At 63.4% G+C, this 57,180-nt stretch carries 49 protein-coding genes, 1 tRNA gene and 1 pseudogene (1 of these 51 only partly in view); 18 read left to right on the top strand and 33 right to left on the bottom strand.

Annotated features, from left to right (window positions below; genetic code table 11):
- Nucleotides 1-118: 118 nt before the first annotated feature.
- The gene (rpoZ, locus tag QCM77_RS06805) at nucleotides 119-511 is read right to left on the bottom strand and encodes a DNA-directed RNA polymerase subunit omega (RefSeq protein ID WP_008133017.1); all 393 of its coding nucleotides are present in this window, start codon (nucleotides 509-511) and stop codon (nucleotides 119-121) included.
- A 328-nt stretch (nucleotides 512-839) separates the two neighbouring features.
- Here rpoZ and QCM77_RS06800 point away from each other — a divergent pair, with 328 nt between their 5' ends.
- Together QCM77_RS06800 and QCM77_RS06795 are read left to right on the top strand one after the other, a co-directional pair.
- Nucleotides 840-1,484, top strand: a complete 645-nt coding sequence (locus QCM77_RS06800; RefSeq protein ID WP_045008001.1) for a LabA-like NYN domain-containing protein — start codon at nucleotides 840-842, stop codon at nucleotides 1,482-1,484.
- On the top strand, nucleotides 1,465-2,139 hold the full coding sequence (locus QCM77_RS06795; RefSeq protein ID WP_279682513.1) for a uracil-DNA glycosylase: 675 nt from the start codon (nucleotides 1,465-1,467) through the stop codon (nucleotides 2,137-2,139). The genes QCM77_RS06800 and QCM77_RS06795 overlap by 20 nt, the downstream gene beginning before the upstream one ends.
- Before the next feature lie 51 nt (nucleotides 2,140-2,190).
- Here QCM77_RS06795 and QCM77_RS06790 read toward each other — a convergent pair whose 3' ends face one another.
- The 4 genes from QCM77_RS06790 to dapA form a co-directional block, all read right to left on the bottom strand.
- Nucleotides 2,191-2,772: a peroxiredoxin gene (locus QCM77_RS06790; RefSeq protein WP_279667514.1), complete on the bottom strand. Its 582-nt coding sequence runs from the start codon at nucleotides 2,770-2,772 to the stop codon at nucleotides 2,191-2,193.
- 4 nt (nucleotides 2,773-2,776) lie between these two features.
- Entirely contained in the window at nucleotides 2,777-3,250 is a 474-nt protein-coding gene (gene smpB, locus QCM77_RS06785; protein ID WP_247321757.1) for an SsrA-binding protein SmpB, read from the bottom strand.
- Between the two features lie 75 nt (nucleotides 3,251-3,325).
- A complete protein-coding gene (gene mscL, locus QCM77_RS06780) occupies nucleotides 3,326-3,742 on the bottom strand; it encodes a large conductance mechanosensitive channel protein MscL (protein ID WP_279667513.1) in 417 nt (138 codons plus the stop codon).
- Between the two features lie 54 nt (nucleotides 3,743-3,796).
- On the bottom strand, nucleotides 3,797-4,687 hold the full coding sequence (gene dapA, locus QCM77_RS06775; protein ID WP_279667512.1) for a 4-hydroxy-tetrahydrodipicolinate synthase: 891 nt from the start codon (nucleotides 4,685-4,687) through the stop codon (nucleotides 3,797-3,799).
- 295 nt (nucleotides 4,688-4,982) lie between these two features.
- On the opposite strand from dapA, the gene QCM77_RS06770 reads away from it, so the two are divergent.
- A complete protein-coding gene (locus tag QCM77_RS06770; protein ID WP_279682583.1) occupies nucleotides 4,983-7,382 on the top strand; it encodes a lytic transglycosylase domain-containing protein in 2,400 nt (799 codons plus the stop codon).
- Nucleotides 7,383-7,427: 45 nt separating this feature from the next.
- Here the strand turns inward: QCM77_RS06770 and QCM77_RS06765 are convergent, their stop codons facing one another.
- The 17 genes and pseudogenes from QCM77_RS06765 to QCM77_RS06685 form a co-directional block, all read right to left on the bottom strand.
- A complete protein-coding gene (locus tag QCM77_RS06765) occupies nucleotides 7,428-10,697 on the bottom strand; it encodes an ABC transporter substrate-binding protein (RefSeq protein ID WP_279682512.1) in 3,270 nt (1,089 codons plus the stop codon).
- Between the two features lie 156 nt (nucleotides 10,698-10,853).
- Nucleotides 10,854-12,566 (bottom strand): arylsulfatase, encoded by a 1,713-nt coding sequence (locus tag QCM77_RS06760; protein ID WP_279682511.1) that lies wholly within the window; start codon nucleotides 12,564-12,566, stop codon nucleotides 10,854-10,856.
- Nucleotides 12,563-13,549, bottom strand: coding sequence for a formylglycine-generating enzyme family protein (locus QCM77_RS06755; RefSeq protein ID WP_279667509.1), 987 nt, complete (start codon nucleotides 13,547-13,549; stop codon nucleotides 12,563-12,565). The genes QCM77_RS06760 and QCM77_RS06755 overlap by 4 nt, the downstream gene beginning before the upstream one ends.
- A 60-nt stretch (nucleotides 13,550-13,609) precedes the next feature.
- A complete protein-coding gene (locus tag QCM77_RS06750; RefSeq protein ID WP_279682581.1) occupies nucleotides 13,610-14,584 on the bottom strand; it encodes an HAD family hydrolase in 975 nt (324 codons plus the stop codon).
- Nucleotides 14,585-14,989: 405 nt separating this feature from the next.
- Nucleotides 14,990-15,389: pseudogene (locus tag QCM77_RS06745) on the bottom strand (transporter); the annotation flags it as partial.
- Nucleotides 15,390-15,972: 583 nt separating this feature from the next.
- Complete coding sequence (locus tag QCM77_RS06740) at nucleotides 15,973-17,589, bottom strand: porin (protein WP_279682510.1); 1,617 nt, start codon at nucleotides 17,587-17,589, stop codon at nucleotides 15,973-15,975.
- A gap of 725 nt (nucleotides 17,590-18,314) precedes the next feature.
- Nucleotides 18,315-20,930: an O-linked N-acetylglucosamine transferase family protein gene (locus tag QCM77_RS06735; RefSeq protein ID WP_279682509.1), complete on the bottom strand. Its 2,616-nt coding sequence runs from the start codon at nucleotides 20,928-20,930 to the stop codon at nucleotides 18,315-18,317.
- Between the two features lie 298 nt (nucleotides 20,931-21,228).
- Nucleotides 21,229-21,322, bottom strand: a tRNA-Ser gene (locus tag QCM77_RS06730).
- A 391-nt stretch (nucleotides 21,323-21,713) separates the two neighbouring features.
- A complete protein-coding gene (locus QCM77_RS06725; protein WP_279667504.1) occupies nucleotides 21,714-21,980 on the bottom strand; it encodes a hypothetical protein in 267 nt (88 codons plus the stop codon).
- Nucleotides 21,981-23,598: 1,618 nt separating this feature from the next.
- Nucleotides 23,599-25,083 carry an Asp-tRNA(Asn)/Glu-tRNA(Gln) amidotransferase subunit GatB gene (gene gatB / locus QCM77_RS06720; protein WP_279667502.1) on the bottom strand — a complete coding sequence of 495 codons (1,485 nt, stop codon included), beginning with the start codon at nucleotides 25,081-25,083 and terminating at the stop codon, nucleotides 23,599-23,601.
- The gene (locus QCM77_RS06715) at nucleotides 25,080-25,964 is read right to left on the bottom strand and encodes a class I SAM-dependent methyltransferase (RefSeq protein ID WP_279682508.1); all 885 of its coding nucleotides are present in this window, start codon (nucleotides 25,962-25,964) and stop codon (nucleotides 25,080-25,082) included. The genes gatB and QCM77_RS06715 overlap by 4 nt, the downstream gene beginning before the upstream one ends.
- The gene (locus tag QCM77_RS06710) at nucleotides 25,961-26,266 is read right to left on the bottom strand and encodes a hypothetical protein (protein ID WP_279682507.1); all 306 of its coding nucleotides are present in this window, start codon (nucleotides 26,264-26,266) and stop codon (nucleotides 25,961-25,963) included. Before QCM77_RS06710 ends, QCM77_RS06715 begins: the two co-directional genes overlap by 4 nt.
- Entirely contained in the window at nucleotides 26,257-27,732 is a 1,476-nt protein-coding gene (gatA, locus tag QCM77_RS06705) for an Asp-tRNA(Asn)/Glu-tRNA(Gln) amidotransferase subunit GatA (RefSeq protein WP_279667499.1), read from the bottom strand. Before gatA ends, QCM77_RS06710 begins: the two co-directional genes overlap by 10 nt.
- On the bottom strand, nucleotides 27,729-27,941 hold the full coding sequence (locus QCM77_RS06700; RefSeq protein WP_279682506.1) for a hypothetical protein: 213 nt from the start codon (nucleotides 27,939-27,941) through the stop codon (nucleotides 27,729-27,731). Before QCM77_RS06700 ends, gatA begins: the two co-directional genes overlap by 4 nt.
- 18 nt (nucleotides 27,942-27,959) lie before the next feature.
- Nucleotides 27,960-28,247 (bottom strand): Asp-tRNA(Asn)/Glu-tRNA(Gln) amidotransferase subunit GatC, encoded by a 288-nt coding sequence (gene gatC, locus QCM77_RS06695; RefSeq protein WP_007611211.1) that lies wholly within the window; start codon nucleotides 28,245-28,247, stop codon nucleotides 27,960-27,962.
- A 77-nt stretch (nucleotides 28,248-28,324) separates the two neighbouring features.
- Entirely contained in the window at nucleotides 28,325-29,401 is a 1,077-nt protein-coding gene (locus QCM77_RS06690) for an NAD(P)H-dependent flavin oxidoreductase (protein WP_279682505.1), read from the bottom strand.
- A gap of 105 nt (nucleotides 29,402-29,506) precedes the next feature.
- Nucleotides 29,507-30,532, bottom strand: a complete 1,026-nt coding sequence (locus QCM77_RS06685; RefSeq protein WP_279667497.1) for an NAD(P)H-dependent flavin oxidoreductase — start codon at nucleotides 30,530-30,532, stop codon at nucleotides 29,507-29,509.
- A 97-nt stretch (nucleotides 30,533-30,629) separates the two neighbouring features.
- Here QCM77_RS06685 and QCM77_RS06680 point away from each other — a divergent pair, with 97 nt between their 5' ends.
- Nucleotides 30,630-31,520, top strand: coding sequence for a LysR family transcriptional regulator (locus QCM77_RS06680; RefSeq protein WP_279682504.1), 891 nt, complete (start codon nucleotides 30,630-30,632; stop codon nucleotides 31,518-31,520).
- A 216-nt stretch (nucleotides 31,521-31,736) separates the two neighbouring features.
- Nucleotides 31,737-32,672, top strand: coding sequence for a cyclase family protein (locus tag QCM77_RS06675; RefSeq protein WP_279667495.1), 936 nt, complete (start codon nucleotides 31,737-31,739; stop codon nucleotides 32,670-32,672).
- Between the two features lie 52 nt (nucleotides 32,673-32,724).
- Here the strand turns inward: QCM77_RS06675 and QCM77_RS06670 are convergent, their stop codons facing one another.
- Nucleotides 32,725-32,943: a hypothetical protein gene (locus QCM77_RS06670; RefSeq protein ID WP_279682503.1), complete on the bottom strand. Its 219-nt coding sequence runs from the start codon at nucleotides 32,941-32,943 to the stop codon at nucleotides 32,725-32,727.
- Nucleotides 32,944-32,990: 47 nt separating this feature from the next.
- Here QCM77_RS06670 and ruvX point away from each other — a divergent pair, with 47 nt between their 5' ends.
- Together ruvX and QCM77_RS06660 are read left to right on the top strand one after the other, a co-directional pair.
- Entirely contained in the window at nucleotides 32,991-33,482 is a 492-nt protein-coding gene (ruvX, locus tag QCM77_RS06665; RefSeq protein WP_279667493.1) for a Holliday junction resolvase RuvX, read from the top strand.
- A gap of 3 nt (nucleotides 33,483-33,485) precedes the next feature.
- Complete coding sequence (locus QCM77_RS06660; RefSeq protein WP_279682502.1) at nucleotides 33,486-34,409, top strand: AEC family transporter; 924 nt, start codon at nucleotides 33,486-33,488, stop codon at nucleotides 34,407-34,409.
- Here QCM77_RS06660 and QCM77_RS06655 read toward each other — a convergent pair.
- From QCM77_RS06655 to QCM77_RS06645, 3 genes are read right to left on the bottom strand one after another with little or no spacing between them, the layout of a single operon-like run.
- Nucleotides 34,406-35,170 (bottom strand): CPBP family intramembrane glutamic endopeptidase, encoded by a 765-nt coding sequence (locus tag QCM77_RS06655; RefSeq protein ID WP_279682501.1) that lies wholly within the window; start codon nucleotides 35,168-35,170, stop codon nucleotides 34,406-34,408. The genes QCM77_RS06660 and QCM77_RS06655 overlap by 4 nt on opposite strands.
- Nucleotides 35,171-35,192: 22 nt before the next feature.
- Entirely contained in the window at nucleotides 35,193-36,836 is a 1,644-nt protein-coding gene (locus QCM77_RS06650; RefSeq protein ID WP_279682500.1) for an acyl-CoA dehydrogenase family protein, read from the bottom strand.
- A gap of 20 nt (nucleotides 36,837-36,856) precedes the next feature.
- Entirely contained in the window at nucleotides 36,857-37,615 is a 759-nt protein-coding gene (locus tag QCM77_RS06645) for a M15 family metallopeptidase (protein WP_279682580.1), read from the bottom strand.
- A 247-nt stretch (nucleotides 37,616-37,862) separates the two neighbouring features.
- On the opposite strand from QCM77_RS06645, the gene QCM77_RS06640 reads away from it, so the two are divergent.
- The 4 genes from QCM77_RS06640 (at nucleotide 37,863) to QCM77_RS06625 (ending at nucleotide 42,144) form a co-directional block, all read left to right on the top strand.
- Entirely contained in the window at nucleotides 37,863-38,810 is a 948-nt protein-coding gene (locus QCM77_RS06640; protein ID WP_279682499.1) for an aspartate carbamoyltransferase catalytic subunit, read from the top strand.
- A 5-nt stretch (nucleotides 38,811-38,815) separates the two neighbouring features.
- Nucleotides 38,816-40,117, top strand: a complete 1,302-nt coding sequence (locus QCM77_RS06635; RefSeq protein WP_279667516.1) for a dihydroorotase — start codon at nucleotides 38,816-38,818, stop codon at nucleotides 40,115-40,117.
- Nucleotides 40,118-40,179: 62 nt separating this feature from the next.
- The gene (plsY, locus tag QCM77_RS06630; RefSeq protein WP_279667489.1) at nucleotides 40,180-40,779 is read left to right on the top strand and encodes a glycerol-3-phosphate 1-O-acyltransferase PlsY; all 600 of its coding nucleotides are present in this window, start codon (nucleotides 40,180-40,182) and stop codon (nucleotides 40,777-40,779) included.
- A gap of 147 nt (nucleotides 40,780-40,926) precedes the next feature.
- Nucleotides 40,927-42,144, top strand: coding sequence for a patatin-like phospholipase family protein (locus tag QCM77_RS06625; RefSeq protein WP_279682498.1), 1,218 nt, complete (start codon nucleotides 40,927-40,929; stop codon nucleotides 42,142-42,144).
- Here the strand turns inward: QCM77_RS06625 and QCM77_RS06620 are convergent.
- Nucleotides 42,136-43,380, bottom strand: a complete 1,245-nt coding sequence (locus QCM77_RS06620; RefSeq protein ID WP_279682496.1) for an amidase — start codon at nucleotides 43,378-43,380, stop codon at nucleotides 42,136-42,138. The two genes, QCM77_RS06625 and QCM77_RS06620, sit on opposite strands and share 9 nt — an antisense overlap.
- Nucleotides 43,381-44,236: 856 nt before the next feature.
- Here QCM77_RS06620 and dprA point away from each other — a divergent pair.
- Nucleotides 44,237-45,355 carry a DNA-processing protein DprA gene (dprA, locus tag QCM77_RS06615; RefSeq protein WP_462804299.1) on the top strand — a complete coding sequence of 373 codons (1,119 nt, stop codon included), beginning with the start codon at nucleotides 44,237-44,239 and terminating at the stop codon, nucleotides 45,353-45,355.
- Between the two features lie 56 nt (nucleotides 45,356-45,411).
- Here the strand turns inward: dprA and QCM77_RS06610 are convergent, their stop codons facing one another.
- A complete protein-coding gene (locus QCM77_RS06610) occupies nucleotides 45,412-45,819 on the bottom strand; it encodes a winged helix-turn-helix transcriptional regulator (RefSeq protein WP_279667486.1) in 408 nt (135 codons plus the stop codon).
- Nucleotides 45,820-45,902: 83 nt separating this feature from the next.
- Here QCM77_RS06610 and QCM77_RS06605 point away from each other — a divergent pair, with 83 nt between their 5' ends.
- Nucleotides 45,903-46,511: an FMN-dependent NADH-azoreductase gene (locus tag QCM77_RS06605; RefSeq protein ID WP_279667485.1), complete on the top strand. Its 609-nt coding sequence runs from the start codon at nucleotides 45,903-45,905 to the stop codon at nucleotides 46,509-46,511.
- 66 nt (nucleotides 46,512-46,577) lie between these two features.
- On the opposite strand, the gene QCM77_RS06600 is transcribed toward QCM77_RS06605, so the two are convergent.
- Together QCM77_RS06600 and QCM77_RS06595 are read right to left on the bottom strand one after the other, a co-directional pair.
- The gene (locus QCM77_RS06600; protein ID WP_279667484.1) at nucleotides 46,578-46,760 is read right to left on the bottom strand and encodes a hypothetical protein; all 183 of its coding nucleotides are present in this window, start codon (nucleotides 46,758-46,760) and stop codon (nucleotides 46,578-46,580) included.
- A gap of 178 nt (nucleotides 46,761-46,938) precedes the next feature.
- Complete coding sequence (locus tag QCM77_RS06595; RefSeq protein WP_279667483.1) at nucleotides 46,939-47,712, bottom strand: SDR family oxidoreductase; 774 nt, start codon at nucleotides 47,710-47,712, stop codon at nucleotides 46,939-46,941.
- A gap of 120 nt (nucleotides 47,713-47,832) precedes the next feature.
- On the opposite strand from QCM77_RS06595, the gene QCM77_RS06590 reads away from it, so the two are divergent.
- Nucleotides 47,833-48,303, top strand: coding sequence for a winged helix-turn-helix transcriptional regulator (locus tag QCM77_RS06590; RefSeq protein WP_279682493.1), 471 nt, complete (start codon nucleotides 47,833-47,835; stop codon nucleotides 48,301-48,303).
- 190 nt (nucleotides 48,304-48,493) lie between these two features.
- Here the strand turns inward: QCM77_RS06590 and QCM77_RS06585 are convergent, their stop codons facing one another.
- Nucleotides 48,494-48,733 carry a hypothetical protein gene (locus QCM77_RS06585; protein ID WP_347882356.1) on the bottom strand — a complete coding sequence of 80 codons (240 nt, stop codon included), beginning with the start codon at nucleotides 48,731-48,733 and terminating at the stop codon, nucleotides 48,494-48,496.
- A 228-nt stretch (nucleotides 48,734-48,961) separates the two neighbouring features.
- On the opposite strand from QCM77_RS06585, the gene topA reads away from it, so the two are divergent.
- The 4 genes from topA to QCM77_RS06565 are packed head-to-tail and all read left to right on the top strand — an operon-like array spanning nucleotide 48,962 to nucleotide 55,307.
- The gene (topA, locus tag QCM77_RS06580) at nucleotides 48,962-51,721 is read left to right on the top strand and encodes a type I DNA topoisomerase (protein WP_279682491.1); all 2,760 of its coding nucleotides are present in this window, start codon (nucleotides 48,962-48,964) and stop codon (nucleotides 51,719-51,721) included.
- Between the two features lie 7 nt (nucleotides 51,722-51,728).
- On the top strand, nucleotides 51,729-54,077 hold the full coding sequence (gene rnr, locus QCM77_RS06575; RefSeq protein ID WP_279682489.1) for a ribonuclease R: 2,349 nt from the start codon (nucleotides 51,729-51,731) through the stop codon (nucleotides 54,075-54,077).
- Complete coding sequence (locus QCM77_RS06570) at nucleotides 54,071-54,511, top strand: DUF983 domain-containing protein (RefSeq protein ID WP_279667479.1); 441 nt, start codon at nucleotides 54,071-54,073, stop codon at nucleotides 54,509-54,511. The genes rnr and QCM77_RS06570 overlap by 7 nt, the downstream gene beginning before the upstream one ends.
- 34 nt (nucleotides 54,512-54,545) lie before the next feature.
- Nucleotides 54,546-55,307 carry an NUDIX hydrolase gene (locus QCM77_RS06565; protein ID WP_279682487.1) on the top strand — a complete coding sequence of 254 codons (762 nt, stop codon included), beginning with the start codon at nucleotides 54,546-54,548 and terminating at the stop codon, nucleotides 55,305-55,307.
- On the opposite strand, the gene QCM77_RS06560 is transcribed toward QCM77_RS06565, so the two are convergent.
- Nucleotides 55,299-56,693 (bottom strand): metallophosphoesterase family protein, encoded by a 1,395-nt coding sequence (locus QCM77_RS06560; protein ID WP_279682485.1) that lies wholly within the window; start codon nucleotides 56,691-56,693, stop codon nucleotides 55,299-55,301. The genes QCM77_RS06565 and QCM77_RS06560 overlap by 9 nt on opposite strands.
- Nucleotides 56,694-56,769: 76 nt before the next feature.
- Nucleotides 56,770-57,180, bottom strand: the 3' portion of a protein-coding gene (locus QCM77_RS06555) for a hypothetical protein (protein WP_279682483.1). 132 nt of this gene lie beyond the right edge of the window; 411 of the gene's 543 nt are visible here — the last part of the coding sequence; its start codon lies off the right edge, out of view; it ends in the stop codon at nucleotides 56,770-56,772.

Below are 57,180 nucleotides of genomic sequence, written 5' to 3'. Positions count from 1 at the left end.
GCCAGGCGCCAACCGACGCGCTATGGTAACCACGAAAACGCCAACAAAAGCAAAGGCCCGAACGACGGTTCGGGCCTTTGATAAGATCACAAGAAGTCGACGATCGCGACGGGACGATTTACTCGTCCTCCTCGGGCTGTTCCTCGGGCGGCGCGAGGCCTTCGAGACCCTTCAGGAGCTCTTCTTCCGTCATGCGCTCAACGGCGACTTCGGTATCGTCCGCATCCACGCTCGCACCCGCGGAACCGATCAGCGGCACAGTGTCCGGCTCGGGCTCGTCGACCTCGACGAACTTCTGCAGCGAGTGCACCAGCTCCTCGCGGAGGTCTTCCGGCGAAATGGTCGTGTCGGCAATTTCACGCAAAGACACAACAGGGTTCTTGTCGTTATCGCGGTCAACCGTTAGTTGTGAACCGGACGAAATCATGCGGGCACGGTGGGCGGCCAGCAGGACCAGGTCAAACCGGTTGTCGACCTTGTCGATACAATCTTCTACGGTGACGCGAGCCATGGACTGTCGCTCCGTTGTGGGTGGGATGAAATATGTGGATGATTGGGGCTAGTTATAGGGGCGGGAGCGGTTTCGCAAGGCCAATTTGTGATTTGGCCTCGCCAAACGGCTCTGCTACCCCCACATTGGGGCTGAGGTGGGTGGTTTCCCGGGCCGCCATCGAGGGCGGCGCCGGGTGTACGCAAGTCCGCCATAACTATACCTTGATTGCCCCGACTTCTCCGGATTTGCGATTTCGACGGGTTTCGGCGGGACTTTAGAATTGCGCGGCTTGCTGTCGCCGCGCCAACAATAAACGATCAATCACAACACTACGCGAGCAAACTGAATGTCACCTTCCTCTACCGACAAGATCGCGCTCTTCATCGACGGAGCCAATCTCTACGCGACGGCGAAAACTCTGGGCTTCGACATCGATTACAAGCGCCTGCTGAAGGAGTTTCAGAGCCGCGGGACGCTGCTTCGGGCGTTCTACTACACCGCGATCATCGAGGATCAGGAGTACTCCTCGATCCGCCCCCTGATCGACTGGCTCGATTACAACGGCTACACCGTCGTCACCAAGGCGACCAAGGAGTTCATCGACGCCTCCGGCCGCCGCAAGGTCAAGGGCAACATGGACATCGAGCTCGCCGTGGACGCCATGGAGCTCGCCGAGCACATCGATCAGATGGTGCTGTTCTCGGGTGACGGCGACTTCCGCTCCCTGGTCGAGGCCGTTCAGCGCCGCGGCGTGCGGGTCACCGTGATTTCCACGATCGCCAGCCAGCCGCCGATGATCGCCGACGAGCTGCGCCGACAGGCCGACGTCTTCACGGATCTCGTCGAGCTGCAGTCCAAGCTCGGCCGCGACCCGTCCGAACGCCCCGCCCCGCGTGACCGCGGCGAGCGCGAGGCGCGCCACCACGCCCCGCAGTTCCTCCAGCGCGCAACCACCATGGCGCCGAGGGGCGATGACGACTTCGAGGAGTGAGGCGGCCCGGTCAAGCCGCCAGCCTCTCACCCTCGTCCCCGACCGTGATTGTCCGCTCTGTCCGCGCCTGGTTGCCTTTCGCGAGGCCAACCGCGCGCGCGAGCCATTGTGGCACAATGCGCCGGTTGCGCCTTTCGGCGACATCAAGGCGCGCCTGTTGATCGTCGGCCTCGCGCCGGGGATGCAGGGCGCCAACCGCACCGGCCGTCCCTTCACCGGCGATTATGCCGGCGACCTGCTCTACGCCACGCTGCTCGAATACGGTTTCGCCAAGGGCAAATATCAAGCGCGTCCCGACGACGGCCTGAAGCTGGTCGACTGCCGAATCGCCAATGCGGTGCATTGCGTGCCGCCGCAGAACAAGCCGCTGCCGGTCGAGATCAACACCTGCCGCCAGTTTCTCGCGGCAAATCTCGCAACAATGCCGAACCTGCGCGCGATCGTCGCGCTCGGTCGCATTGCGCACGACACCGTGCTCAAGCCGCTGAACCTGAAGGGATCGCAAGCCCCTTTCGGCCACGGCGCGGTGCACCAGGCCGGCGCATTCAGGCTGTACGACAGCTATCACTGCTCGCGCTACAACACGAACACCCGCGTGCTGACGCCGGACATGTTCCGCTCCGTGTTCGCGAAGGTGAAGACCGACCTCGACTAGGCCTCGACCAGACTCTGGCTAGGCCTCGACTAGGCCCTGGCTAGGTCTTGGCTAGGTCTTGGCGGGATTGGCCTTCAGCCAGTCCAGGACATCGCCCGCGTTCCGGTCGGGCGGGAACACCGGATAGAACACGTGCGTAATCCGCGCATCGTCGATGATCAGCGCCAGGCGCTTGATCAGCGTCAGCCCCGCGACCTCCATGGTCGGCAGATTGAGGGCGCGTGTCAGCGTCAGCTTCTCATCCGAGAGCACCGGGAACGGCAGATGCAGCCGCGAGGCCATCTCGGTCTGGTAGTCGTTGCTCTGGGTCGCGAGACCGAACACCTGGGCAGCGCCGGCGGCCTTCAGCTCGGCAAACAGATCGCGAAACGCGCAGGTCTGCGGGGTGCAACCACGCGCGCCCGGGATCATATCCCAATCGTCGACCAGCGCGATCTTGCCGGGCTCGCCGGTGCGCGGATAGGCGAACACCACGGTCCGGCCCTGCAGCGCCGACAGCGCGACTGACGTGTCGTCAGTGGCGAGCAGGCTGATCGGCGGCAGCGTCATGCCTTTCAGGTGCGCGGCGCCGCCGTCGTCCGCGGGTGCGGGAATCCGGCTCCAATCGACCTCGAGCAGGTTTCTCTGAGTCATTCCGCTATCCCCTCGCCCGCAGCAACCGGCCCTTCTCCCGGCTCCAGTCGCGCTTCTTCTCGGTCTCGCGCTTATCGTGCAGCTTCTTGCCCTTTGCAACTGCGAGCTGCAATTTGGCGCGACCGCGCTCGTTGAAGTAGAGCTTGAGCGGGATCAGGGTCATGCCTTCGCGGTCGACCGCGCCCATCAGCTTGTTGATCTGCTTGCGGTGCAGCAGCAGTTTTCGTGGCCGCTTGGGCTCGTGATTGAAGCGGTTGCCCTGGAGATATTCCGGAATGGTGGCGTTGATCAGCCAGATCTCGCCGTCCTTGGAATCGGCGTAGGATTCCGCGATCGTGCTCTTGCCGCTGCGGATCGATTTGACCTCGGTGCCGGTCAGCGCAATGCCGGCCTCGACCGTGTCCTCGATGGCGTAGTTGAAGCGGGCCTTGCGATTTTCCGCCATGACCTTGATCGGACGTTCGTTCTTATCGGCCATCACATTCAAAAACCATGGAAGACAAACCTGATCGAGATGCGCGAGGACGCTAACAGTTTGGATGAAGCGTGCGCGTCAAGACTTCTTGAGGAGATCGCGGATCTCGGTCAGCAGCTCGACCTCGGCCGACGGCTTTGGGGGAGCGGCAGGCGCAGCCTCGTCCTTGCGCTTCAACTTGTTCATGGCACGGATCACCAGGAACAGCACGAAGGCAATGATGATGAAGTTGATCGTCAGCGTGAGGAAGCTGCCCCAAGCCAAGACGGCACCCTGCTTTTTTGCGTCCGCGAGATTTGCGGCGGTGACCTTGCCCGAAAGCGGCGTGAAGTAGTTCGAGAAGTCGAGCCCGCCGGTGGCCGCGCCGATGATCGGCATGATCACGTCGCCGACCAGCGAATTGACGATGGCGCCGAAGGCCGCACCGATGATGACGCCGACCGCGAGATCGACGACGTTGCCCTTCATGGCGAACTCGCGGAACTCGGTGAGCATCCGCGTGCCCCTTTCCTCGACCCCCCATGACCAGCTCCCCGATTGGCTAGCGCGTCAGTTGACGAGGCCAGCATGAACCATCGCGCTGCGCACGGCAACGCGGGTCGGCTCGGAGACCGGCACCATCGGCAGCCGCAGCGTCTCGTCCAGCTTGCCGAGCAGCGACAACGCGTACTTGATCGGCGCCGGATTGCTCTCGATGAAGAGGTTGTTGTGCAGCGGCATCAGCTTGTCGTGCAGCTTCAGCGCGGTGGCATGATCGCCCTTCGCCCAGGCGGCCTGGAACTCCGAGCACAGCCGCGGCGCGACGTTCGAGGTCACCGAGATGCAGCCGTGGCCGCCATGGGCCATGTAACCGAGGATGGTCGCGTCCTCGCCCGAGAGCTGATTGAAGTCCTCGCCCATCGCCGCGCGTTGCTGCGAGACCCGGACCATGCTGGCGGTGGCGTCCTTGACGCCGGCGATGTTCTTCAGCTCCCACAGTCGCTTCATGGTGTCGACCGACATGTCGATCACCGAGCGCGGCGGGATGTTGTAGATGATGATCGGAATCCCGATCGCGTCGTTGATCGCCTTGAAGTGCTGGTACATGCCTTCCTGGGTCGGCTTGTTGTAGTAAGGCGTCACGACCAGCACCGCGTTCGCGCCCGCCTTCTCGGCGTGCTGGGCGAGCTCGATCGCCTCCTTGGTCGAATTGGAGCCGGCACCGGCGACGACGGGCACGCGGCCCTTCGCTTCCTCGATGCACCATTCGACCACCTTCTTGTGCTCGTCATGGCTCAGCGTCGGGCTCTCGCCGGTGGTGCCGACCGGGACCAAGCCGTTGGTGCCCTCTGAAATCTGCCAGCTGACCAGGGAGCGGAACGCCGCCTCGTCCAGCGAGCCGTTCTTGAACGGCGTGACCAAGGCGGTGAACGATCCCCGGAATTTCGTCTTGGCTGCCATGGACTTCCTCCGTACGCGGCGATCTCGAGAGCAAGCCGCATTCATATCGGGTCTATCCCGCCGGTAAAAGACCCGCTTCCGTGTGAGGCACCGTTTAGGCCGCGATTTTGCCGCGGTGCTGGTGCAAACCCGGCAAAGGTAAGCCGCTGTTGGTATTTTGTCCGCATATTCAATCAAATACAGCCAAATCTTGTACAACAAGGTCTTGAGCCAATTGACTGATTCGGGGCGACGAAACGCCGTGACCTCCTTTCCGCGCGCCGGATGGCGATTGACCGGTCTGGCCGTGTGCCTGATGGCAGGGCTGTCGGTCGGCTGCGCCGCCTGGGCCAAGTCCAATGAGACGACCGCGGAAGGGGCGAAGGACATCGCGAAGCCAGCCGCCAAGGGGCCAGCCAAAGGATCGGTCAAGGGAACAGGCAAGGAAACCACCAAGGAAACCACCAAGGAAACCACCAAGGACGCAGCCAAGGGAGCGAGCAAGGGAGCAGCCCCCGCCCCGGCCAAGGATGCCGCGAAGAAACCTGCCAAGGAGACGGGCAAGGACGCCGGCAAGGAACCAGCGAAGGATAAGCCCAAGCCCGCGGCAGCGGCCCCCGCGCCAAAATCACGGCCGACCGCCAACGCCTCGCCCCACCAGAGCGCACCCGCGCCGGCCGTGACCGCCACCGTCAGACCGACCGCCCCGGCTCCCGCCAAGCCCGTCGCGGCTCCCGTCCTGGCTCCGGCGACCCGCCAGCACGCGGCGCCGCGCAAGCCGGTCACGCCGGCCGCAGTTGCTGCGACCTCCTCGACGTCGCAAGCCGACAAGGACACGCTGGAGACCGTCATCGAGCTCGTGCGCAAGCGCAAATCGGGCGATGCCAGCAATGCCGCGGCCACGATCTCGGATCCCGTCGCGCGAAAGCTCGCGGAATGGATCGTCCTGCGCAGCGAGGACAATGGCGCGACCGTAGAGCGCTACCGCGCCTTCCTGTCCGCCAATCCGAGCTGGCCGTCGCAGACCTTCCTGCGCCGGCGCCTGGAAGCCGCGATGTGGGACGACAGGCGTGACGATTCGGTCGCGTGGTCGTGGTTCGAGAATGAATCCCCCGTCTCCGCCAAGGGCCGCTTCACGCTCGCCAAGGCGATGCTGGCGCGCGGCGACCGCGCCAACGCCGAACGGCTGGTGCGCGAGGCCTGGCGCAGCGATCCGATGTCGGAAGACACCGAGAACAACGCGCTCGACCAGTTCGGCGCGCTGCTGATGCCTGGCGATCAGAAGGCGCGGATGGACACGTTGCTCTACGGCAGCGAGAACGAGGCCGCACTGCGTGCTGCAAAGCGCCTCGGTGCCAGCTATGTCGCACTCGCCAAGGCCCGCATCGCCTCCCTCAAGAAAGCGCCGAACGCACGTGCGCTGCTCGAGGCCGTGCCGCACGAGCTGCACGGCGATCCCGGCTTCATCTTCAGCAAGATCCAGCTGCTACGCCGCGAGGAGAAATTCGCGGAAGCCGCCCAGCTCATGCTGTCGGCGCCAAAGGATCCGAACCGGCTCTACAATCTCGACGAATGGTGGATCGAGCGGCGCCTGCTGGCGCGCAAGATGATCGACACTGAGGAATTCCGCAGCGCCTATCTGATCGCGCGCGATGCGGCCCTGCCCTCGCGCGACATCTACAAGACCGAGCAGGAGTTCACCGCCGGCTGGATCGCACTGCGCTTCCTCAACGATCCCGCGGCCGCCACCCAGCATTTTGCCCGCATCGGCATCGGCAGCGTCAATCCGACCACGCTGGCGCGCGCCGGCTATTGGCAGGGCCGCTCCGCCGAAGCGGCAGGTCGCCAGCAGGAGGCGCGCAACGCCTACGCGCGGGCAGCCGAGCAATCCACCAGCTATTACGGCCAGCTCGCACGCGCCAAGCTCGGCCTGCCGCAGATCGAGCTCAACGGCCAGCCGCGCGGCCGCGGCGCCGAACGGCTGGAAATCGTGCGCGCCGCACAATTGCTCTACGAGCTCGACGAGCGTGAGATGGCGGTGCCTGTGCTCGCCGACATGGGCGAGAACGGCGATCCCGAAGCGCTTGCCGGCCTCGGCGAGCTCACCCAGCGCTACAGCGACGCGCGGGGCATGCTGCTGCTCGGCAAGGCCGCGCTTAATCGCGGACTGCCGTTCGATTTCTATGCCTACCCCGTAAACGGTATTCCGCAGTTCACGCCGATCGGCCCCGAGGTCGAGCGCAGCATCGTCTACGCCATCGCGCGGCAGGAGAGCGCCTTCAATCCCTCGGTGGTCTCGCCGGCGCAGGCCTATGGGCTGATGCAGGTGACGCCGGACGCCGCGCGCTATGTCTGCAAGCGGCACGGCGGGACCTACGATCTGGGGCGGCTGAAGAACGATTCGGTCTACAACGCCACACTTGGTTCAGCCGAGCTCGGCGGGCTGCTCGAGGATTATCGCGGCTCCTACATTATGACGTTTGCCGCCTACAACGCCGGCCGCGGCAGCGTGAAGAAGTGGATCGATCGCTATGGCGATCCGCGTGACGCGAAGGTCGATGCGGTCGACTGGGTCGAGCTGATCCCGTTCTCCGAGACACGCAACTACGTGCAACGGATCATGGAGAACCTTCAGGTCTACCGCGCCCGCTTCGGCGGCGGCACGCGGTTGCAGATCGAGGCCGATTTGCGCCGCGGTGCCGGCAGCGTGGAATAGAGGCGCGCAGTCATTGCAGAAATCTAGGCGCTACAGCGACGCCGCTCAGGAACCGCCGTTAAACGTCTTAAACATTGTCCTTGAGTCTTCCTCGGGAATATCAGTTCTCTGTCTTCCCATGCATTCCTTCAGCATCAACGTTGCGACGGTATCGCTGGGAAACGCATTTAGGACGACGCGGTAGGCGTGCTCCGCCGCCGCGAAATCCCCGGCCTCAAATTTCTGTGAGGCATGCCAGGTCATGGCAATCAGCTGCTCGTCGCCATCGCGGCCCCTTAACTCCGGATCGTCGCTGGCGCTCAGAGCAAGCAGCTCATAAATCATGAAATCGGTTTTGCGGCCCTTCACCTGAACCCGCTTTAGCGGTCGCGCCAAGATCTCTGACCGTACCTCCTCATACATGCTGTCGCTGATGCAGATGGTGGTGCCAAATAGCTTGTTGATGCCTTCGAGACGAGCTGCGACATTTACGCCGTCCCCGAGAGCGGTGTAGCTCAACCGGGCTGACGAGCCCACATTGCCAACAAGGACGGTTGCACAATTGAGTCCGATCCTGATCCGGATCCGCGGCCGTCCCTCCGCCGCCCAGACATCATTGACGCGCTCCATGCGACGTGCAGCCCGCAATGCGCCGGCACAAGCACGCAACACATGATCCGTGCGTTGAACCGGAGCATTCCAGAACGCCATGACGCCGTCACCGATGAACTTGTCGACGGTCCCACCTTCTTTCGAGATCGCGGCGGATACTTCCTCAAGATAGGTCGAGATCTGGACCAGCAAATCGTCAGGGGTCAACGTTTCGGAGTGAGTCGAAAAATTTTCCAGGTCGGAAAAGAATATGGTGAGATATCGCGACTCGACTCCCAAGCTGAGCGGAATGCCCGATTTGATGAGCTGGCGGACCACATCGAGCGGGACGAAAGAGGAGAACGATTGGAGCGAGGTGCGAAGCAGGGCTGCCGCGGATTCTAGTCTCGCGATTTCCCGGATGTTGGACTGCCGCGATATGGGGGCCCCGAATTGCAGACTTTCAATGGCTTGCAATTGCTTGGATACGTTTTCGACCGGCCGCGACAATCGGCTTGCCGCTATAAAAATAAAGAACAATTCGGTGGCGGTGAGGATGATGATGACCACCATGATCACACGATTGGTCGCTTTCAATGTGCCCACAAAATCGTCAACCGGCGTCAGTGTGATCACTTGCCACGGTTGGCCGAACCCATCGGGGAAATTGGCAAACGCCGCGATCACATCCTCCTCTCCGTTCCTCAGGGACGTGAAGATGAACGTGTCGTCATCGACCCCGGCGTGCCGACGATAGGCCTCCTGCAGGTCCGGATCGCCGACATCGGCCAGGTTCGCGAGTTTGAGCTTGTTGTTCTGGATCCGGACACTCTCCTGCATATTCGGAAAGGCGATGATATTGCCGTTGCGCCGATCGGCGATCACAGTAGTGCTGCGAACGCTAGTTCTATGCTTATCAAGAAAACGCGACAGCACATCCATGGTGATGTTGGCCGAGGCACATCCAACGAAATCGACGCCGCGATATATCGGAACACGAAGCGATAGAATAGGAAAGCCCGTATCGGGATTGATCGCAGGCTCAGTGACCGCGAGCGTTCGCGTCAGCTTGGCCGTCTGATAGCCCGGTAAAGTGCGAATATCCACGTCGGTGCCAACATTGTATTCGCCGACTTGATGGGGCCAGATGTCGAAGAATTTGCGATGGCGAACCCGCGAGAGCCCATAGGTGATCGCGTCGATATAGCTGGAGTGCCAGTTGGCCGCCGCCGGAATTTGCGGATCGCTTCGTCGGCGATCCTCGTCGATGCGGGTGACAACTCGATGATAACCGTCATCAAAGCTGACATAGACAGCGTCAATGTGCGCGGCGGAGGTCAAGGCGCGGTACAACACATCGCGGCTTTCCTCGGTGCGGAAATAGCCGGGATCAGCGGCCGAGACCTCGGCGAGAAAGCGCAACAGACTTTCGGTGCTCTCGATCAATTGCTCGGTGCGCTCGACCGCTGCCTGGCTGGTCTGAACTACGGCATCATTCAAGGTCGCAACGATCGCAGCCGAATTTTTCGTATAATTATAGATCAGGATGAAAAGGAGAATGGGAATGCTGAGGCCAACGAAAGCCAGGGACATGATCAAGCTTAGCCTTGGCCGCCCCAGTGCCGCGATCAGGGGAAACCCTTTCAACCGGGCCACTGCCGGCCGCAATGAGGCGCGGATTCGGTAAGCAAGCAGACCGATAACGGCCAATCCGACGCCAAGGAGCAGCATCGCGGTGAGCAAGCGCCCTCTGAATTTTTCGTCTCTGTCCCATATCAGTCCCGAGGGCACTGCATCATCGCTGAGCATGCCAAGCCTGCGATAAGTCGCGGCGACAGCCTGCCAGCGCTCAACATTCTGCTCGCCGATATGTGCGGCGCCCCGGCGCACCAACGTATCCGTGCGAGCCGCTTCGAAAAGCAGAGCCTCGCGGCCTTTTTTTGCCGAATAGGTCTTAAGAATCAGGTCGACCGTCGCCTCCTTGTGCGCCAGCGCATAGGCCCAGCCCTTTAGGCTCGCTGCCCGGAATGCAGCCACCCGCTCCGGGTGGGCCACCACCTGTCCTTCTGAAGTACATAGATTGTCACCATAAAAGTCGACTCCGTACTCCGTTGGGGAGAAGGAGCGATACGCCGCACCGAGCTGTTCAAGCACAAACGGTTCGTTGGTGCTGTACGCGACCATGGCATCAGCGCGACCGGCCAGGAGATCACGCGGGTCCCCCCTATGGTCCATTCGTGGTAGCGCCGTATAATCTATCCCTTCGTGCTTCAGCATCGCCGCGATTTCATCGCTACCTGGCGCGTCCATCAACGTGCGGCCGCGCAAATCCGAGATGCTGGTGATGTCGGCCCGGCGCGGCACCAGAATGATGGCCGGGGAATGTTGAAAGATAACGGCCAGCACGACCAGGCGGCGACCCTTTTCCCATTCACGGAGAACGTTGGAACTGCAGACGCCGAAATCGGCCTTTCCGCTGGCAACGTCCTCGGCCACCTCAATATCGGGACCTCCCTCGCGGACGAGGACGTCGAGCCCGGCTTCGCGATAGAAGCCCTGTTCAAGCGCGGCGTAGTAGCCCGCGAACTGGAATTGGTGCTTCCATTTCAGCTGAAGGGAAACCCGATCCAGCGCGGCAGCCGGATGCGCCGCCAACGACATCAAGCAAGCAGCCGCCATCGCTCCTATCAGGAAGGCTTTCTTCAGCGATGCTGCACGTCCAAGCGATTGCTGGTCGACTGTCATCGAAGCCTTTACTTCGGCAGCTGTCGGGACTCCCGGCATTGAGACGATTGCATTCGAAGTTGCGTCGCAGCAACTTCGTTCGTCCGCACGCGCATCTGTTGCTTTGAAGACGTCGCCCCGGGAGTTCGGGGCGACGTCTTGGTGCTGCATGCCGCCCTACTTGGCGATTGCAGCTTGCGCGGCCGCGATCTTCGCCTTCACGGCATCGAGATTGAAGCTCGCTCCCCTTTGCATGGGCGGAAATTCAATTGCCGTCATAGCCAGCTTCTCCACGTGCTGCTGGACAAACACGAAGCGCCAGAATTCGTATTTGAACCAGTCGAAGTATTGCTGCGCGCCCTCCTTGGTCCCGCTATTTGGCCAGCCGGTGCGCTCGAAAGGATCGAGGCGAAGGTTGATCAGGTACGGCACGTCAGGTTTGGTTTTTTCGCCGAGCCAGCCTCCGGGCTGGTCGATAAAGCGATACTTGAAGTCGTCGATGCGCACGGCACCAAGCTCGCTTTCGCCGAAGTAAAAGATCTCGTGCCGGTTCGACGGCCCCTTGCCCGTGATCATGTCCATCTGGTTATAGCCGTCGAGATAGCACTTGTACGTCTTGTCACCGATCTGTTTGCCCTTCCTCAGCTCTTCGGCGATATTCGGGTTGCCGGCTGCCGCAACAAGGGTCGGAAACCAATCCAGCCCCGAGATGATACCGTTCTCGACCTTGCCCGCCGGCACCTTGCCCGGCCAGCGGATCATGCAGGGCACGCGGAATCCGCCTTCCATGACGGTGCCCTTGCTCTGCGCGAAAGGCGTTTGTCCGCCGTCCGGCCAGGTGAAGACCTCGGTGCCGTTATCGGTGGTGAACACCACGATCGTGTTATCATCGACGCCCATATCCTTGAGTTTCTGCATGACGATCCCGACGTCGTCGTCGAGCTGCGCCATGCCGGCCTCATGGATGGTCCAGCCGTTCTTGGAGTTCCGCAGCGCTTCGTACTTCGGCGACAGATGCGTGACGATGTGCATGCGGGTCGGATTGAGCCACAGAAAGAACGGCTTATTGTCGGCCTTGGCCTTGTCGATGAACTTCAGCGCGAGGTCACGGATTTCGTCGTCAACGGTTTCCATCCGCTTGGGATACAGTGTCCCCGCGTCCTCAATCTTCTGCTTGCCGACTTTGCCCCAGCGCGGATCCTCGGTGGGATCGTCGACATTGGTCGCGTAAGAATGGATCATGTTGCGTGGACCGACTGAATTCAGCAGTTCCTGCGGATAACCGGGATGGGCCGGATCTTCCATCGCGTCGAGGTGGTACAAATAGCCGAAGAACTCGTCGAAGCCGTGCACTGTCGGCAAAAATTCGTTTTTGTCGCCGAGGTGGTTCTTGCCGAACTGGCCGGTGGCGTAGCCCATTCCTTTCAAGGCGGTAGCGATGGTCGCCGCCTGTGCGGGTATGCCTGTGGGAGCACCGGCCTGACCGACCGTGGTCATGCCGGTGCGGATTGGCAACTCACCGGTGATGAAGTTGGCGCGCCCCGCCGTACAGCTGGCCTCGGCGTAATAGTCGGTAAACAACATGCCCTCGGCGGCGAGCTTGTCGAGATTTGGCGTCCGGCCGGCCATCAAGCCGCGGTGATAGGCACCGATGTTCCACATGCCGACGTCGTCACCCATGATGACGACGATATTGGGCCTCTGCCCCGCCGGCCCGGGCGCCGCTGTCGGCTGCTGGGCTTGCGCGGAACCTGTGAGTCCGGCAACTGCAAAGGCCGAAGCTGCGACGAGGGAGCTACCGCTCAGCAGCAGATCGCGGCGTTTCAAACCTGTGCTGGGTGGTGGCGTAATACTGCTCTCGGGATTTCCCGGAATCTTGTCGCGGCTCATGACGTACTCCTTTTTCTGGCAATGCAACGGAAACCGACGTGGCTGGCAGACGTATCGATCGGCTCGGCATGACGCGCTGCCGGACGATAGCGGCGGCAATAGTTAGGCGCGCAAAGATGCGAGCCGCCCTTAAGCACCTTGCGCGGAATTCTTATCTTCGGATTTCGGGGGTCGTAGCTCGCAATTTCGGGCCCACCCCGCGGATTTTGCGGAATGCAACACGCCTTCGGCGCATCGGCCTCGTGCATCGGCGAATACCAATCGGCGGTCCATTCCCAGACATTGCCGATCATGTCATGCAGCCCGTAACCGTTGGCCGGAAACGTTGTGACCGGCGAGGTGCGCTCGAACCCATCGGTCGCGAGATTCTCGTGCGGGAAATTACCCTGCCAGGTGTTCGCCATATGGTTGCCGCCGGGGACTAGCTCGTTACCCCAAGCGAATTCGGCACCGTCCAGTCCGCCACGTGCGGCGAACTCCCATTCGGCCTCGGTCGGCAATTCCTTGCCGGCCCATTTGGCATAGGCTTCGACATCACGGTAAGCGACGTGCACAACGGGATGATTCTCGAGCCCGCGTAGGTTACTGTGCCGTCCGTATGGACGACGCCAATTGGCTCCGAACTTGAACGTCCACCATTCGCTCCAATGGCGCAGGTCCACCGCTTGCTGCGGCGGTGTAAAGACGAGAGAGCCGGCCTTCAGCATGTGCGGTAGTGCGCCAGGATAGTCCTTCGCATCGGGTGTCAGTTCAGCGAGGGTGACGTAGCCAGTCGCGTTGATAAAATCTCGAAATTGGCGATTGGTGACAGGCGTTCGGTCGATCCAAAATCCGTCCACGGTAACCCGGTGGACTGGCGCCTCCTCAGGATAGTGATGCTCGGAACCCATCCGAAAAGTTCCGCCGGAGATATAAACCATCTCCTGGTCCGCTGACCCCTCAACCGTTTGCCCGGAAAAACATTTCGCACCGGTGAAATTCATTTCATCTCGCCCCTCGACTAACCTTATGGCTGTGTCACGGACATCCGATGGTTCGCGTTCTTACTCGAAGGCGAATATCCGCTTCCAGTCATTCTTCATGTCGACCACCGTCCATCGATTCACCGCTGCGGCGTCGAGGGCCATGTCCAATTTCCCGAAGTGGGATTGGCGGTCGTAGGCATATTCGCGCCCGGCGTCAGTATGGTGGACGAGCAAACCGAACCGCGCGCCGGGGGCGAGCGTCGCCCATTGAAGCATTTCAAGGTCTCCATCCGAGTTGCCAAACGCGGCGATGGGGCGGCGGCCGATATGTTCATTGATTGCGATTGGCTTACCGGCCTTGTCATCGATGAAATTGATCTCGGGCAACCGGAATAGGACCGGGGCGCTGTCGCGCATCTCAAACCGGGTCTTGATCGAGGATCCGACCACCTGCTCTGGAGGGACGCCGTAGATGGCATCCGTCCACGGCCGCATGAACTCAACACCGCCGCCTGAAACGATGACAGTTTGGAAACCGTTCGCCCTAAGGTAAGCGAGCAATTCCAGCATCGGTTGGTACACCAACTCGGTGTAAGGTCGTTTGAAGCGTCTGTCGCGCGCCGTGACAAGCCAATCCGTGACGATCGTCTCAAACTCTGCCGTCGTCATACCGGCGTGGGTGACCGCGACCAGTTCGGCAACGCCCTTTTCGCCGGAAGCTGCGAGCGCGTTCAGGTCGCCGTCCAGCACCGCCGCGAACGGCTGCTTGTCTTTCCATTCCGGATGCATCGCGGCCATGCCTTTCACGCGGTCGAGCACAAAGGCAAGCTGCACATACATCGGTTGTTCGATCCACAGCGTGCCGTCATTGTCGAAGGTTGCGACCCGCTGTTGGGGCGGCACGAAATATGGGCCGCCCTGGTCCGTGACGCGCCTAACGAAGTCGACGATAGATGTCTTCGCCGAACCGTCATTCCAGGAAGGCAACGGATCGCGCTGGGATTGCGCCAGCGCCGACCTGGAGTGTAGCGAGGCTGAAAGCAGCGGAAGCATCGCCAGGGAAGAAAGAAGGGCGCGCCGATCCAGGTGAAAAGATCCAATGATTGGATTCACACGCGTCTCCATTTGCTCTGCAAACGGCATAAAAATGTACGACCATTCGCAGCGAGAAGAATCTCGTACTGTTGAAATTGGTTTGAAACCGCGACCAGCTTGATACGAACATGTTGCGACGTATCCAGTTTCGGTAGTTGGTTCTTTGAAGGACGGTAGGGCTTACAGAAAACGAAGCGGCACACTTCCGCGTTTTGATCTAAATCAAAGGATGGCCGCGTAGGTAAAAGATCCCGGATCACGATCCCAATCGCGCCCGGCGAGACATCGACGGCCAGCAGTCGTGCCGCTGATTTCAGACACGATTGCTGTTCGAGAGCCGACAAGCCGGCGGGTTTGTTGGTCTTAGTATTTTCTGACGATGGGCTTTGTTGTCGGAGGCGCTCCGGGCGCGGGCGGAGAGATCGAACCGACGCTCAGATCGAGCCCGGCCCCCAGAAGCGAGTGGATCATTGCTGCGGAGCAGATCGCAGCGAAGGTAACCCAGGTATTCCAGCCCGATGGCCGGTTTTCGGCAGCGAACTCGCCATAGGCCTTGAAATTCAGATAGCCCTGCATGTCGCCAACCGGAAACAAGAAACCGATTTGCGGGCCGATGCCAACTACCTGGGACTGGAAGCAGCCGACACGGTCACCTGAACCGCTGTCCACAGCCGAGCCCCTTGTATACATAGCCCACCAGACCAACCATGACCTGCTTCGACAGAAATTGGGATGCACCCCAGTCGAAGTGCATGTCGACGCCGTGCCGTTTTCGTCGGCGAAGGCAGACTGAGCAGAAAGCAATAGAGTGGACGTCAGGAGGGCTGCAGAAATAACTCTGCGTCTATGTGCTGGGATTGAGCGCTCGCTTTTCGCAGCAGCAAGCGCGGCTCTCGCCGTCACATTGTGCCCCCAAAACTGTTCGCCTGGAAGTAGAATTGTACGCCAATGTACGGCTTAGGCAAGTAGCAAGTAGCAAGTAGCAAGTAGCAAGTAGCAAGTAGCAAGTAGCAAGTAGCAAGTAGCAAGTAGCAAGTAGCGAGTTCAGCCATCACCGAATGGCCGAAAATAGATGAATGGAATGACGAAAGCCATAGCGCAAAAGGATATGGCGGAGCCGAGCGGACGATCCGCATGCGGCCTCTGGCAGACGGCTAAAGCGCGATGAGATGAGGATGAATCATCATCGCGCTTTAGGTTGTTGTTTGAGCATGATCTTTTCGGAAAACCGCTTCGCACTTTTCCGGATCATGCTTTAGCTCCCTCGCACCGCCCAGCCGAGGATCATCTAAAGCAAAAGCCCCGGCGGTTTCCCGCCGGGGCTCTCGTCAGGTCTTAGACCGAACTTACCAGTTGCGCTGAGCGCGGAGGAGCAGAACGACCGAGTTCTGATCCTTGAGCTCGTAGGTGGCGACCGGCTTGGCGGGAACCGGGATCAGAGCTGCCGGGGTGACGATACCGGCATACTTCTGGTCGAGGTGGGTCCAGGCAACGTCAGCCGAGAACGTCAGGTTCTTGACCGGGGTCCAGCGGGTGATGACACCCACCTGTCCGACCGCGAAGTCCGGGTTACACGAGGTCACGCCGGCAAACCCAGCACCGATCACGCCACCACCAGCACCACCGGCGCCGCAAAGCGTGGTCTTGGCCAAGGTGCCGAACTGCGCCTGAGCGTAAGCACCGTAGATCGCGGTGTTCCAGTACGGATCCCAGTTATGGGTGTAAGCACCGCGGAAGCCCCAGGTCTTGACGGTCTCCTGCGAAGAACCGCCGCCCGCCGACGTGAACACGGTATCCGGAGCCGAGGCGAAGCCAAGGCTGCCGTAGGCGACGCTCGAGCCGCCGAACATCGCGTAGCTGCTGCCCGCGAGGTTCTGGAAGTTGTAGCGGGTCGCGCCGTCGGTGTAGACGCCCGAAATGTTGATCACGTCACCCGCACCAGTCGGGATGTTCTTGATCGACAGAGCGAGCTGGACAGCCCAACCCCATTTGTCGTCGGGGTGGCCAGTCGGCTCGGTCGCACCGTAGTACGCGACGTGGTTGTCATGCGCAGCCACCGACGCCTGGAAGAGACCCCAGGCCTGGTCGACACGCACCATACCGACGAGGTTCGGCGAACGCGAACCGCCGATGGCGTTGGAGCCGTAGGCGGCACCGAGGACGCTGGACGCGGTCGCACCGGCCAAGTTGAGGTTGCCGGCCTGATAGTAAGAGGTCGCATCTTCGGCCGAGAACGACGCCGTCACGCCCTGACCGAAGTCAGCGGTGTAGCTGAACTGGTTGACACCAGTGACCGTGCCGGAACCGCCGACGAGACCGTCGAAGTTGTTGCCGGGATAGTTGGTCCAGGGCGCGTCGAACTGCGACACGGCCTTACCCATCGTGAAGCCGGCGAACTGGATGAAGGCGTAGTACACGCCGAGCGAACCGCCCGAGGTGTTGCCGTCGGTGCCGTTGACCGAGCCACCGCCCGAGCCAAAGAGCGACGTGGTGGTCGCACCAGGAGTCGTGGCCGTAGCCAGCGCGCCGCTATAGGCCGTCGTACCCGTTGCACTGCCGGTGCCGACGTAGTTGCCGGTCGTCCACGAGAAGACGCCATCGAAGAAGGTGCGGACCACGCCGTATTCGGTCGCGGTGCGCGTGTCGATGTTGAGGTCTTCACGAGCGCGCGCCGTGTAGTAGTTCGTCAGGCGGTTGCGCGCGCCGTTGGCACCCTGGGTCGAGACGTTCTGGTTCAGGGTGAAATCCGAGTTGGTGCCCAGCGCGACTTCAGCGCGCAGGTAACCACCCAGCTTGATGCAGGTGTCGGTGCCCGGGATGTAGTAGAAACCCGCACCGTACAGGGAGCAGATCTTCACGTATTCGACCGCTTTGGCCTTCACGGGGAGATCGGCTGCCTGCGCTCCGCCAACGGCGATCAGACCCGCCGCCGAACCGAGCAAAAGGCTCTTAACCAACTTCATGTTAAACCTCCAAGTTTGCCATAGGGAAGGTTCCGGATCCGCTGGGTGAAGACACCCTAAGGTTGGTTCCCTTGTCCCTTAAAATTCACCGCTTAGTCGCTTCGCGCCTTCGGACACACCCGCTGAACGCGAGGGACTTAAGCGAACCACCTAAAACGGGACGACCTCGGGATGCCCCCCTCCGTCGCTCAGTCACAATTACCGAACGCCTTTGCACACACAACAAGAGAACGCCTCAGAACGGGCCAATGGAGCTTGTTTTCCGACGGGTGTTGCACAAATAACACGCAGATGTGATCAGAGCGGCCTCGCAACATATTGATTCTATTATAATTTTTGAACAGGTTCGATTTGCCACCAAAAGTTCCGGCGGCGCTCCCACGTTCACGGAGAAGCCTTGCTGCGGGTCTGACGCGCCCGAATCGTGGAATCAACCAAGGACTCACCGCGGCCCACCACCCTTCGGGAATTGGCTGGCCTGACCATACGACTGCGGGCGGAGGCCGCTACGTATCAATATGAGTTGGAACGCTCCCGTATGGCCGGTCAAAGGTCCGCCACGGGCGAAAGCAGACAAAGCAGACGAAGTCCGACGTCCGGCTACCTGGCTCCAGATCGCTCTCGAGGGAAACACAGGCAGTGACTGCCAGCCTTGGCCACGGCCCAGTCGCGCGACGGAGCGTGAGGACCGGCTGCGGACAATCGACGTCGTGCGACGGTCGTCCTCATCCGCGCGCTTGAACTTCGAGATGATCTGGCGGCAAGCCGGCCTGATGTCGTTGATACATAGCCTCGTAAGCTGTCTCCAGCCGCCTTGCATAGAGCGCCGCATCAAACAGTGCTGCGGTCAGGCGGCTCCCCTGCAGCCTACCGCGAATATCCGCCAGCTTCTGTTTATCGAGCGCCAAGTCGATCGCCAGGGCTTCATAATCCGCACGCGTTCGTGTGATCAGCTCAGGCAGGCCGACGGCGCTAAGCAAGCTCGCCGCCACGCGACCTGCGAAACTATTCCCGATATGGGTCACGACCGGCAGACCAGCCCATAACGCATCGCTGGCCGTCGTATGTGCGTTGTAGGGCAGCGTGTCCAGGAAGAGGTCGGCGAGGCGATGGCGCGCCAAATGTTCGGATGATGAGTCAACGCGCCTTGCAAACACCAGGCGATCCGGGTCGACGCCCAGGCCCCTGGCTTCCTTCCGCAGATTCGATTTTGCGATCTCCCCCACGTCGGACAACCACAAGACCGACTGGTCCACGCTTTTCAAGATATTCATCCAGCAGCCAAAGACAGCCGGATTGATCTTGTAGGCATTGTTGAAGCAGCAAAACACAGTCCATTCCTGCCGCAAATCGTGATCAGCCCGATTGAGCGCAGCTTCGTCGATTTTCCCAACGTGATTGTCACGCGGCATAAAGCTGCCGGGCAAGCGAACGACCTTCTCGTCGAAGAACTGGCTGTTTTGATCTGGCAGCACGACGTGATCGGCAATGATGTAGTCGAATAGCTCCCTGCTCCCCAACGTTCCGGCAAATCCAAGATAGTTGACGACGATCGGAGCCGGACTGGACGCGAACAACGACAGCCTGGCATTCTGCGTATGGCCCGCAAGATCGACAAGAATATCGATCTGCGCATCGTCGATCGCTTTCAGGACTTCACTGTCGATCTTGTGCTGACAATCGATAAAGCGATGAAACGACCTTTCGAGCCGCCTGCGCAGATCGCTCTCGTCATCCGGGCCGATTGAAAACGCATACGTCTCGAAGCGGTCGGGATCGTGACTCTCGAAGATCTCGGCGGTGAGGTACCCGACCGGATGCTTGCGAAAATCGGGCGAAACATATCCGACCCGAATCTTGTCGTGGCTGCGGATTTCACCCCCTGGCCTCGTTTTGGCGAAATGCGGGAGCTTTGCCTTCACCCAGGTCCTGGCGCACAGGAGCTGATCATCAGGAGAATCCGTCAAAGAAAGCAACGCAAAGGGAGAGCTGTTGGCCTTCCCTAACCGTATTGCTGCCGTCAACTGAGCGATCTCTTCGTCCAGATTGTCCCAATTGCACAGGTTCATCTTTGCAAGAAGGCGCAAACCCTCGATGCCCTCCAGGTCAGGCCTGATCGACACCGCCTTGTCATAGGCGACAAAGGCTTCGTCATAGCGCCTGAGCTCGGTAAAAACATTGCCCCGGCCAATCCAGGCCCCCTCTGTGTCGGGCTTGATCGCGAGCGCCTTGTCATAGGCGGAAAGAGCCTCCTCATAGCGCTTCAGCCCCCACGCAACATTGCCACGACCGAGCCATGCCTCGGCGAGATCTGGCTTGATCGACAGCGCCCGGCCGTATGCAGCGAGTGCATCGTCATGACGCTTGAGCTCGGTGAGAACATTGCCGCGGCCAAGCCAGGCTTCCGCCAGATCGGGGCGGATCGACAACGCCCTGTCATAGGCAGCGAACGCTTCGTCAAGGCGTTTGAGATCGAAGGACACGTTGCCCCGACCAAGCCACGCGTTCTCCAGGTCGGGCTTGATCGTGAGCGCCCTGTCGTAGGCTGCCGACGCTTCGTCGTAGCGCTTCAGGCTCCAGAAAAGATGCCCCCGGGCAACCCACGCACTCTCGAGATCAGGCTTGATCGCCAACGCCTTGTCATACGCGGCAAGCGCCTCGTCATGGCGCTTGAGATCGGTGAAAACTTCCCCTCGGCCAACCCACGCACTCGGGACATCCGGTTTGGCCGACTGTGCCCTGTCGTACGTGGCAAATGCTTCATCGTACCGCCTGAGATTCCGGAGCGCATTGCCTCGACCAAGCCATGCCGTCTCCAGGTCAGGCCTGATCGACAACGCCTTGTCGTAGGCCGCGAGGGCGTCCTCGTAGCGCCTGAGCTTCTCGAGGCAACCGCCCTTGCTTGCGTAGGCATCGGCAAAGTTCGGATTGTAGAATGTCGCCTTGTCGAATTGCTCAATCGCTTCCCCATAGCTTCTCGCGAACTCGGCAAGGATCGAACCTCTGTTGTGATATGAAAGAGGATTGCGCGGATTCACCGCCAACGCGCGCGTGAAATAGGCCAGAGCCTCCTGAGGTCGATTCAGGGATTTGAGCGCATATCCATAATTGCTGAGGGCTTCGTCGCTGCTTCCGTTCAGGACCACGGCCGCCCTGAGATGCACCTCGGCCTCGGCAAATCGACCTTGTACGAGCTTCACCACCCCCAGGAGATGTTCGACTTCGAAGATGTTCCTGGACGCTTTTGCAATCTGCTGCAGTATTCTTTCCGCTTTGACCAAATCATGGGCGTGAAAGGCTTCGACAGCACGTCGAAATTTGGTCTGCAGTTCACCCGCCAAGCCCATTCCTCCCTCAGGACGTCCGGTCAATCATACCATCGGCTCCGACATTGCAAGGTCTGCGCGACCAGGCTGCGGTTGCAGGGGGCGGCGGTTGAGGACTGGACGAGGCCGCCGGCAGCCCTGCTCCGCTTTGGAACCACGGCGAGGCCCGGGAGCCGACAGAGGGCCACGGGCGTCGAGACGGGCCACCGTCCTGATCGCTGCGGGATCGTCGCCCTGGTTTGGGAGCATTGGGCATCAGCGGGGCGGCGGCTGACTGCAGAAAGCAACGACAAATCAGTCGCTTAAGGGTACATGGCGGAGACGGAGGGATTCGAACCCTCGATAGGCCTTTACAAGCCTATAACGGTTTAGCAAACCGCCGCCTTCAGCCACTCGGCCACGTCTCCAATATGCCGGGTATGCCCGACCCGGGGGCGAGCCGCAAGCGGCAGAATTAAGGTCGGTGCGTTCTTTCACCTGAAAGCGACCGCCGAACGCCGCGAAAGCCTGGCGCAAGGATCAGCGCGGCCGACGCAGCCCGATTCGCGCGCTCCTTATATATGCGTGTCCGCATCGGGTGGCGGGATCGCCCATGCGAGAGGCAATCGGCACCGCGGCCGTCCGAGTTCCAGATCGCAGTCGTCGTGCGCGATCGGAATCGGTGGCCATTGACCAACGTCTGTCATTCTCGTCGGGTCGCTTACGCCGCGCCGGTCCAGATGGCGGCACGACGATGAAGCTTGATTCAGCGCAACCAGACTCACAGGTGAAAACTCGGGCCCGGACGCGAATCTCCGCTCAGTGAGCGGAGACCCACGCCCTCGCCTCGCGCTGCGCGGCCGAGATCTCGACGTCCGACATCTGGCCGGCGACTTCCTGGCGCAGCGTCACGGCGTCCTTGCGGCCCTTCAGCGCGGCGAGGTTGAACCATTTGTGCGCGGCGACGAGATCGACGAGGCCGGAGCGTCCGCTCGCCCAATAGATCCCGCGCTCGAACAGCACGTCCGACAGCGCGCCTGCGTCGATCGGCGTCGCCGTCTCCAGATCGAAAGTACCCTGAAACATAACGCATCCCCTCTTTTCTTGTGCCGCCTCGTCCCCCGAGCGCGGCTCCCGTCCAACTCTGATCCGCATGCCCCTTCCCGGATCATGCGCTGTTCAACTCATCCCCAAGCCCTTGTTGCCCAAGTCTTGTTGCCCAAGTCTTGTTGCCCAAGTCTTGTTGCCCAAGTCTTTTTGCCCAAGTCTTTTTGCCCAAGCCGTTTGCCGGCTTGTTGGAGACGATGATGGCGGGCAAATTTGAATGGCAGTTTAAACATCGCAATGAAGCAGACGTAAACGCGCCCGCGCCAGGCGAGCGCGACAAATACAAGAAGCCCCGGTTTTGCAGGCACTTCTGCAATTCGTCAGATTCGGTTTACCTTGGGATTTTGGGAGAACGATAACCATCGCGCACGGTGGCGCGGATCCTGTGGTGTCGCCCGCCCGCTGTCGTCACCCGCCTTGTGCGCAATTGCGCACTGGGGCGGGTGACCCGGTATTCCAGAGACGGCAGTCATCCATCGAGAAGCCGCGGCGTATTGGATCGCCCGGTCGGAGCCGGGCGATGACACCGCAAATGGGGAAGCGACGCGCGAACAGCGTGCAATTGCGCCGCAGCCTCCCTGCTCAAGGCAGAACAGCCACGTCGCGGTCAGATCAGCAATGTCGGGATAAGGGAATGCCGGCAATACCCCGGCCTCAAGAGAACGAGGGCGTCGGCGAACACGTCAGGACCAGATTCCACGTTGGCCCGAAGGCCACTTGTGAAATTGCGGAGCCCCTTACGGTGAACCGCACCGAACGAAGAAAACTTGTTTCTTCTGCCGGACCGGCCTTTGGCGAGCGAACCCGCGAAAGTGAACGATCCGACCGTTGACCTGATGTCTCGCCGACACCCTCTATCGTCGACCAGAACCTTCGAGAAGGCGCTGATGACGTGCCGGCTCTCTAGGAGCCGGCAACTTCAAAAAGCGAAGTTACTTCTTCTTCGCGACCTTGCGGGTCTTCTTCGCAGTCTTCTTCACTGCGGACTTCGCCTTCTTCGCCTTCTTCGCCTTCTTAGCTTTCTTGGCCATGTTGCCCTCCGATGTGTGAGATGGCTTAATCGCTGCATGCAGTCGGGGATCGAGTGCACACTCATCCCGAATACACCAACACAACGAAAAAAACAGCGTCTCGCTTAAAGAAGTGTTGACGACGCAACGCGCCTGCGCTTGGCGAACGCGATGCAAGCGAACTGCATGACGTGTGCTTGCGATCGCGGAGAGTGCCCGCAGCATCAGCGTCTGCGAGAGATGCAATTGCAGGAAACACTATGCAGCAAGTATTTTTCTGCACGCGCGCATCGCGCGTGATCGACGCGATGACGTGCATCTCCAATCCCGCGACGACCTCGCGAAGGCGCTTCGCGGACTCTGAGTCGCGGCTTTTGGCAACGAAAATATTTTCATGATTAACGGCGCGGGCGCTCGTCAGAGGGTGTGCAAGTCGCCGTTTTGCGCGAATCGCGTGACGGCGATTCGGTCGGCGTATCGCGGTCGATCAGGATGAAGTTTGCCGCCGAGGATGCGCGCGAGCGTCGCATCGCGAACTGAAAGCGAGGTGACGACGCGTGTCCGTCACCTCGTTCGAACGCGCGAGGTCAGATGCCGAGCTTGGACTTGAGCAGGTCGTTGACGCTCTGAGGGTTGGCTTTGCCGCCGGACGCCTTCATCACCTGGCCGACGAACCAGCCGAGCGACTGCGGCTTGTCCTTGACCTGCGCCGCCTTGTCGGGATTGGCCGCGATGATGTCGTCGACGACCTTCTCGATCGCCGAGAGGTCGGTGACCTGCTTCATGCCGCGGCTTTCGACCAGCGCGCGGGGATCGCCGCCCTCCTGCCAGACGATCTCGAACAGATCCTTGGCGATCTTGCCGGAGATCGTGCCCTCGCCGATCAGGTCGATGATCGCAGCCAACTGCTCGGCGCCGACCGGAGAGGCCGTAATATCCCTGCCCTCCTTGTTGAGACGGCCGAACAGCTCGTTGATGACCCAGTTCGCGGCGACCTTGCCGTCGCGCGCGCGGTTGGCGAGCTTCTCCAGCGCGGTCTCGTAGAACACCGCGCTCTCGCGCTCGGCGACCAGCACGCTCGCGTCATAGGCCGACAGGCCGAGATCCGCGACGAAGCGCGTCTTCTTCTGGTCCGGCAGCTCGGGGAGCTCAGCCTTCAGCTCGTCGACGAACTCTTGGCTGAACTCCAGCGGCAGCAGGTCGGGATCGGGGAAGTAGCGATAGTCGTGCGCCTCTTCCTTGGACCGCATCGATCGCGTCTCGCCCTTGTTGGGGTCGTAGAGCCGGGTCTCCTGATCGATCGCGCCGCCGTCCTCGAGGATTTCGATCTGACGCCGGGCCTCGTACTCGATCGCCTGGCCGATGAAGGTGATCGAGTTCATGTTCTTGATCTCGCAGCGGGTGCCGAGCGGCGCGCCCGGCTTGCGCACGGAGACGTTGACGTCGGCGCGCAAGGATCCCTTCTCCATGTCGCCGTCGCAGGTGCCGAGATAGCGCAGGATCGAGCGCAGCTTGGCCACATAGGCCTTGGCCTGCTCGGCGTCGCGGATGTCCGGTTTTGATACGATCTCCATCAGCGCCACACCGCACCGGTTGAGGTCGACATAGGACATGGTCGGAGATTGGTCGTGCAACAACTTGCCGGCGTCCTGCTCCAGATGCAGCCGCTCGATCCCGATGGTGGCGGTCTTGCCGCCGTCCAGTTCGACCACGACCTCGCCCTCGCCCACGATCGGCGACTTGTACTGGCTGATCTGGTAGCCCTGCGGTGAATCCGCATAGAAATAGTTCTTGCGGTCGAACACCGAGCGCAGGTTGATCTGCGCATTGAGGCCTAATCCGGTCCGGACAGCCTGCCTGACGCATTCCTCGTTGATGACGGGCAGCATGCCCGGCATCGCCGCGTCGACCAGCGACACGTGGCTGTTCGGCTCGCCGCCGAATGCGGTCGACGCGCCCGAGAACAGCTTCGAGTTCGAGGTCACCTGCGCATGGATCTCCAAGCCGATGACCATCTCCCAATCGCCGGTGGCGCCTTTGAGAAGCTTGTGAGGGGTGACGGATGCGTTCATGGCTTTACTGGTCCCTTGGCTGCTCGCCTTTCACCCGCTTCGAGAAGGCCGTTGAGCGACCGAAGCACGTCGGCCGGCCGGCGCAGCGCGATCTCGGGGCGGCCCATCACCTCGATCTCTCCGAACAGCGCGTCGACCTCCGGCGAGGAGGCGAACACGAAGCCGTCGAACGAGGTGCTCTGCTCCTCGAAATCGCTGGAGATCTCGACCCGATAGCCATGCGCCTTGAGACGATCGACGACCTCGTAATGGAGGGCCTGCGAATGGGTGGCAATGAAGAGATAATCGACGCGGCGCTTGGTGAGCACGCTCTCCGCGCCTTCCAGCATCTCGATCTCGAAGGCCTGGATATCGGCATGCAATATGTCGAGATGCTTGATCTTCCTGTCCCTGAAGAAGGCGTCGACCTCGAATTTGCCCTTGCCGACAAAGGCCTTGACGAACTCGCCCCGCAGTCCGTTGCGCGCGAAATTATCCTGACCGGTCTTCAGGCAGGCGGGGTCCGGCTCAACCAGGATGACCTCTGCCTTGGGCCGCGTCTTCTTGAGCCACATCGAATAGTGGCCCCAATAGGCGCCGAGCTCGATCATCGAGGGCGCCTCGCCCAGCCGCTTCAGCAATTCCTGGAAGACATATTCTTCCAGCGGCTCGTGGACGCCGCGATTGATCACAAGCACGCTGCTGAAGGGGCCGTAATAGGCTCCGGGCCCGATGCCCGGAACCTTCAGGCCGTTATGCAGATAGACCTGATCGCCTTCGACGAGGCCTGCCATCGGGACGCGTTCGATCAGAAGGTTGAGGGGATCGGAAACGATCTCGCGAAAACGGCCGAATAAATCCTCCGGCTTCGCCTTCGGCCCCGTGAAACCAGGCTCGCTCATGCGGACGCGCTCCCACCCAGCGCATCAGCGATGCGCTGCCATTCTGCTTCAAGGGAATCCTTTGCCACGGGCTGGCCGGCCTGGCGGTACCAATAGCCGGCATTGCCGAGGTCGCCCTCGACCCGGTGCAGATAGGCGTGCACCCGGGCAGCCTCGCGGCTGCTCTCGTCCTGGACGATCTTGTGCGCCTGGTCCCAGTCGCCCTTGGCAGCCCACCATAGTGCGGCGAGCGGCGCGCTGAGATCCGGCGCAGGCGCGGCGCCGTCGAGGCTGGCGATATACGCCGCCATGTTCACCACCATTTCGCCGGCGTGAAGCGGCCGGCCGCCTGCTCGATCACCTCGCCGAGCGAGAACAGCGTCTCCTCGTCGAACGGACGGCCGATCAGTTGCAAGCCGAGCGGCAGGCCCTGCGCGTCCTTGCCGGCGGGCACCGCGATACCGGGCAGGCCTGCCATGTTCACGGTCACCGTGAAGATGTCGTTGAGGTACATCTCGACCGGGTCGGCGCCGCCCTTCTCGCCGATGCCGAAGGCGGCCGACGGCGTCGCCGGCGTCAGGATCGCGTCGACGCCCTTGGCGAAGCAATCCTCAAAATCCTTCTTGATCAGCGTGCGCACCTTCTGGGCGCGCAAATAATAGGCGTCGTAATAGCCGGCCGAGAGCACATAGGTGCCGATCATGACGCGGCGCTTCACCTCCGCGCCAAACCCTTCAGCGCGGGTGTTCTCGTAGAGCTCGTTGATGTTCCTACCCTGCTCGCGCAGGCCGTAGCGCACGCCGTCATAGCGCGCGAGGTTGGAGGACGCCTCCGCCGGCGCCACGATGTAATAGGCCGGCAGCGCGTATTTGGTGTGCGGCAGCGAGACCTCGACGAGCTCGGCGCCGGCCGCCTTCAGCCAGGCCGCGCCCTCGCTCCAGAGGTTTTCGATCTCGGCCGGCATGCCGTCGAGACGGTATTCCTTGGGTATGCCGATCTTCATGCCCTTCACGGACTTGCCGATCGCGGCCTCGTAGTCGGGCACGGGGATGTCGACCGAGGTCGTGTCCTTCGGATCGTGGCCGGCCATCGATCGCAGCAGCATCGCGGCATCGCGCGTGCTGCGCGCGATCGGACCGGCCTGGTCGAGCGAGGAGGCAAAGGCGACGATGCCCCAGCGCGAGCAGCGGCCATAGGTCGGCTTGATGCCGACGGTCGCGGTGAACGCCGCCGGCTGGCGGATCGAGCCACCGGTATCGGTCGCGGTCGCGCCCATGCAGAGCAGCGCGGCCACCGCAGAGGCCGAGCCGCCGGACGAGCCGCCCGGCACCAGCGTCGTGTTGGAGCCGTCGCGCCGCCAGGGATTGCCGACCGGGCCGAAGCACGAGGTCTCGTTCGACGAACCCATCGCGAACTCGTCATTGTTGAGCTTGCCGAGCATCACCGCACCATCGCGCCAGAGCTGCGAGGTGATGGTGGACTCGTAGGTCGGCACGAAATTGCCGAGGATTTTTGAGCACGCCGTGGTGCGCACGCCCTTGGTCGCGAACAGGTCCTTGATGCCGAGCGGAATGCCGGCGAGCGGCCCCGCATCGCCCTTCCCGATCCTGGCGTCCGCTTCGCGCGCCATGGTCCGCGCCTGGTCCGGCGTCTCCATGACGAAAGCATTGAGCGCGCGCGCGGCTTCGATCGCGTTCAGATGCGCGTCGGTCAGCTCGAGTGACGTGAAAGTCTTGGCCGCAAGGCCCTTGCGGGCCTCGGCGAGCGTCAGCGATGTCAAATCGGTCATTTATTGATCGGGCTGCAGAAGAACGGGGACAGGGTCTTGTCGTTGGCCGGGGCGTCTTTTTTGGCGGCCGCTTTCGCAGCGGCCTCGATCTCGTCGAGCACCGCATTGACGGCGACGTTGGGGTCGGCAGCCTTGCCCTGCCGCTCCATCTTGTCGAGATAGTTCATGTAGGCCTGATAGGCCTTCTCGTCGTCGCACAGCATGCACATCGGACTTGGTCCTAAGAATTACTCGACCACTTTCGGCACCAGGAAGAAGTGACCTTCGGTCGCGGGCGCGTTGGCAACGATATCGTCGGCGATCTCGCCGTCATTGACCACGTCCTGCCGCTTCTTCATCTGCATCGGGGTGACCGAGGTCATGGGCTCCACGCCCTCGACATTGACCTCCGAGAGCTGCTCGACAAAGGCGAGCATGGCGTTGAGCTCGCCCTGCAGATGCGGAACCTCGCCCTCGGAAACCGCAATGCGCGCCAGATGCGCGATGCGGCGGACGGTAGCGGCGTCGACGGACATTATGTAGGGCCTCTCACGGCAAAACCTAACCGCCGTATAGCAGAGGCCGCTTTTGCGCCGCAACCGGCGCTTCCCGCCTATCCAGCCAGCGCTTTCAGGCGGGCCAGGGCCGATTTGGCGAAATCGCGGGTCAGTTCGGCCGCGGGGACTTCGCGGCCGAGGGCGATGGCCTGCCCGGCCCAGAGATTGGTGAAGTCCACCCTGCCCTGCTTTTCGGCAGCCGCCTTCAGCGGTCCCAGCGCCGTTGCGGCATGGGGAAATGGCGGCGCGTCCGGCGAGATCGGGCCGGCCTCGCGCATCAGGCGGTTCTGGACGCCGCGCGCCGGCCGCCCGGTCATGACATTGGTGATGACGGTGGAGTCATCCCGCCCATCGGCGAGCGCCGCACGGGCCGCCGTACTGACCTTGGATTCCGGACAGCGCAGATAAGCGCTCCCGATCTGCACGCCGGCCGCGCCGAGCGCGAAGGCGGCTGCAATGCCGCGGCCATCCGCAATGCCGCCGGCCGCAATCACCGGGACCTTCACCGCGTCGACCACCTGCGGCACCAGCGCAAAGGTGCCGGGCTGCTCGGCAATCTTGTCGGTCAGGAACATGCCGCGATGGCCGCCAGCCTCCGCACCTTGTGCGATCACCGCGTCAGCGCCGTGCTGCTCGAGCCAGACCGCTTCCCTCACCGTGGTCGCCGAAGAGATGACGAGACATCCTGCCGCCTTGACCCGCTTGAGCAGCGCGTCCTCGGGCAGGCCGAAATGGAAGCTGACGATCTCCGGCTTCAACTCCTCCACGATCTCGCAGAAGCCGGCGTCAAACGGCGCGCGGTTTGCGGCATTGATGGGTGCGGCGGCATCGAGGCCATGCTCACGGTAGTAGCTCGCGAGGCGTTGCTTCCAGCGCGCCTCCGCCTCGGCCGTGAGCTCGACTGGTGTGTGGCAGAAGAAATTCATGTTCACCGGCGCGGAGACGCGCTGGCGGATGATGTTGACCTGCTCGCGCGCCTTATCCGGCGACAGCATCGCGCTCGGCAGCGAACCGAGCCCGCCGCCTTGCGCCACGGCGATCACGAGCTCCGCGTCCATCACGCCAGCCATCGGCGCCAGCACGATCGGAAATTCGGTCTTGAAGAGGTCGATCAATCGACGGTCAGGCCACATGGTTCTTGCCTCATGTTCGCTCTTTCCCTCTCCCCTTGTGGGAGTGGGCGGATCGCCGCGCAGCGGCGAGACGGGTGAGGGTTTGTATCCGCGGAGACAGACCCCTCATCCGGCGCGGATTGCATCCGCGCCACCTTCTCCCACAAGGGGAGAAGGAAAAGAAACGATGGAATTACGCCGGCCGGTTAGCAGTTGCTCGGCCTCGATCGCAATCCGTTCGACGATCTCGGCCGCCGGTGGAATATCATGGATCAGTCCGACCGCCTCGCCGGCGATCACGGCCGCGACGTCGAAATTGCCGGCGGCCTTTGCCGCGGCATAGTCCGCCGCGACTGCGGCAACATTCTGCATCAGCTCGACCTCGCGTCCGATCCAACGCCTCGCATGGTCGTTGACCAGACACCTTCCTGTGAAGGGCGCTGGCCAGACATTGTTGCGCGAGAGATCAAAGACGATGCCGCGCACCGTCGAGCCGCTGCTTCCGGCGCAGATGCGCCGCTTGGCCTCGTCGGCGCCGTCGGCCTCCTGGCTCGCATAGAAACGCGTGCCGAGCAGCACGCCGCTCGCGCCCAGCATCATCATGGCAGCGAGCCCGCGCCCGTCGGCAAGTCCGCCGGCCGCGACGACCGGCACGCGGCCCGCCGCAAGATCGACGACGGCGGGGACGAGATCGATGCTGGTGCGCGAGGCGCCGTGGCCGCCCGCCTCCGTCCCCTGCGCGATCAGGATATCGGCACCGGCATCGAGCCCCTGCCGTGCCATCGCCTCATCCTGCACCTGGCAGATCAGCCGTGCGCCGGCGGATTTGATCTTCGCGACGAACGGCGCAGGATCGCCGAAAGACAGCATGATCGCGGACGGTTTTGCGGCGAGCGCGACGTCGAGAAGCTCGGGCTGTTTGGCGAGGCTCCAGGTGATGAAGCCGACGCCGAACCGAGCGCGTACCTCGGCGAGCTTCGCGGTCTCTCGTTCAAGCCACGCCCTCTCGCCATAGCCGCCACCCAGGATACCGAACCCGCCCGCGCGGCTCACGGCGGTCACCAGACGACTGCCCGCGACGATATCCATCGGCGCCAGCAGGATGGGATGCCTGATCTCCAGTAGCCTCGTCAGCGACGTCGCAATGGGCATGGTCTCTCCCCGATCTGGACAGTGAGACTAGGCCCGAATATCATTCTCTAAAATTGAATTCTAGCGAACATTGCCATCTCAAAAGAGAAACGATGCCATGGAACTCAGCGACATCCAGACCTTCGCCGCCGTCGCCCGTACCGGGGGCATCACCCGTGCGGCCGAAGAGCTCAACACGGTGCAGTCGAACGTCACCCAGCGCGTGAAGGCGCTGGAAGCCGAGATCGGCACGCCGCTGTTCGAACGCCACAGCCGCGGCATGACCCTGACCGGCGCGGGCAAAAGGCTTTTGCCCTACGCGCAACGGATGGCCGCATTGTCGCACGAGGCCGTGCTCGCCGCGCGCGACGACGGCGAGCCCAAGGGACCGCTCGCGATCGGCTCGATGGAAACGACTGCGGCGGTGCGGCTGCCGCCATTGCTCGCCGATTTTCACCACCGCTTTCCCGCCGTCCGGCTGAGCCTGCGCACCGCGCCCACCGCCGACCTCGTCGCTTGCGTGCTCGAAGGCACGCTCGACGGCGCCTTCGTCGCCGGTCCGATCGCGCATGCCGATCTCACCGCGACAAGCGCGTTCCGCGAAGAGCTGGTGCTGGTCAGCGCGCGGCGCTGGGCCTCGCTCGCCGAGCTGCGCGCCGGCACGCCGGAATCCGGCCCGACCGCGCTGGTGTTCCGCACCGGCTGCACCTACCGGCAGCGGCTCGAACAGATTTTTGTCGAGTTCGGCTGGCCTTCGGCCGCACGCTTCGAGCTCGGCACGCTCGACGGCATGATCGGCTGTGTCGCCGCCGACATGGGCGTGACGCTGCTGCCGCGCGCCGTCGTCGAACGCAGCGCGATCAACGGCAGCGTGTCGATCCACGCGCTGAGCCACTCGCACGCGCACGTCGAGACGCTCTTCATCCAGCGTTGTGCCGGACATCAAACCAGCGCGCTGAACGGGTTTGCCGCCGGCCTGAAGAAAGACGACGACGTCATCGCGGCCTGAGATGCCAGCGCGTTCCACCACGCGAAATTCGCTGTCACAAATCTGTCGTACTTGATTCAATCGACGCTGCGCGTAGCGAATGTTGCGTTCAGCCGCCGCAGCATGACACCTCGAAAAGTTTTGAAGCCCGCGACTTTTCTACGTTAGGATGAGCGACTGGCCAGCGCGAAACCATAACGAAGCCAAACATCGGCAAAAACATCGGGAGGACCATCCATGCGCAATACGCTCGTGTTGTGCTGTGTCGCCGCGTTGTCGGCGACGGTCGAAACAGCAAGCGCTCAAGACTGGACCAAATCGAAATGGGGGCCGAACGACGAGATCGGTGCCGCCAACTACATGACGCCCGAGCTCGTGCTGAAGGCCGCGTCTCTGGTGAAGACCGGAAAGACCTATGCCCTCGGCATTCCGGTCACGCCGCAGACGCCGGCCTATCCGCCGCGTGCGTTCAAGCTCACCATCGTGCAACCCGGACAAGCAGGCATCCCGGGCCTCGGGCCCAACAAGGCGACCTACAACGACGATATCCTGGACACCTGGGTCGGCATCGGCAGCCAGATCGACGGCCTCGGCCATCTCGGCGTCGAGCACGTCTATTACAACGGCAACAAGCTTGCCGACTTCGCCGATCCGAACGGGTTGAAGAAGCTCGGCATCGAGAAGGTCCCGCCGATCGTCACCCGCGGTGTGCTGCTCGACATGGCGGCCTATTACAACACCGACATCGTGAAGGAAGGCACTGCCTTCAACGTCAAGGAGATCGACGAAGTCGCCAAGAAGCAGGGCGTCGAGATCCGCCAGGGCGACGTCGTCATCTTCCACACCGGCTGGCTCAGCCTGATCGGCAAGGACGACAAGCGTTACTCGGCCGGCGAGCCCGGCCTCGGCGTCGAAGGCGCAAAATACCTGACCAGCAAGGGCGTCGTCGCGATCGGTGCCGACACCTGGGCGCTCGAGGTGCTGCCGTTCGAGTCCAAGAACGTGTTCGAGGTGCACCAGATCCTGCTCGCGATGAACGGGACCTACATCCTCGAGAACATGGACACGGCCGCGCTTGCCAAGGACAAGGGCTATGAATTCCTGTTCGTGCTGGGACAGCCGCGCTGGACTGGCGGCGTGCAGGCGATGATCAACCCGATCGCGATCCGCTGATCCGATACCCGGGCGAGGACCCGCCTGCCGTAGGCAGACGCCCTCGCCCGGTCTAGCTCTCTGGCCTGAGATGCCACCGGCGCAACGCAACCAAAGCCCAGATCGCCTCGACCACGCCGAACGGCCAGGCCCCTTGCAGGAAGCCGTAAGCCGAACCGAGCATGCAGGCCATCGCGAACAGCAGCACGAACCAGTGGCCGCGGTCTTCCAGGGCGTAAGTGACCAGCATCGCGGTGACGGCGAACAGGCCAAATAGTGTCAGCGCATCCATTGTTCCGGGTTCACTCCGTAGCGCGACGCGTGATATGCGCTAGTCCCATGCCGGCTCTTATCCTGCCTCTCGTCGACGCTGCAACCCACTGGCCCGAACGCGGCGGGTTGGTCGGCCTTGATCTCGGTACCAAGACCATTGGCGTTGCCGTCTCCAATCCGGACCGCCGGCTCGCGACCGGCGTCGAGACGATCCAGCGCAAGGCGTTCAAGCAGGATGCCGCCCGGCTGCTCGCGATTGCCACTGAACGCAAGGCCGTCGGCTTCGTGCTCGGCTTGCCCATCAACATGGACGGCAGCGAGGGTCCGCGCGCGCAATCGACCCGGGCGTTTGCCCGCAACCTCGCCGGCCTGACCGCGCTGCCGATCGGGTTGTGGGATGAACGACTGTCGACGGCTGCGGTCGAACGCGAACTGATCGGCATGGATGTCAGCCGCGCCAAGCGCGCCGAAGTGATCGACGAGCACGCCGCGATCTTCATCCTGCAAGGCGCGCTCGACCGCCTCGCCAATCTGCGCGCAGCCCCGGGGCCCGACTGATCCATGGCCGTCGTGATCGCGGCGCTTCTCCCCGTCTTTATCCTCATCGTGCTCGGCGTCGTGCTGAAGCGCACCTTGATGCGGCTCGACACGCAATGGCACGGGCTGGAGCGGCTGACCTATTTCGTGCTGTTTCCGATGCTGCTGATCCAGACGCTGGTGAAGGCGGACCTCTCCAGGGTGCCGGTGGCCGGCGTCGGCGGCGCGCTGCTGTTGTCGGCGCTGGCGATGTCGCTGCTCTGCCTTGCGCTCCGCCCGGCGCTGGCGCGCCTCGATATCGACGGCCCCGCCTTCACCTCGATCTTCCAGGGCGCGACACGCTGGCAGACCTATGTGGCGCTGTCCGTCTCCGCCAACATGTTCGGCGATGTCGGGCTCGCGCTGGCCTCGGTGGCAATGGTCGCGATCATTCCGCTGGTCAACGTCTTCAGCGTCGCGGTGCTGGCGCATTATGCATCGCCGAAGAGACAGTCCGCGCGCGCGATCGTCATGACGGTGATCCGCAATCCCCTGATCTGGGCCTGCGCGATCGGGCTCTTCATCAACGTCATCCATTTGCCGCTGCCGAAAATCTGGCACGAGGTCGCGGATGCGCTCGGCCGCTCCTCGCTCGCCATCGGCCTGCTCGTCACCGGCGCCGGCCTGCAACTCGAAGGCCTGCTGCGCCCGAGCGTGAGCGCGACGATCGGCGTGGCGTTCAAGCTCGTGCTGATGCCCGTGCTCGCGCTGGTGCTCGCCGCCTGGTTCGGCCTCTCCGGCGACAGTCTCGCCATCGTGGCGATCTGCGCGGCCGTGCCGTCCTCGCCCAGCGCCTACGTGCTGGCCCGCCAGATGGGCGGCGATGCGCCGCTGCTGGCACAGATCATCACGCTGCAAACCATTTTGGCGGCGATCACGATGCCTGTCGTAATAGCGTTGATGGCCTAGCTCCCCAGCCACATCGTCAGCACCACTGCGGTCAGGTTGTTCAGTGCGTGCAGCGCGATCGTGAGCCAGAGCGAATTGGCGCGATACCGCATGTAGCCGAACCACAGGCCGATGGAGAAGACCTCGGCGAGGAAGTACATGTCGTATTGCAGATGCACGACCGTCCACACCAGAGACGACAGGACGATCGCGCCGGGCACGCGCAGGAAGCTCGCCGACCAGCCGCGAAACAGGAATCCGCGCGCCAAAACTTCTTCCGACATCGGCGCGGCTACGCTGAAGGCGAGCAGGAGCAGGACTGCGGCGCCCTTGTCGCGGCCCGATTTCAAGAGATCAGTCATGAAGCCCGGTGTCGCCTCGCGGCCCAGGGATCGCGATGTGACCTCCCAGGCCAGCACGATCACGATGAGGCCGACGGCGCCGAACAGGACCTGCATCCACGACGGCCAATGCAGCGCGAGGTAGCCGGTGAAGGATGCCTTCTTGATGCGGATGGCAAGCCACACCACAGCGAGCGTCGCCGGCAATCCCATGATGACGGATAACGCGAGCGCCGCGGGCTCATGGCCGACGAGCTGAAGCGAGGCGAGGTCCATCGGCAGGCCGCGCTGTACCACCAGCAGAACGATGGCGCCGATCTGCCCGACGAACATCGCCAAGAAGATGAGAAGGCCCCACAGTGCCGTGCCCCAGAACTTCCAGACACCCGGCGTCGCAGGCATCTCGATCAGCGGCGGATGTTCGGGATTGAGGGAATCCATCAAAAGGCTTTCGTTGGGAGGCTCACGGCAGCGTCCGCTCCAGCAACGCGCGCACGTCGCCGGTCTCGAGCTCGACCGCGCCGTACATGCTGGGATGGGTCGTTGCGAGGCGCGTGGCGGCGAAGAGTTCGGCATGATGCGGCGTCACGCCATTGAGCGCCGCTGCGGCCGCAAGCAGCGCCAGCTTCTCGACCGCAAGGCGCGCGACGCGCTCGCCGTCGGCGCGCCGGAAAGTCTTGCCGATGAATGCGGCTGCCTCGCCTGCCCCTGGCAGGCCTTTTGTCTCGGCTGCAACGGATTGCAGCACCGCCATCGCCGCCTCCGGCTCGCGCGACAGCGCGCGGAGCACGTCGAGGCACATCACGTTGCCCGAGCCTTCCCAGATCGCGTTGACCGGCGATTCCCGGTAGTGACGCGCCAGAATGCCGTCCTCGACATAGCCGTTGCCGCCGAGGCACTCCATCGCTTCGTAGAGAAACGCGGGCGCGCTCTTGCAGGTCCAGTATTTGATCGCGGGCGTCAGCAGCCTCATGTAGGCCGCCTCAGCCGCATCCTGCGGCGTCCGGTCGAAGGCGCGGCAGAGACGCATCACCAGGGCTGTGCTCGCCCCGACATGCAGCGCCATGTCCGACAGCACGGCCTGCATCAAGGGCTGATCGGCGAGATGCTTCTGGAACACGCTGCGGTGACGGGCGTGATGCAGCGCGTGCGCCAGCCCCGACCGCATCAGGCCGGCGGAGGCAATCGCGCAATCCTGCCGCGTCAGCTGCACCATCTGGATGATGGTGCGGATGCCCTTGCCTTCCTCGCCGACGGCTTCCGCATAGGCGCCGACGAATTCGACCTCGGAGGACGCGTTGGAGCGGTTGCCGAGCTTGTCCTTCAGGCGCTGGAACTGGATCGCGTTCACCGACCCGTCCGGCGCAAAGCGCGGCATGAAGAAACAGGTCAGCCCGCTATCGGCCTGCGCCAGCACCAGGAACGCGTCGCACATCGGCGCCGACATGAACCATTTGTGGCCGGTGATGCGATAGGCGTCGCCGTCACGCACCGCGCGCGTCATGTTGGCGCGCACGTCGGTACCGCCCTGCTTCTCGGTCATGCCCATGCCGAGCGTCATGCCGCGCTTCTCCCACCACGGCGCGAAGGTGGGATCGTAGCTCCTGGTCGACAGCACCGGCATCACGCGCGCGAGCAGGTCCGGCTGCATCGCCAGCGCCGCGACGGAGGCGCGCGTCATCGTGATAGGACAGAGATGGCCGGTCTCGACCTGCGTGGCCATGTAGAATTTTGCCGCACGAATGACCTCGGAGGCATCGCCCGTGGGCTTGCCATCCGCGGTCCACGTCGAATTGTGTACGCCGGCATGGGCGCTGTGCGCCATCAACTCGTGATAGGCCGGATGGAATTCGACCTGGTCGCGCCGATTGCCCTTCGAGTCAAAGGTGCGCAGCTTCGGCGTGTTCTCATTCGCGACGCGCCCGCGATCGGCCATCGCGGCCGAGCCCCAATGCTTGCCGAACTCCGACAGCTCGCGTTCCGCCGCCGCACCGCCATTGGCTTTCACCGCCTCGACCAGCGGCCGGTCCACGGCGAAGAGGTCGACGTCCTCGAACGGTGGCGACTGGTTGAAGACCTCGTGGGTCGCGAAGCTGGGCTGGGTCATCTCGTGTCCTCGGCGCGGAATCAGTTCCGGCGCGGCTGGATCGGGAAATCATAGGCTGCCCCGCCTGCCCCCGGCAGGGAAAAATGCCACCACTCCTTCGAATAGTTCACAAAGCCTTGCTTCGCCATCGCAGCCACAAGTCGCCTGCGCCAGGCGCGCTGGTCCGGATTGATCGACGGTGCGGCGGTATGCCCTTTCACGTCGGTGCAGTCGTAACCGGTGCCCATGTCGACACTCCCCTCCGGCGGGCGCGCCTCGACCGGCGCCGTGCAATCGGCATAGCTTTTTGACGGGTCGTATTTGCCCGAATTGTCGGCCTTGAGATCGACCAGCGCGAGATCGAGCGCCGCGCCCGTCGAATGCTGCGAGCGGCTCGCGATGTAGCCGAGGCGGAACAGCTCCGTCTTGGGAATTTTGGGATTGTAGCGCCGCTCGGCGGCGGTCTCGCGGCCGTTCTGCGACCAGTTGACCATGTCGAGCGAGGCCCGCGCCGGCCGGTAGCAGTCGAACATTTTGAGCGACAGGTTTTGCGCCGCCAGTTCCTGCTGAACCGCCTTCAGCCGCAGCCCCACCTCGCGCTTGACCACGCATTCGCCGGCACCGTAGCCGGCGAGCGGACGGCCGACGAAATTGTTCGAGGTGGCGTAGCGGATGTCCTGGACGATGCTGGGGTCGATGTCGCGCAGATAGACGAAACTGCCGGGGAGCGATTGGGCGTGGGCTGGTGAGACTGTGATTATCGCAATAGTCGCAATTAGAAATGATTTCACGAGATCCATCCACATCGTCATGGCCGGGCATAGCCGTCCGACGGACGGCGTCGCTTCGGCTCGCCTATGCCCGGCCATCCACGCCCTTTTTGCGGCGGCAGTGCAAGAACGTGGATGCCCGGGACATCTGGCGCGAAGACGCGCTTCGCGCTTCTGCCCGGGCACGACGGAGGAAGTCGGACTATCGGGGGATAACTCACCGCCCCGGCATTGGCCCTTGCCCCACCCGCCATCCGCGCCTATAGCTCTCGCTTTAATGACATCGAAATCGACCTTCGTCCTCGGCCACCGGCATTTGCTGGGCATCGAGGGCCTTTCCGCGGCCGACATCACCGGCCTCCTCGACCTGTCCGAAGAATATGTCGAGCTCAACCGCCAGGTTGACAAGAAGCGCACCGTCCTGCGTGGACGGACGCAGGTGAACCTCTTCTTCGAGGCTTCCACCCGGACCCAATCCTCGTTCGAGCTCGCCGGCAAACGGCTGGGCGCCGACGTCATGAACATGACGGTGTCCTCCTCGTCCATGAAAAAGGGCGAGACGCTGATCGACACCGCGGTGACGCTGAATGCCATGCACCCGGATATCCTGGTGGTGCGGCATCACGCCTCCGGCGCCGTGGAACTGCTGGCCCGCAAGGTCGACGGTTCCGTGGTCAATGCCGGCGACGGCGCCCACGAGCACCCGACCCAGGCGCTGCTGGATGCCCTCACCATCCGCCGCAACAAGGGCCGCATCGAGGGCCTCGTCGTCGCGATCTGCGGCGACGTGCTGCATTCGCGCGTCGCCCGGTCCAACATCATCCTGCTCAACACCATGGGCGCGCGCGTCCGTGTCGTCGGCCCCTCCACGCTGCTGCCGCCGGGGCTGGAACGGATGGGCGTCGAGGTCGCGCGCGACATGCGCGAGGGGCTCAACGGCGCGGACATCGTCATGATGCTGCGGCTCCAGCGCGAGCGCATGAACGGCTCCTTCGTGCCCTCGTCCAGCGAATACTTCCACTATTTCGGGCTCGACCAGAAGAAGCTCGCTTACGCCAAGCCGGACGCGCTCGTGATGCATCCCGGCCCCATGAACCGTGGCGTGGAGATCGACTCAGCTGTGGCCGACGGCGCTCAGTCCCTGATCCGCGAACAGGTGGAGATGGGCGTCGCCGTGCGCATGGCCGTGCTGGAAGCGCTCGCCCGCAACCTGCCGAACGCGTGATGCCCATGTTGACCGATCGACGACCCATCCTGCTTGCCAATGCCCGCGTCGTCGATCCCTCCCGGGATTTCGACGGTCCCGGCGACGTCCTGATCGCCGACGGCACCATCCGCGAGACCCGACGCGGCATTGGAGCTGCCGGCGTCCCCGAGGGCACCGACATCGTCAACTGCTCCGGCAAGATCGTGGCCCCCGGCCTGATTGACATGCGCGCCTTTGTCGGCGAACCCGGTTTCAGCCATCGCGAGACGTTTGCTTCGGCGAGTCAGGCGGCGGCGACCGGCGGCGTCACCACCATCATCTGCCAGCCCGCGACCGAGCCTGTCATCGACAATTCCGCGACCGTCGACTTCGTGATGCGCCGCGCCCGCGACACCGCCATCGTCAATATTCTGCCGATGGCGGCGCTCACCAAGGGCATGCGCGGCGAGGAGATGACCGAGTTCGGCCTCCTGAAGGCTGCCGGAGCGGTCGCCTTCAGCGACGGCGACAGAAGCGTCACCAACGCGCAGGTGATGCGCTGGGCACTGACCTACGCGCGCGATTTCGACGCGCTGATCGTACATTATACCGAGGATCCCAAGCTCGTCGGCGAAGGCGTGATGAACGAGGGTGAGTTCGCCACGAGGCTTGGCCTGATGGGCATCCCGAATGCGGCCGAGGCCGTGATGCTGGAGCGCGACATGCGCCTCGTCGCGCTCACCGGCGGTCGCTATCACGCGGCTTCGCTGTCCTGCACGGATTCGCTCGACATCCTGAAACGCGCCCGCGATGCCGGGCTCCCCGTCACCGCGTCGGTCTCGATCAACCACCTCGCGCTGAACGAGAACGACATCGGCCCCTACCGGACCTTCCTGAAGCTGTCGCCGCCGCTGCGCACGGAGGACGACCGCCGCGCGCTGGTCGCAGCCGTCGCCTCCGGCCTCGTCGACGTCATCATGTCCGACCACAATCCGCAGGACGTCGAGGGCAAGCGCCTGCCGTTCGCAGAGGCCGCGCCCGGTGCCGTCGGGCTCGAAACCATGCTGCCCGCGGGATTGCGGCTCATGCATAATGGCGAGCTGGATCTGAAGATGCTGATCCGGGCGATGTCGACCCGACCGGCCGAGATCCTGGGTTTGCCCGGTGGGACCCTGCGCGCAGGCAGCCCGGCGGATGTCATCGTGATCGATCCCGATACGCCCTGGGTGGTCGACCCCGCCGATCTCAAATCGCCCTGCAAGAACACGCCGTTCGACGAAGCCCGCTTTACAGGCCGCGTGGTGCGCACCATTGTCGGCGGACGAACGGTGTACGAGCATGTCTGACCTGCAAGATCATGCGTGGCGTCTCTGTTCGACCGTCAGATGCAGCCATTGGAGATGCGGCCATGGGGCTTGAAGCATTCCTGCCGGTGGCCTTCATCATCGGCTACCTCCTCGGCTCGATTCCGTTCGGGCTGATCCTGACCAGGCTCGCCGGCACGCAGGATCTGCGCTCGATTGGCTCCGGCAGTATCGGCGCCACCAATGTGCTGCGCACGGGACGCAAGGGCCTTGCCGCGGCCACCCTGCTGTTCGATGCGCTCAAGGGTACTGCGGCCGTGGTGATCGCGCTTCGCATCGGCGGCCTCGACGCGGCACTGCTGGCTGGGCTCGGTGCGTTCCTCGGCCATCTTTTCCCGGTCTGGCTCAAGTTCAAGGGCGGCAAGGGCGTCGCGGTCTATATCGGCATCCTGCTCGGCCTGATTCCGGCGGGCGCGCTGGTGTTCTGCCTGCTTTGGCTCGCGACCGCCTTCACCACCCGCTACTCCTCGCTTTCGGCACTGGTGGCCGCCTTCGTCACGCCCCTGTTCCTGTGGTGGTGGTTCAGCGAACCTAAACTAACCTCGCTGTTCGTAGCGCTGACGCTGCTGCTGTTCTACGCGCATCGCGAGAACATCAAGCGATTGCAATCGGGCAAGGAAAGCCGCATCGGCGAGAAGGCCTGAGCCGGAAAAAAGTACGGATACCGCCGCGCCTCTTCCGCATTATGTGCCAAATCCTGTTTGCAACTCTGCCCGACTCGCGGCCAGAGTGGCGAACGGGTTCCAGCCTGTCATCCTGACGGCGGAAATGTCGTTAGGCGGTTGCTCAGAATGAGCGAGAAGATTGTCGGCGCGCGTGATGAAGGCGGCATGCAGGGCACTGCGGCAAGCCGGCTGCTCTCGGCGACCAACATCTGGTCCGATGCGCCCCCGCCGCCTCCCGCGCCAGAACCCGTCCCCATTTTGCCACCAGCGCCGCCACCTGCTCGCGTCGCGCCAGCGTCGGCACCAGTCGCGGCCGTGATCGCGGCCGCACCTGTTGCGCCCGCGCAGCCGCGCTCCAACCCATGGCCGCCCCCATGGCCGCCGCGAAAATTGTCGCTGGCGCTCCAGGGCGGCGGCACCTTTGCCGCCTTTACCTGGGGCGTGCTGGAGCGGCTCTTGGAAGATCCCGCCATCGAGATCGACACCATCAGCGGCGCCAGTGCCGGTGCCATCAACGCGCTGCTGCTCGCCTCCGGCCTCGCCGAGGGCGGCCGCGAAGGCGCCCGCGCGCGACTGAACCGGTTCTGGATCCGGCTGATGCACGAGGCCTCGTTCCGATCGCTGATGCTGATCGGCGGCTTTTCGCCGGCGGGAAGCGCGGTCGCGTTCGGTCCGACGCTGCGCTCCGGCCAGTTCGATCCGTTCGATCTCGATCCGCTGCGGCAGGCGCTGTCGCGCGACATCGACTTTTCCGCCTTGCGCGACCCGCGGTGCCCGAAGCTGCTGATCGCGGCGACGCGAATCCGCGACGGCCAGCAGCAGATCTTCCGCAACGATGCCATCACCGCCGACGTCGCGCTGGCCTCGACCTGCCCGCCGCTGGTTCACTGCGCCGTCGAGATCGACGGCGAGGCCTATTGGGACGGCGGCTTGGGCGGCAATCCGCCGCTGCTCCGGCTGGCGCAGGAAACGACAACCTCCGACCTTCTGGTCGTCCAGGTCACGCCGGCGCGCGACAGCTATGTGCCGATCACGCTGGCCGCGATCGACCGCCGGCTCGACCAGATCGCGGCCAATGCAGCGCTCAATGCCGAGATCGCGGCGATCGAATGGACGCAATCGCAGGCAGCATCGTCGCTGCGGCTCTCCAGGATCGCCGCGGAAGATTTCGTTGACGGGTTGGCGCAGCGCTCATCCACCGATCTCGGCCGCGGTTTCATTCGCACGCTGCACCGGAGCGGCCGCGAGGCCGCCGAGCGCTGGCTCGGGCAAGGTGCAGATAACAGCACAGCGCCGGCCGCATCCGGCCAGCGCATCGTTGCCGCCGAACCCGCGCTAGCCTGATTTCGCCAGCGCCTGCTCCAGGAACCACGCGGCAGCAAGTGCGCCGGGATCGTTGCCGAAGCGCGCGATCACCTGCACGCCGATCGGCAGACCGCCAACCTTCAAGACCGGCACGTTGACGCAGGGATTTCCCATCAGCGTCCAGAGCCTGTTGTAGCGGGGGTCGCCGGTGGAGGCGAGGTCCTTGGCCGGCGGCGTGCCGGGCGCCGAATAGGTGAGCAGCACGTCAACGCCCTCGAACAACTCGCCAAGCTCGCGACGGCCACGACGGCTGATCCGGCGCGCGTCGTCGTAGTCGCTCGGCGTCAGACCAACCGTCGCATCCAGACTGGCGCGCAGCATCGGCGCGATCTCGTCGTGATGCTCCGAAAATTCCCAGGCAAGCGCGCGATGCGCTTCAAAATCTTGAATGATCGGATGGATACGCCAGGCCTCCTGCACAGCTTCGGGCAGATCGATGGTCTGCACACTGACACCGGCGCGCTCCGCCGCCTTGATCGCAGCTTGCAGCCCCTCTTCGGCGGCCGGCTCCACGGCGCCGGCAAACTCCTGCCTGACCACGCCGATCCGTGGCGCCTTCGCCGGGACGATGCCGGAGAATTCGGTGCGGCCGGTCATCGCCAGCAGTCCCTGCGCAAGATCTTCCGCGCGGGCGCCGAACAGGCCGACCGTGTCGAGCGCCCACGAATAGCATTTGACGCCGACGGTCGGCAGCATGCGAAATGACGGCTTGATCGCGGCGGCCCCGCAATAGGCGGCGGGCCGGATCACCGAGCCGCCGGTCTGGGTGCCCAGCGCCAGCGGGATCATGCCGGCACCGACGGCCGCGGCCGAGCCCGAGGACGAGCCGCCCGGCGTATGGCCAAGATTGTGCGGATTGAGCGTCGGGGTCGGATCACGCGAGGCGAAAGCCGTGGTCGTGGTCTTGCCGATGATGGTGGCACCTGCCCGCTTCAGCATCATCACCACCGGCGCGTCGCTGCGCGGCTGCCAGCCGCGATAGATCTCCGAGCCCATCTCGGTCGGGAAATCCGCGGTGTCGATGATGTCCTTGATCCCGACCGCGATGCCGCGCAGCGGACCGAAGGCTCGCGCCTTCGCGGATTTGTCATGGCGGACGAAGGCGCGGACGTCCTTCTCTTTGGCCTCGATCGCCGCATGCGATTGCGCGATCGCGGCATCGGGCGAAAGCTCGCCCGCTTCGATGCGGCGCTGGAGGTCGGCAAGTGAGATCATGGCAAAACCCTTCTTATTGGGATCGCTTTTAGCATCGCGACGAGGTCGCGCAAGCGGACGGAGATGTCGCCCACGCCCTCAGGTTGTTCCATGCTGCGCCTGCAAGGAGCCGCCGTGGACGCCAATCCCAGCGTGGAACTGACAGGGTCGACGGCCTGCGGTTGATCCGCTCCGACAATGCTTGATCCAAATCAACGAAGCCAATGACGCAGGCCACAACACTGCTGCGGCAGGTTGCGGCTCTCTGGCGCAACCTGCCCCACAATCGTCTGGTCGGCGGGCTGGAGGAATGCGCTTCTAACCGTGAAAGGACATGTAACATGTCACGTCGAGCGATCTTCTCGTTGGCCGCTTCGGTCATCATCGGCATCGGGTGCGTTGCAATGGTTTCAACTGATGCGTTCGCCTATCGCGGTGGTGGGCGCGTCGGTGTTGGCCGCGTTGGCGGCTATCACGGCGGCGCTTATCGCGGCGGTGTTTACCGTGGCGGTGTTTACCGTGGCGCAGCGGTACGCCGTGGAGTGGCGGTAGGCGTCGGTGCTGCTGCCGTCGGTGCCGGTGCGTACGGAGCTTACGGAGCTTACGGAGCTTACGGAGCTTACGGAACGCAACGCTGCGGATACTATCCCTACGGACCTTGCTACTAGAAACTGTCGGAGAGCCGGCTCTCGCCGAATGCAGATCAGGGACGTACCCGGGCGACGTTCGGCCGAGCGCTCATTGACGTCATCTTTGCGCGCCCGAAATGCGGCTCGCTTTCGTCGCGGTGGAGCTACCCCATTTCTCCTCGCGCCAGCGCACGACGCTGTTGCCCACGCCCTCAGGTTGTTCCATTGTGTGTCTGCAAGGAGACGCCGTGGACGCCATCAATCCGAGCGTGGAGCTGACCGAGACTGAGCGGATCGACCGCCTGCGGCTGATCCGCTCCGACAATGTCGGGCCGCGCACCTTCCGCTCGCTGGTCGATCATTTCGGCACGGCGCGCGCCGCGCTGGAGCGGCTGCCGGATCTCGCGCGCCGTGGCGGTGCGCAGCGATCGGGGCGCATCTGTAGCGCGGACGATGCGAAGGTCGAGCTCGCCGCGAGCCGCAAGTTCGGCATCGCATGGCTCGCGCCCGGCGAGGACGGCTATCCGGCCCGGCTGGCAACGCTCGACGATGCGCCGCCGCTGCTCGCCGTGCGCGGTGATGTCGCGACCTTGATGCGGCCGATCATCGCCATCGTCGGCTCGCGCAATGCCTCCGGCGCCGGATTGAAATTCGCTGGTCAGCTCGCCCGCGAGCTTGGCGAAGCCGGTTTTGTCGTCATCTCCGGGCTCGCCCGCGGCGTCGACCAGGCCGCGCATCGCGCCAGCGTCGAGAGCGGCACGATCGCCGTGCTCGCCGGCGGACATGACTGCATCTACCCGCCCGAGCATGGCGACCTGCTGGCCTCGATCCTCGACCACGAGGGTGCTGCGATCTCCGAGATGCCGCTCGGCCACGAGCCGCGCGCCCGCGACTTTCCCCGCCGCAACCGGCTGATCTCGGGCGCTTCGCTCGGTGTGGTCGTGGTGGAGGCCGCGCATCGCTCGGGCTCGCTGATCACCGCGCGCATGGCCGCCGAACAGGGCCGCGAGGTGTTCGCGGTGCCGGGCTCCCCGCTCGATCCGCGCGCCGCCGGCACCAACGATCTGATCAAGCAGGGCGCAACGCTCGTCACCGAAGCCGCCGACGTCGTCAACGCGGTCCAGCCGATCATGAAGCGGCCGGTGATGCACCCGGCCGGCGAACCCGACAGCGAACCGTTCGAGAGCGATCCGCAAGGACACGACCGCGGCCAGATCACTGGTCTTCTCGGCCCGACGCCAATCTCGATCGACGATCTTGTGCGGATGTCCGGCGCCTCGCCTGCGATCGTGCGCACAGTGCTGCTGGAGCTCGAGCTTGCCGGTCGGCTCGAGCGTCACGGCGGCGGATTGGTGTCGCTGCTTTAGGTATCTTTTTGACGCGTTTTCTTAACGCGAACCGGTCTTCACTTCGCTCGAAAACGCTATGGATTGCGCTCGTCGAACCGCGCCCGCGCCGCCGCGATCTGCTGCTGATGCGTGATCGCCCACTCCCCCAGCGCCTTCACCGGCTGCTGCAGCCCGCGGCCGAGATCGGTCAGCTCATAATCCACACGCGGTGGAATGGTCGGGAAAATCGTGCGCGTGACCAGGCCATCACGCTCCAGCCCACGCAGCGTCAGGGTCAGCATCCGCTGCGAGATGCCGTTGATCATGCGCTTGAGTTCGTTGAAGCGCTTAGGCCCGTCGCTGAGCATCATGATGACGAACACGCTCCATTTGTCGCCGACACGCGCCAGCACCGAGGCGACGCCGCGGCAGTCTGCATGGTTGGGATCCGGCCTCGGTGAGGCAGGCAAATCGATGTGTGCAGGTTTCAGAGATGTGCCCATGGCTCAAAAAAGTGCGTTCTTGCGGGGTTTTCGATAGTCACTCATGTAGCTCTGGTTACAAACTTATACCAGGGTGATCCCAAATGAAACTCCTCCATCTCGACTCCAGCGTGCTCGGCCCCCACTCCGTCTCCCGGCAGGTCTCCGCCGCCATCGTCGACCGGCTCCGGCAGGCGACGCCATCGCTCGACATCGTCTATCGCGACCTGACCCAGACCCCGCTCGCCCACCTCTCCGGCTCGCACCTCGCAGCCGCGCAGGGCGCGCCGGCGCCGGCGGAGCTCGGCCCCGACCTCGCCGCGAGCGCGGCCGCGCTGGACGAGTTCCTGGCCGCCGACATCGTCGTGATCGGCGCGCCCATGTACAATTTCACCATTCCGAGCCAGCTCAAGGCCTGGATCGACCGTGTCCTGGTGGCGGGGAAGACGTTCAGCTACGGGGCGAACGGACCGCAGGGTCTTGCCGGTGGCAAGCGCGTGATCGTCGCGATCTCCAGGGGCGGCTATTACGGTGCGGGCTCACCCGCCGCGGCGCTGGAGCATTTGGAAACGTATTTGCGCGGTGTATTCGGCTTCATGGGCATCCCCAATCCCGAATTCATCATTGCCGACGGCATCCAGGTGGGGCCGGAGCATCGCGAGAAGTCGATCGCAAGCGCGCTTCAGGCGGCAACCAGCCTGCACGCGGCCTGAGGCTGCGCCGACATCATCAGCCGCCGCCACGGCGGTGGCTGATGCACCGGTGCGCGATCGGCGAAGCTAAAACCAGGCGCCCTGAACGCCCAGGATGACGGCGACGAGCGACACGAACAGGCCGATGCCGGAGAAAAGAACGACCCCGATGAACTCGGAGGTGTCGGAACGCTTGGCGGGAATGACGGACTTTTCGGTGAAAATACGCGGTGCTGAAATCGACGAAGAAATGCGAGCTGCCTTCGGCATATCGGGCTCCCTTGAAAATGAGTCTTGTGACCCCCTTGCCCGTAAAAGTGTCTTTGCAGCACAAGCGAAGGTTCAACGCCTCACGCAAGGTTCAGAAAATACAGCTCGCGACACGTGGGAACCGGCCGGCGCAACCGCTTGCGGCTGGGCCGACCGATTCAATTTGCGCCAAACTTGATCAGCCGCGATAGATCGGCGCGCCGCTCGGAGAGGCAACCGCGCCGCCGTCGACGAAGATCTCCTGGCCCTGGACATGCGCGGAATCATCGGAGGCGAGGAACAGCACTGTCTTCGCAACGTGATCTGTTTCACCAATACGGCCGAGCGGCGTCGACAGCGCGATCCGCTTCTCGAACGCCTTCTCTGCTTCGGGCGTCGCGGTCGCAGGCCCCCAGATCGGCGTGCGGGTCGCGCCGGGCGCGACCACGTTGACGCGAATGCCGCGCGGCGACAGTTCCGAGGCCATGATCCGTGCCATCGCGCGCACGCCCGCCTTCGCGGCGCCGTAAGCCGAGTAGCCGGGAATGCCGAGCACTGAGATCACCGAGCCGTTGAGGATGATCGAGGCATTGTTGTTGAGATGGGGCAGCGCCGACTGAACGGTGAAGAACACGCCGGTGAGGTTCGTGCTGATGACCTTCTCGAAGGTCTCGAGCGTCGCCGAGCCGAGCGGCGTGCCGCCGGCGATCCCCGCATTGGCGAACACGATGTCGAACTTGCCGAACTTTTCGGCCCCCTTCTTGATCGCGGCTTCGGTCGCGGCGATGTCGGTGGCGTCGGCGGCGAGTGCGAGCGCGTTCGGCCCGAGTTCTTTCGCGGCAGCGTCCAATGTCTCCTTGTTGCGCCCGGTGATCACCACCTTCGCGCCTTCCGCCACGAACAGCTTTGCCGTTGCCAGTCCAATGCCGCTATTGCCGCCGGTAATCAATGCCGTCTTGTTCTTCAGTCTCACGCTCGCCTCCAGTGGTTGCATCATAAAACTAGATTGCCATCTAGGGCATATGGTTTTATGATGCAACCACACAAGCATGTGATCGGCGCCGAAATCGGGCGAACGCGAAAGGAGCAGCCGATGGTGAAACGAACGAGCTTCGAGGGCGATGCCTGCCCGATCGCGCGATCACTGGAAGCAATCGGCGACTGGTGGTCGCTGCTGATCATCCGCGAGGCGCTGTTCGGCCACCGCCGCTTCGGCGAATTCCAGAACAAGCTCGGCATGGCCAAGAATATTCTGTCGGCGCGGCTGCGCGCGCTGGTCGAGCACGGCATCCTGGCAACCGCCCCCGCCTCCGACGGCAGCGCCTACCAGGAATATGTGTTGACGCCGAAGGGCCGCGGCATCTTCCCGATCCTGGTCGCACTTCGGCAATGGAGCGAGGAGTTTGACGATCGCCCGGAAGAGATCGCGACTATTCTGGTCGATCGCGAGGAAGGCCGCCCGGTGAGGAAGCTCGAAATACGCGCCGAGGACGGCCGCCTGCTCGGCCCGGCGGACACCATGCTGAAGCCGCGGCCTGCGCCGCGGCGACGCTCGACGGGATAGCGGCGCGCTGTCTTTCCAACGTCGTCCTGGCGAAAGCCAGGACCCATTACCCAAGGACGAGTTTGGCGAAGACTCGTCACCCGGAATTCGCACCGCGCTCGGGTCGATAGACCTCGCGGTATGGGTCCTGGCTTTCGCCAGGACGACTCCGGAGAGAGAGAGCGTGATCGATTCCGCTCGGTCTTCGCCGCTACGACAGCTTGCGCTTGCTCCGCAGTCGCAGATGCTCGTCGGCCTCGAGCTTGGTCATTCCCAGGAGATAATGCAGCACGTCGAGCTTGTGCCGCTCGGCGAGCTTGCGCAATGCCCCGACCTGCTCGGCGATGAAGGCAACCGCCTCCTCCACGCCGCCCTCCCCCGGTTCCTCGTGACGCGAGCCTCCCGGCGCGCCTGATGCGGCGCGCGCCCGTTTCTTTCCTGGCCTAGTCACCAGACCCCACCCGAATCCATATCCCCGCAGAAACATTACGCCGACATCGGCCGCAACTCAAAGGTGGTATTTTGCAACTTTCTCGATATGAAACTTTTCCCACCGGGATGGCTTTCAACACCCCTCGATTTGACAGCGAGGGTCGCACCACCCATGTTCGGGACGAAACGGCCGACCCGAATCTCATCGAATTCGGCCCAGAATTTCCCCATAAGTTACTGGAACTACATGAATATCGTCATTGTGGAGTCGCCGGCGAAAGCCAAGACGATCAACAAATATTTGGGCTCGTCCTACGAGGTTCTGGCCTCGTTCGGCCATGTCCGGGACTTGCCTGCGAAGAACGGTTCCGTCGATCCCGACGCCAATTTCAAGATGATCTGGGAGATCGACCCCAAGGCGGCCGGCCGGCTCAACGACATCGCAAAATCCCTGAAGGGCGCTGACCGCCTGATTCTCGCGACCGACCCTGATCGCGAGGGCGAAGCCATCTCCTGGCACGTGCTGGAGGTGCTGAAGGAGAAGCGCGCGCTCAAGGACCACAAGATCGAGCGCGTGGTGTTCAACGCCATCACCAAGCAGGCGGTCACGGACGCGATGAAGCATCCGCGCCAGATCGACAGTGCGCTGGTCGACGCCTACATGGCGCGCCGCGCGCTGGACTATCTGGTCGGATTCACCCTCTCCCCCGTGCTGTGGCGCAAGCTGCCGGGCGCCCGCTCGGCCGGCCGCGTGCAGTCGGTGGCGCTGCGGCTGGTCTGCGACCGCGAACTGGAGATCGAGAAGTTCGTCGCGCGCGAATACTGGTCGCTGATCGCGACCTTGCTGACGCCGCGCGGCGACGCCTTCGAGGCTCGTCTCGTCGGCGCCGACGGCAAGAAGATCCAGCGCCTCGACATCGGCACCGGCGCGGAAGCCGAAGACTTCAAGAAGGCGCTGGAAACGGCGGCCTTCGCCGTCACCTCGGTCGACGCAAAGCCCGCCCGGCGCAATCCGCAGGCGCCGTTCACCACCTCGACGCTGCAGCAGGAAGCCAGCCGCAAATACGGCTTTGCGCCGGCGCACACGATGCGGATCGCGCAGCGGCTTTACGAGGGCATCGACATCGGCGGCGAGACCACCGGACTCATTACTTATATGCGTACCGACGGCGTGCAGATCGATCCGTCCGCGATCACCCAGGCGCGCAAGGTGATCGGCGAGGATTACGGCAACGCCTACGTGCCGGACGCGCCGCGCCAGTACCAGGCCAAGGCCAAGAACGCCCAGGAAGCCCACGAAGCGATCCGCCCGACCGACATGTCGCGCCGCCCCGACAGCATGAGCCGCAAGCTCGATACCGACCAGGCGAGGCTCTACGAGCTGATCTGGAAGCGCACCATCGCGAGCCAGATGGAATCGGCCGAGCTGGAACGCACCACGGTCGACATCACGGCGAAGGCCGGCGGCCGCACGCTGGACCTGCGCGCCACCGGCCAGGTCGTCAAGTTCGACGGTTTTCTCGCGCTCTACCAGGAAGGCCGCGACGACGAGGAGGACGAGGACTCCCGCCGCCTGCCCGCGATGAGCCCGAACGACGCGCTGAAGCGGCAGTCGCTCGCAGTCACCCAGCACTTCACCGAGCCGCCGCCGCGCTTCTCCGAGGCTTCGCTGGTCAAGCGCATGGAAGAGCTCGGCATCGGCCGGCCCTCGACCTATGCCTCGATCCTCCAGGTCCTGAAGGACCGCGGCTACGTCAAGCTCGAGAAGAAGCGCCTGCACGGCGAGGACAAGGGCCGCGTCGTGGTCGCGTTCCTCGAAAGCTTCTTCGCGCGCTACGTCGAATACGACTTCACCGCCAATCTGGAAGAGCAGCTCGACCGCATCTCCAACAACGAGATCTCTTGGCAGCAGGTGCTGAAGGATTTCTGGACCGGCTTCATCGGCGCGGTCGACGAGATCAAGGATCTGCGCGTCGCGCAGGTGCTGGACGTGCTCGACGACATGCTCGGACAGCACATCTATCCGCCCCGCACCGATGGCGGCGACATCAGGCAGTGTCCGAGCTGCGGCAACGGCCGGCTCAATCTCAAGGCCGGCAAGTTCGGCGCCTTCGTCGGCTGCTCGAACTATCCGGAATGCCGCTACACCCGTCAGCTTGCCGCCGACGGCGAGACCACCGCTGACCGTTCGCTCGGGCAGGATCCCGACACGAGCCGTGATGTCTGGGTCAAGGCCGGCCGGTTCGGGCCCTACATCCAGCTCGGCGAGCAGAAGGATTATTCCGAAGGCGAGAAGCCCAAGCGCGCGGGCATTCCGAAGGGCACCTCGCCCGGCGATGTCGAGTTCGAGCTTGCGCTCAAACTGCTGTCGCTGCCGCGCGAGATCGGCAAGCATCCGGAAACCGGTGAGCCGATCACCGCAGGTCTCGGTCGCTTCGGGCCGTTCGTGAAGCACGAGAAGACCTATGCCAGCCTGGAGGCCGGCGATGAAGTGTTCGACATCGGCATCAACCGCGCGGTGACGCTGATCGCGGAGAAGATCGCCAAGGGCCCGAGCCGCCGCTTCGGCGCCGATCCCGGCAAGGCGATCGGCGATCATCCCACCCTCGGCACCGTCACGGTGAAGGGCGGCCGCTACGGCGCCTATGTCACGGCCGGCGGCGTCAACGCAACGATCCCAAGCGACATCGAGAAAGACGCCATAACGCTGCCGCAGGCGATCGCGCTGATCGACGAGCGCGCGGCCAAGGGCGGCGGCAAGAAGCCGAAGAAGGCGGCGAAGCCGGCCAAGACCAAGACGAAGGCCAAGAAGGCTGCGGACGGCGATGACGCCGCGCCAAAAACCAAAAAGCCGGCCGCGAAGAAGGCCGCCAAAACCAAATCCGAATCCACCAGCAAGGCGCGTGCCGCCGTGTCGTCGACGGCCAAGACTTCGGCCATCAAGACGTCACCGACCAAGGCAGCTGGCGCCAAAGCTCCGGCCAAGAAGAGTGCCGGCACCAATTAGAGGTTAAGTGAAACGCAAGAATGACCGTGGCTTTCCCGACAGGGCAGCCATCGTCGCCTTCATCAAGGCAAATCCCGGAAAGGTCGGAACCCGCGAAATTGCACGCGAGTTCGGCCTCAAGAACGCCGATCGCATCGAGCTCAAGCGCATGCTGCGCGAGCTCGCCGACGACGGCCTCGTCAAGAAAAAGCGCCATACGATTTCAGAGCCGGACAGCCTGCCGCCGACGCTGGTCGCCGACATCACCGGCCGCGACGCTGACGGCGAGCTGGTCGCCTCCCCCACCGAATGGGACGAAGTCGAAAGCGGCGAACCGCCAAAAATCCTCATCACGATGCCGCGCCGGCCGAAGCCCGGCACCGCGGCCGGCGTCGGCGATCGCGCGCTGCTGCGCGTCGAGCGCTCCGATGAGACCGAGGGCCCGGCCTATCGCGGCCACATCATCAAGGTCTTCGACAAGGCCAAGACCCGCATCCTCGGCGTCTTCCGCAGCCTGCCCGAAGGCGGCGGACGGCTGATCCCGGTCGACAAGAAGTCCGCCGACCGCGAGCTGAACATCGCCCAGACCGAGACGCACGGCGCGCAAGACGGCGATCTCGTCAGCGTCGACATCATCCGCTCGCGCGGCTTTGGGCTGGCGTCAGGCCGCGTCAAGGAGAAGCTCGGCTCGGTCAAGTCGGAGAAGGCGATCAGCCTGATCGCGATCTACGCGCACGACATCCCCATGCAATTCCGTCCCGCGGCAGAGCGGGAAGCCGAAGCGGCGGAGCCGGTCAACCTGAAGGGCCGTGAAGACTGGCGCGAGGTCCCGCTGGTTACCATCGATCCGCCGGACGCCAAGGATCACGACGACGCGGTGCATGCGCAGCCGGATGACGATCCCAACAACAAGGGCGGCTTCGTCGTCAACGTCGCTATCGCCGACGTGAGCTTCTACGTGCAGCCGGGCACCGCGCTAGATCGCGACGCGCTCGACCGCGGCAATTCGGTCTATTTCCCCGATCGCGTCGTACCGATGCTGCCCGAGCGCATCTCCAACAATCTCTGCTCGCTGGTGCCGGGCGAGCCGCGCGGCGCGCTCGCGGTGCGGATGGTGATCGGCCCTGACGGCCGCAAGCGCTCGCACAGCTTCCACCGCATCCTGATGCGCTCGGCCGCGAAGCTGAATTACGCGCAGGCGCAGGCCGCGATCGACGGACGGCCGGACGACACCACCGGCCCCCTGCTCGATGCGATCCTGAGGCCGCTCTATGCCGCCTATGCCTGCGTCAAGCGCGCGCGCGACGAGCGCGATCCACTCAATCTCGATCTGCCCGAGCGCAAGATCCTGCTCAAGAGCGACGGCACCGTCGACCGCGTCGTCGTGCCTGACAGGCTCGATGCGCACAAGCTGATCGAGGAGTTCATGATCCTCGCCAATGTCGCGGCGGCGGAGATGCTCGAGAAGAAGTCGCTGCCGCTGATCTACCGTGTGCATGACGAGCCGACGCTGGAAAAGGTCCACGCACTCGCGGAGTTTCTGGCGACGCTGGACGTTCCGTTCGCAAAGGGCGGCGCGCTGCGTCCCGCTCTGTTCAACCGCGTGCTGGCGCAGCTCGAAGGCCACGACCACTTTCCGCTGGTGAGCGAGGTCGTGCTGCGCGCCCAGGCGCAGGCGGAATATTCCTCGGAGAATTACGGTCATTTCGGCCTGAACCTGCACCGCTATGCGCATTTCACCTCGCCGATCCGCCGCTATGCCGACCTCGTCGTGCACCGCGCGCTGGTGCGTGCGCTCGGCCTCGGCGAAGGCGCGCTGCCCGACAGCGAGACGCCGGAAACCTTAAGCGAAGTCGCGGCCCACATCTCGGTGACCGAGCGCCGCGCGATGAAGGCGGAGCGCGAGACCGTCGACCGCCTGATTGCCCATCACCTCGCCGACCGCATCGGCTCGAGCTTCCAGGGCCGCGTCTCCGGCGTCACGCGCGCCGGCCTGTTCGTCAAGCTCGCCGAGACCGGCGCCGACGGCCTGATCCCGATCAGGTCGCTAGGCACGGAATATTTCAACTATGACGAGGGCCGCCACGCGCTGATCGGCACGCGCAGCGGCACCATGCACCAGCTCGGTGACGTCGTTGACGTCCGCCTGATCGAAGCAGCTCCCATCGCAGGCGCGTTGCGCTTCGAGCTGCTGTCCTCGACGGGTGAGACCGCGCCGCGCGGCCGCAGGCCATCTGGTCCGCAACGCCGCCCCTCGTTCAAGGCGCATCCCGGGCGCAGTCCGGACAAGAAACGCAAGCCGGAGAAGCAGAAAAAGCCCGGCAAGGGCAAGAAGCCCAAGGGAACAGGCAAGGGCCAGAAGGGCAAAGCGTGGTGACGACGAGAACGGCGCCGAAGATCTGGACCCGCGAGACCGGACTCGTCGAGAAGCGCAACGTCTGGACCGCGATGAAGCGCGGCTTTCGCGGCCGCTGCCCGCGCTGCGGCGAGGGAAAACTGTTCCGCGCCTTCCTGAAGACGGCGGACAATTGCGCGACATGCGACCTCGATTTCACGCCGCACCGCGCCGACGATCTGCCCGCCTATCTCGTCATCGTCATCGTCGGTCACATCGTGGTGCCCACCATCCTCTGGATCGAGACCAACTACACCACGCCGGTCTGGATCAGCTTCGCGGCCTATCTGCCCTTCACCTTCGTCGCCTCGCTCGCACTCCTGCAGCCGGTGAAGGGAGCCGTGGTCGGATTGCAATGGGCTCTGCGCATGCACGGGTTTGACGAGACCCCGCCGGATGGTATTCCGCCGGTGTAAGCAAAATAGACAAGAAGCGGTTTTGGGTGAGGACATGACGGGTACGGCGCAGGCGGAAAAGGCAAAGATCCACGAAGGCAAGGAAGCCGATCACCATCCCTATTTTCGCCCGCGGGATGCCGCGACGCTGATCCTGGTCGATCGCAGCGGCGCCGTTCCAAAAGTCCTGGTCGGCAAGCGCCACGACAAGGTGGTGTTCATGCCCGGAAAGTTCGTCTTCCCCGGCGGCCGTGTCGACAAGGACGACTATCGCGTGCCGTGCGCGGCGCCCATCACCCCCGAGCTGGAAGCCAATCTCGCCAAGGGCAGCCCGAAGACGCCGGCCCCGCGCGCGAAGTCGCTGGCGATTGCCGCGATCCGCGAGGCCTGTGAGGAGACCGGTCTCTGTCTCGGGCGCAAGGCGGAAGGCAAGACTGAAGGCAAGGTGGCCAGGCTCGAAGGTGCCTGGAAGCCGTTCGCGGATGCGGGCCTCCTGCCCGATCCCTCCAGCCTGTTTCTGATCGCACGCGCGATCACCCCGCCCGGCCGCGTCAAGCGGTTCGACACGCGCTTCTTCACGGCGGACGCCTCCGCGATCGCCCACCGCGTCGACGGCGTGATCCATGCCGATGCCGAGCTGGTCGAGCTGGTCTGGGTCGAGCTCGGCTCAAAGCCGCTCGCCGATCTGCATCCGATGACCCGCAACGTGCTCAACGAGCTCGACACGCGCCTTGCCACCGGCCCGCTCCGCCACGATGCACCGGTGCCGTTCTTCCATTTCTACGGCGGCAAGATGCAGAAGGATATTTTAAGCTGATCCAGCCACCGACCTCTCCAGGCCCGTTCGCGCGATCAGCATATTGAGCGCCGCACCTTTGAAGGCGCGGTCTTCGCTGCCACCTTGTCCATGGCCGATCGCCCAGTGCTGCGGCCACGAAAGCTGCTCCAACCCTCGCGCCGTCGCAGAGGTGAAGGACGACCAACGCGGGGAGCCGTGATGGCGGTATAAGAGACCGCCGGGGCCCATGTCCGGATAGATCGTGACGTGAATATCGAAACCGTCGCCCGCCGGAAGATCAGGTCCCAACCAATAGGATGGACTGCGTCCCGGCTCACGACCAACGATGGCTGTCAGAGTTTGCTTCGGTCCCCGGAGGCCAAACCAGAACGGCGCGATCGAATCAGGCGCGAAAGCCGTGAAAATCGTCTGAGCCGATGCGACATCGGTCGCAGCGCTTTGTCCCACCAGCCTCAGCTCGATTCTATGTCCGCTCTCCACAAATCCGCTAAACGGCGCTTCGGCTTCCCCGAGCGGCAGCTCCCGCCACCGAACAGGATCGGGATCGCGCAGCGGCCATTCCATCCTCTCCCTGACCGCACCGTGAACATCGAGCACCTGATAACGCAGGCCTTGCTCGTCAAGCGCGGCTTGAACGCAATGCAGATACTCGACGCCCTCCGGCATCCTGTGAGCCGTTCCGGCGCCCGCAGTGCAAATCTGCAGGACACCGCGATGCGCCTGCACATCGAAGGCGAGGATGTGGCTGCACAGATAGGCAAGTACGTTTTCGTTCACCAGGATGTCCCAAAACGGGCGAGCGTATTCGTGGCCGATCTCGCGCTGATACGTCGCCGTAAAGCCGTTGATGGGAAACACCGGGTGATGACCGAGGACGAGCTTATGTCGGGCATCGCCATGGTCTCTGAGCGTAGCATCCAACCACCCGAGCTCGACATGGCCCTCACCTCCAAGGCCACTCCAGAGCGTGTTGACAAACACCATCAGGAGGTCGCCGCGCCGCACGAAGTAGGAAAGGCCCGCTTGTCCCGGCGGCCCATTCTTCGGCAGCTCAAGCACTGCGCGAAACACAGCTTCGCTCATCACGTCATAGGTCGTGTGATTGCCGGTTGTGTGCCAGATCGGAATGGCCGCACGGTCGAGCCATGCCATTTCCGTATCCAGCCAATAGCGCCACTGCGCGCGCAGCGCGTCCGGATCCGGCGTCAGTCCAATGATTTCATCGCCGGGAAAGAGAACGAATTCAGGCTGCGGTCTCAGGCGTTGAACGACCGCATTGACCGAGGCGAAGGTCTTCTCGTGCAATGCACCCGGCACGCCCGAACAGGAGTCGCCATACAGCAGAAATTGGTGGCCCTTGCCGCGCGGTAGAAGCGCAGGAATGGAATCATTCGCTGAGGTCATGGCCTTCCATTGCGGTGTTCGGCCGCGAGGATGGCAATTTCCGCCACGGGTAGCAACAGGTCGTGGCTAGCCTTAATCAGGAATCATCAGGCTCGGTGCCGACATAATCGCGCGCAGGCAGCTTGAGGATGCGGCCGATCTCGTTTGCGAGCTTGTCCGCCGCTTCACGCTTGGTGAAGCTCATCAACGTAATCGGCTCGGTGCCCCTGTTGCCGCAGAGATTGACGTCATAGGCCGTCGCCTGCGGATCGTAGTCGTCGGTGATGCTGATGAAATGATAGTCGGCGAGATCGCGATGCTTGCGAATATTCAGCGGGCCGAACTGCCTGGTGATGACGATCTGGCGCAGCGTCTCGTTCAGGACGACGAAATAGCGGAAGGTGAGCAGGATGACGCCGGGGATGCCGACGAGCAGCCCGAGCCCCGTGAACACCAGCACCGGCACGAGATCATCGGCGAGCCGTCCGAAGCCGGAAAAATCCTGACG

Source organism: Bradyrhizobium nivariense (assembly GCF_029846695.2).
Classification (GTDB): Bacteria; Pseudomonadota; Alphaproteobacteria; order Rhizobiales; family Xanthobacteraceae; genus Bradyrhizobium.
The sequence above is the reverse complement of the archived record's forward strand: the minus strand, read 5'-3'. Positions and strand labels throughout refer to the sequence as shown.

Coding starts and splice junctions, on each gene's coding strand:
- rpoZ (WP_008133017.1), bottom strand. CDS start 511: ATGGCTCGCGTCACCGTAGAAGATTGTATCGACAAGGTCGACAACCGG.
- QCM77_RS06800 (WP_045008001.1), top strand. CDS start 840: ATGTCACCTTCCTCTACCGACAAGATCGCGCTCTTCATCGACGGAGCC.
- QCM77_RS06795 (WP_279682513.1), top strand. CDS start 1,465: ATGACGACTTCGAGGAGTGAGGCGGCCCGGTCAAGCCGCCAGCCTCTC.
- QCM77_RS06790 (WP_279667514.1), bottom strand. CDS start 2,772: ATGACTCAGAGAAACCTGCTCGAGGTCGATTGGAGCCGGATTCCCGCA.
- smpB (WP_247321757.1), bottom strand. CDS start 3,250: ATGGCCGATAAGAACGAACGTCCGATCAAGGTCATGGCGGAAAATCGC.
- mscL (WP_279667513.1), bottom strand. CDS start 3,742: ATGCTCACCGAGTTCCGCGAGTTCGCCATGAAGGGCAACGTCGTCGAT.
- dapA (WP_279667512.1), bottom strand. CDS start 4,687: ATGGCAGCCAAGACGAAATTCCGGGGATCGTTCACCGCCTTGGTCACG.
- QCM77_RS06770 (WP_279682583.1), top strand. CDS start 4,983: ATGGCAGGGCTGTCGGTCGGCTGCGCCGCCTGGGCCAAGTCCAATGAG.
- QCM77_RS06765 (WP_279682512.1), bottom strand. CDS start 10,697: ATGACAGTCGACCAGCAATCGCTTGGACGTGCAGCATCGCTGAAGAAA.
- QCM77_RS06760 (WP_279682511.1), bottom strand. CDS start 12,566: ATGAGCCGCGACAAGATTCCGGGAAATCCCGAGAGCAGTATTACGCCA.
- QCM77_RS06755 (WP_279667509.1), bottom strand. CDS start 13,549: ATGAATTTCACCGGTGCGAAATGTTTTTCCGGGCAAACGGTTGAGGGG.
- QCM77_RS06750 (WP_279682581.1), bottom strand. CDS start 14,584: ATGCTTCCGCTGCTTTCAGCCTCGCTACACTCCAGGTCGGCGCTGGCG.
- QCM77_RS06740 (WP_279682510.1), bottom strand. CDS start 17,589: ATGAAGTTGGTTAAGAGCCTTTTGCTCGGTTCGGCGGCGGGTCTGATC.
- QCM77_RS06725 (WP_279667504.1), bottom strand. CDS start 21,980: ATGTTTCAGGGTACTTTCGATCTGGAGACGGCGACGCCGATCGACGCA.
- gatB (WP_279667502.1), bottom strand. CDS start 25,083: ATGAACGCATCCGTCACCCCTCACAAGCTTCTCAAAGGCGCCACCGGC.
- QCM77_RS06715 (WP_279682508.1), bottom strand. CDS start 25,964: ATGAGCGAGCCTGGTTTCACGGGGCCGAAGGCGAAGCCGGAGGATTTA.
- QCM77_RS06710 (WP_279682507.1), bottom strand. CDS start 26,266: ATGGTGGTGAACATGGCGGCGTATATCGCCAGCCTCGACGGCGCCGCG.
- gatA (WP_279667499.1), bottom strand. CDS start 27,732: ATGACCGATTTGACATCGCTGACGCTCGCCGAGGCCCGCAAGGGCCTT.
- QCM77_RS06700 (WP_279682506.1), bottom strand. CDS start 27,941: ATGTGCATGCTGTGCGACGACGAGAAGGCCTATCAGGCCTACATGAAC.
- gatC (WP_007611211.1), bottom strand. CDS start 28,247: ATGTCCGTCGACGCCGCTACCGTCCGCCGCATCGCGCATCTGGCGCGC.
- QCM77_RS06690 (WP_279682505.1), bottom strand. CDS start 29,401: ATGTGGCCTGACCGTCGATTGATCGACCTCTTCAAGACCGAATTTCCG.
- QCM77_RS06685 (WP_279667497.1), bottom strand. CDS start 30,532: ATGCCCATTGCGACGTCGCTGACGAGGCTACTGGAGATCAGGCATCCC.
- QCM77_RS06680 (WP_279682504.1), top strand. CDS start 30,630: ATGGAACTCAGCGACATCCAGACCTTCGCCGCCGTCGCCCGTACCGGG.
- QCM77_RS06675 (WP_279667495.1), top strand. CDS start 31,737: ATGCGCAATACGCTCGTGTTGTGCTGTGTCGCCGCGTTGTCGGCGACG.
- QCM77_RS06670 (WP_279682503.1), bottom strand. CDS start 32,943: ATGGATGCGCTGACACTATTTGGCCTGTTCGCCGTCACCGCGATGCTG.
- ruvX (WP_279667493.1), top strand. CDS start 32,991: ATGCCGGCTCTTATCCTGCCTCTCGTCGACGCTGCAACCCACTGGCCC.
- QCM77_RS06660 (WP_279682502.1), top strand. CDS start 33,486: ATGGCCGTCGTGATCGCGGCGCTTCTCCCCGTCTTTATCCTCATCGTG.
- QCM77_RS06655 (WP_279682501.1), bottom strand. CDS start 35,170: ATGGATTCCCTCAATCCCGAACATCCGCCGCTGATCGAGATGCCTGCG.
- QCM77_RS06650 (WP_279682500.1), bottom strand. CDS start 36,836: ATGACCCAGCCCAGCTTCGCGACCCACGAGGTCTTCAACCAGTCGCCA.
- QCM77_RS06645 (WP_279682580.1), bottom strand. CDS start 37,615: ATGGATCTCGTGAAATCATTTCTAATTGCGACTATTGCGATAATCACA.
- QCM77_RS06640 (WP_279682499.1), top strand. CDS start 37,863: ATGACATCGAAATCGACCTTCGTCCTCGGCCACCGGCATTTGCTGGGC.
- QCM77_RS06635 (WP_279667516.1), top strand. CDS start 38,816: ATGTTGACCGATCGACGACCCATCCTGCTTGCCAATGCCCGCGTCGTC.
- plsY (WP_279667489.1), top strand. CDS start 40,180: ATGGGGCTTGAAGCATTCCTGCCGGTGGCCTTCATCATCGGCTACCTC.
- QCM77_RS06625 (WP_279682498.1), top strand. CDS start 40,927: ATGAGCGAGAAGATTGTCGGCGCGCGTGATGAAGGCGGCATGCAGGGC.
- QCM77_RS06620 (WP_279682496.1), bottom strand. CDS start 43,380: ATGATCTCACTTGCCGACCTCCAGCGCCGCATCGAAGCGGGCGAGCTT.
- QCM77_RS06610 (WP_279667486.1), bottom strand. CDS start 45,819: ATGGGCACATCTCTGAAACCTGCACACATCGATTTGCCTGCCTCACCG.
- QCM77_RS06605 (WP_279667485.1), top strand. CDS start 45,903: ATGAAACTCCTCCATCTCGACTCCAGCGTGCTCGGCCCCCACTCCGTC.
- QCM77_RS06600 (WP_279667484.1), bottom strand. CDS start 46,760: ATGCCGAAGGCAGCTCGCATTTCTTCGTCGATTTCAGCACCGCGTATT.
- QCM77_RS06590 (WP_279682493.1), top strand. CDS start 47,833: ATGGTGAAACGAACGAGCTTCGAGGGCGATGCCTGCCCGATCGCGCGA.
- topA (WP_279682491.1), top strand. CDS start 48,962: ATGAATATCGTCATTGTGGAGTCGCCGGCGAAAGCCAAGACGATCAAC.
- QCM77_RS06565 (WP_279682487.1), top strand. CDS start 54,546: ATGACGGGTACGGCGCAGGCGGAAAAGGCAAAGATCCACGAAGGCAAG.
- QCM77_RS06560 (WP_279682485.1), bottom strand. CDS start 56,693: ATGACCTCAGCGAATGATTCCATTCCTGCGCTTCTACCGCGCGGCAAG.